Genomic DNA, 56,409 nt, shown 5'->3' with positions numbered 1-56,409 from the left:
CGAGACGGCGTCATAATCCAGGTCGCCTCGAAGGACGCGCTTCTCGCCATGAAGCTCCGCGCCAACCGGCCAGGACGCGACGTCGACGACATCCGTCAGTTGCTCACCCTCTGCGGCATCACCACGTTGGAAGCGGCGGAGGCTCACTACGAGGACTTCTACCCGGGCGACGGTCTCAGCGACCGCGCTATCGGCATCGTCCAGCGGATCCTCGATAGCGGCCTGCCGACAGCGGTTCCCTCCCCCGGCCCCATTCATCTCTGACGCGATAGCGGAGCGGGTGAAGAGAGCAGAACGGGAGGCGGCGACCCGCAGACTCACGCCGGCACAAGTGAGTCCGTCGAGCCGTCCGCCCTCGCGTTCCCCGCCGCGACCGCGTGCGGCAGCGCATGGGCCACGAGGCTCACCAGGAACTTCCCGGGCTCCTCGAACATGCACAGGTGCGCGGAGTTCTCGAACCACACGACGTGCGTCGCGGGCGCCGTCACGGTCTCCAGCCAGCGGGCGACCGGTCCGGTGGGGGTCGTCCAGTCGTGCCGTCCGAGGAACTGGAGCATCGGCACCTCGAACGCCGTCTGGTCGCGGGCGTCGAAGCCGAACAGGGCGGGCAGCACCGCGGGCATGGTCGCCCGCTGCCCGACGCCGATGAGGCCCAGGTCGGCGTCCGTGTAATACGGGGACAGCTCCTGCGACTCGGTGAAGTACGCGAAGTCGGAGCGATACGCCGAGAGGCCGCCGTAGTACTGCGCCCATCTCCGGCAGGTCACGATGCGTTCGACGGTCAACGGCTCCTCACCGGGGTACTCCCCGAGCGCCTGCAACTCGGAGACCGCCTGCTCGTTGCGATCCGCGACGGCACTCCGCATCGCGTGGCGGAAGCTCTCTTCCTCGTTCTCGGGACCGGAGATGACCTGGCCGACGCCGATGTAGGCCCACAGCAGGTCGGGACGCCGCCGGGCGAGGGTGAGCCCGAGGACCGTCCCCCAGCTGTGCCCGAGCACCCCGACCTTCTGCACGCCCAGCTCGCCCTGGAGCCACGCGATCAGCTCCGCGAGATCGTCGACGTACCGGTCGACGCTGAGGTCCATGTCCTCAGACACGGACCCTGCGGACTTGCCACTCGCACGCTGGTCGTAGTTGACGACCGTGAAGTAGTCCTCCACGCCGCGTTGCCAGACCCACGACGAGGGCAGCGACGGCAGGGCCGGGCCGCCGTGGCAGACGACGAGTACGGGGTTCCGTGTGCTGCGCCCGCGGATCGAGACGAACTGGGGGACACCGCCGAGGTCGACGTACGCCGTCCGGTCGATCGACTCCGGGTTCGGGATCCGGCACAGATCCGCGATCACTGCGCGGCCGAGGTCGTCACTCATGTCGATCACCCTAGGAGAAGCGGACCGGCGAAGCGGTCACGCCAGGGCGCGCTGCCACACACCCCGATGCGCGGTGACATAGTCGAGCACCGCCGCCCAGTGCGCCCCGTGACCCGTGCTGTACATGGTCCCCCACGGCTCGCGCCCCGCCTCCGCGGACGAGCGCAGCAGGTCGAGCATCGCCTGCGTGCGCCGGCGCATCATGTCCGGGAGCACCGCGCGCAGTTCCTCGTCGGCGCCGTATCCGTCGACGAACGCTGCGAGGTCGTCGGCGGAGCGCTCCGGGTCGCTGGTCGGATCCGGAAGCGCGAACGTCTGCGCGGAGAAGGCGAGGTCCCACGACCGGGTGCTCGGGGAGGCGCCGTCCCAGTCGATGAAGACCCAGCGGTCGCCGAGCATCAGATTCCACGGCGCCAGGTCGTTGTGGCAGATGAGCTCCTGCGCGGGCGCCGAGAGGGGTGGTTCCCAGATCGCGTCGGCAGCAGGGACGTACCGCGCCGAGACGTCATGGATCCAGCGGACCATGTCGCCCACGCGGCCGAGCTCGGCGGCGGAGAGCGGTGCGGCATCCATCGCGAGCGTGCCGGGGATGAACTCGATGATCTGCCGCCCCTGCGCGTCTCTGCCGAGCGGCTCCGGCGCGTCGACGCCGCCGTCACGCAGCGCCCGCACATAGGCGATGACGTGCGGGGTCGCGGGTGTCCACGCCTTGCGGACGGTGTCCCCGACCCGCACGACGGGTCCGCTCGCGTTGCCGCCCTCGAGGACTTCCTCCCGCATCCCCCGAGGCTATCGGAGACGCCTGCAGCAGAGATCACTCCTCCGGGTGAGGAGGGATACCTCCCCCGACGGACGCGGTCCGCGAGCCGCGCCAGCAGAGTGGAAGTATGACACGACGACACCTCCTCCCCGCCGCCGCCCTGCTCCTCGGCGGCACCCTGCTGCTCGGTGGATGCGCCGCCGTGGAGGGTCTCGTGCACAAGCAGTCGACCAGGACGTTCGACGACGCCGATGCCTTCCGCGCGGACGCGCCGATCGATGCGGACTGGGTTCCGGAAGACGCGACCGCCCTCACGCTGAGGACGTCGACCATCGAGGACGCGGACGACGCCGTCCTCCTGCTGGCGAGCACGACAGCGCTGCCGGACGACTGCGTGGAGACGGAGCGGACCTCCGCCCCGACGTGGACCCTGGATGACGGCCCGTCCGCATACGAGGCGAAGACCGTCTTCGTCTGCGGCGACTGGAACGTCATCCCGGCCGACGACGGCTGGTTCGGATGGACGCCGAACTCCGCTGAGGAGAAAGCCGCCGCCCGGGGCTGAGACCGCTCAGAGGTCGGCGAGAGCCGCGCGCGCCGCCTGCACGGCCTCGGCGGCGGCATCCTTCTTCTCCACGGCCGCGGTGCGCCGCTCCTCCGCCGCGGGACGGTCGCGCTCGACGCGGTCGGCTTCCTGATGCAGCTTCTCGATCTGCGCCTCCAGCTCGGCGATGCCGTCGGCCAACTCCTCCGCGCGATCGCTCAGCGACTGCATCACCTCGTCCTCCTTTGCGAGGGCCCGCTCCGCAGCCGCGAGGTCCTTCTCCGCAGCCGCCAGCTGACGCTCGGCATCCCGGCGTTTCCGACGCTCGTGCAGTTCGTCCGGAGGACGCGGGGGTTGGGGCTGCAGTGCGGGGAGCGTTCCGGCCACCGCGTCGCGGATGTCGTCCGCCGTGCCCGAAGGCTCCAATGCCCGCACGAGACGCCCCGAGGCGACAGCGGCCGCCGCGTCCGGGTCGAAGAATGCCGCGGAGATCGTCTGCTCGACCGCATCCCGCGTCGCCGCCGTCACTCGTTCGCCTCGGGAGCCCGCAAGGTCCGCGGCGGTCTCGGCGAGCCGCCGGGTCAGCGCGCGCCGCTCCCGGCCGAGCTTCGCCAACGCCGCGGCGTCCAGCTCCGCCTGCGCCTCGCGCAGCTCCGCCGCCAGCGCCAGGGCCTCCCCGAGCTGCGCGGCACGCTCCTGCGCGAAGACGTTGACGACCCAGGCAGCCACTGCCGGCTTGCGCAGCGCCTTCACCTCCGCGGCGAGCGCGCGATCGTCGAGGTCCTTCGCCCGTGCGTTCCGGGCGGTCGTGAACTCCTCGGGCGGCCCTGCGTACAGCGCCGCCGCGATGTCATCGAGGGTCGGAGCGGCCATGCGCCCACGATACGCGTCGGCCGGTGCCCGCTACGCGACCCGCGCTATTCGATCGCGAGGTAGTCCGCCGCATCCGAGGCCATGAGGATCTTGGTGCCGAACCCTCCCGCGCCGTTGCCGGGATAGAGGTAGAGCTGTCCTGCCGCCGTGCGGGCGACCAGGTCCGCACGACCGTCCCCGTTGTAGTCCGCGCCGCCGGTGACCTCGGTGAACTCCTGCCAGCCGGTCCCGGCCTGACGCCAGGTGCGCAGGCCGGACGCGCCGGTGTAGAGCCTCAGCACGCCATCACCGGCGACCCCGATGAGGTCACCCCGTCCGTCGCCGTCGAAGTCTCCGGCGACGAGGTAGTGGAAACCCTCCCAGCCGTTGCCCACGGTGACGTTCGGAGTGCGGAAGCCGCCGGCCCCGTTGCCGGGGAAGATCACGAGAGTCCCGGCCGGGGACACTCCGATGACGTCCTGCCGTCCGTCCCCGGTGAAGTCCGCACCGGAAGTGACGTGACGCATCCCGTACCAGCCGGCTCCCGGGGTGGTCGCTGCACGGAAGCCGCCGGCGCCGTTCCCGGCGTAGTACTCCAGGGCGCCGTCGGAGCGCGCCACGAGGATGTCCGCGTTGCCGTCTCCGTTGAAGTCCGAGTGCGTGATGTGCCGTCGTGAGTTCCCCCACCCGCCTCCGAACAGGGTGGTCGGTCCGGCGAGGCCGCTGCGGCCGTCCCCCGCTCGCAGTCTGAGATCCCCGTTGCCCGCGACGACGAGAAGATCGGCCTTACGGTTACCGGTGAAGTCGGCGGTGTCGATGCCCGCCGAGTCGCTCGCCCCGAGACCGGGGAAGAACAGCGGGATCGTCCCTCCCCGCGTGACGTTCGACAGGCAGGTGAATCCGTCGTTGATCTGGGAGTAGACCTTGCCGTTCAGCCACACCTCGAAATGCAGGTGGTACGCGGCGGAGTTGCCGGTGTTCCCGACGACGCCGATCTGCTGCCCGCGCAGAACCTTCGTCCCCGGTGCGTACCAGCCGGATGCCGCCATGTGGGCGTATCGGGTGACATAGCCGCCCGGGTGCTGCACATCGACGTAGTTGCCGTAGCCGCCGTTCGACGTGCGGCTCTTGATCACGCCGTCATACGCCGCCAGGATCGGCGTCCCGCCGTTCCGCGAGATGTCGATGCCGTCGTGCGCACGATAGTTGCCGAGGCAGCCGTCGCCGACCTTGGACTGGATGTTGCCCGAAGCCGGGTAGACCATGTAGCCGTCGGACGCCGCGCTCGCGGAACCGGTCGTGGTGAGGGCCGGCGTCAGCGATCCCAGCACGATCGCGAGCACGGCGACGATCCCGATGCGACCAAGACGCAAGCGGGACGTGCGCTTCATCTCGAAGTTCTCTCTTGCTCGGCGGCCCCAGGGGACGTGGTGTCCTCCGCGGTCACCGTACCAAGGCCAGGCGCTCCGCCCCGCGAACGCCACCCCCTTCGCCTCGTTCCGCGGGGTCTCACGTCGGTGATCGTGAGACCCCGCGGGGGTGTACCGTCAGCACCATGGGAAGACTCCGGTACGACGGGCACTCGGATCCGATCCTCGTCGAGGACGAGACGCTCGCGCATCTGAAGATCGTCATCGCCACCAAGCTGCGTCGTCAGGAGAGCTTCATGATGACCTGGCAGCCTCCCGAGGGCGGCATCGACCGGCGAGCGAGCGTCTGGATCCATCCCGCGATCCCCCTGCAGTTCGGCTTCGACGAGGCGGAGCCGCCGGCCGTGGACCCGCAACGCATCCAGGAGATCATGCAGGCACTCAACGCCACCGGCGACCTTCAGCTGGACCATCTCACCGGCCCGCGCTGACGCGCACCGACGTTCAGCACGGAAGGTCGCTGCCCTGGACACCGCTCTGATCCTCGTCCTCTTCCTGGTCATCCTCATCCTCATCGTGGGAGCCGCCTTCCTGCGCGGCTGGGTGCGGCGCAGCGCATCGTCGGCCGGCGAGCGCGCGGGAGCCCGGTACACCGCCGCGCGGATGGAGGAGATCTTCGCCGACCTCGGAGCCACTCTCCTCGTCCACGCCTCCCCGACGGCCACGGCGGAGCTGCTGCGCGTGATCGTCGAGGAGCGAGGCAGGAGCTTCTCGCTGCTCCCGGACGGCGCGCTGGGCGTCCGCTTCGTCGAACCGGACGACACCGTCGCGCGATTGGTTCCCGGCAGCGCGGGGACTCTCGTGCGCGTCGAGACCTTCCGCGAGTACCTCGGCTTCCCGCAGACCGCACCCCTCTGGCGGGAGCTGCGCGCCCTGGTGTCCGCCGAGGCCGCGACCCGCGGGATCGAGGTGGCCGACGGGCCCGTCTCCCTGTTCGAGCGCGGGCCGGAGCTCGACGACCGCAACGCGCGCTGGTTCCGCCGGGTCTGATCGTCGCTCGCAGGGCCTGGAATTAGGGGTCACGATTCCCAGGTGACGCAATTAGGCTAGACGCGCGCCGCGCCCCGCAGGGACGGATGACGACCCGGTCGTGGCGCATGCCGGGGGCCTCCTCCCCCGAGCTTGCGATCCCGTCCACGAAACGAAGTCCGCTTCGTGTCGCGGACACGCCAGAAAGGCTTGAACCCATGAGCGAATCCTCGGGCACACCCCGCGACGACGAGCGGTCGCCGGACTTCTTCGATCAGCTGATCGAGACGGCTCCCCGCGACACGTCGTCCACGTCCACGTCGGCGTTCACCATCGGATTCCGCGGCTACGACAAGGGCGAGGTCGACGCCGCTCTCGCATCGATGCGCGCCCAGCTCCAGCAAGCCGCCGATGAGGTCGCCGAGGCGAAGGCCCGCGAGGCCGAATCGGTCGAAGCTCTCAAAGCCGAGGAGCGCGAGGCACGCGAGGCCCTGGAAGCCGAGCTCGCCGCCGCGAACGCCAAGGCCGCGGATGCCGAGCAGCAGGTGGCGACGCTCACCTCCGAGCTCGTCGACATGCCGCAGGCCGATGGGGAGGAAGCGCCCTCCCGCCAGCAGTTCGAGGCGATCCTGCGGGTGGCCGAGGAGCAGGCGAACGTCCTCATCCAGAACGCCGCCGTGCAGGCCGACCGCCTGATGACCTCGGCCCGCGAAGAGGTCGCCGCGCAGCGCGCCGAGGCCGAGGCGGATGCCGAGCGCATCATCTCCCAGGCTCAGCGCGATGCCGATCAGGTGCGGCTGAAGATGGAGACCGAGTACACGGCCCACGAGGCGCGCATCGAGCGCGAGGCCGCCCACGCCGCGGAGAAGGTCAGCCAGGCGTCCCAGGAGGCCACGGCGATCCGCACCGAGGCCGAGAAGGGCGCCGCCGCACTGCGCTCCCTCGTCACGCGTGAGACCACCCAGCTGCGGGCGGACGCCGAGCGCGAGGTGCGTGAGATGAACGCCCGCGTGCTGGAGTTCGAGGAGACCCTCACCCGTCGTCAGGACGACGCGCAGCAGGAGTTCCTCGTGCTGCACAATCAGGCGGTCGCACACGCCGAGCGCATCACGACCGACGCGAACGAGCAGGTCACCGCCTCGCTGGAGCACGCCCAGCGCATCTCCGCGAAGGCCGACGGCTACGAGAAGCTCATGCGCTCGCAGGCACAGGCGATCGAGGCCGACGCGCAGGTCCGTGCCAGGGACATCCTCGAGCGCGCCCGCGTGAAGTCTCAGAAGATCGTCGACGCGGTGACCGGCCACACCTCCACCGTCCTCCGCGACGCCGAGGATCGTGCCCGTCAGCTGCGGTGGCAGCAGCAGCAGCTCACCAGCTTCATGGCCGAGGTGCGCGAGCTCATCCGCCCCGACGGCATCTTCAGCGACGACAACCTCCCCACGGAGATCGCGCTGACGGAGGCCACGATCGACGAGGATGACGACGAGAACGAGGACGACGTCGTCGAGGCGTCCGTCGAGAGCTTCCGAGGCGACGAGGTCCTCGACGACGAGCTCGACGACGACCGTCCGCTGGAGAGGATCACGATCGACGTCATCGAGTCGGACGACTCGAAGCGCTGATCCGGCGCGGACACGACGAAGGGGCGAGCAGCTGTCTGCTCGCCCCTTCGTCGTATCGGTGAGGCTTCAGGCGCGGCGGAGCTGTGCGGCCGCCGGGCAGTCGAACGGGTCGCGCGCCGCCAGGCCGACCCGGTTGAGGTAGGCGATGACGATCGCGTACGACTGTCCGAGGCTTGTCTCGGTGTAGGGGATGCTGTTCGCGGCGCAGTAGTCGCGCACGATGCCGCGCGCCTTCGACAGGTGCAGCCGCGACATGTTCGGGAACAGGTGGTGCTCCACCTGGTGGTTGAGGCCGCCCATCAGTCCCGTCACCCACCATCCGCCGCGGATGTTGCGCGACGTGCGCACCTGCTTCGAGAAGAAGTCGAGCTTCGCGTCGGGAGCGATGACCGGCATTCCCTTGTGGTTGGGGGCGAAGGATGCGCCCATGTAGACGCCGAAGACCGCGAGCTGCACACCCAGGAACGCGAAGGCCATGCCGACGGGAAGCAGGAGGAACAGCGGCACGAGGATGACGGCGAACCGGAGGACGATGAGACCGAGTTCGATCCAGCGTCCCTTCACGTTCTTCCTCGTCATCAGGTGCTTCAGGCCGAGGTAGTGCAGGTTGAGCCCCTCGAGCGTCAGGAGGGGGAAGAAGAGCCACCCCTGCTTGCGCGTGATGAGCCGGACGATGCCACGCGACTGCGCCGCATCCTCCTCCAGGAAGGAGATGGTATCGACCTGGATGTCGGGGTCCTTGCCGACCTGGTTCGGGTTGCCGTGGTGCCGGGTGTGCTTGGAGTCCCACCAGTGATAGCTCATGCCGATGATGCCGGCGAGCACGCGGGCCAGGCGGAAGTTCGCCGGCCCCGTGGAGAGGATCTGACGGTGCGCCGCCTCATGGGCGAGGAAGGCGACCTGCGTGAAGACGATCCCGAGGGCGGCGGCGATGAGGAGCTGGAACCAGCTGTCTCCAAGGAGGAGGAAGCCCGCGACGCAGCCGGCGAAGGCGACGACGAGGGCCGCGCCGATCAGTGTGTAGAACACAGGAGTGCGCTGCAGGAGCCCGGTCTCCTTCACGACCTGCTGCACATCGCGGTAGGCCCGGGTGAGCGGGGGGAACTCGGCGTTCCCGGCGTAGGTCTGACGAACCGGCCCGAGGGTGGCGGTGACGGTCGGGGAGGATGTGCGGGAGATGATGCTCTCCTGTCGATCGGGAGCCCTTGAGCTGAAGAAGCCAAGGGCGGTTGCCGATCGCTGTGGCCACACTAACCGCGCTCGCATACGCGAGGCGGCATACGACTCAGGCCCGCGCTCGACGCGGCCGCCGACCGCGCGTCCGAGGGAGGGCCGGCGATGCCGCCGGCCGGGCGGGCTGCTGCGCGGCGGCGAGCGCACGGAAGGCGTCGTCGAGCGACGGGAACGACCCGAGGTCGGTGCCGCGCTCGTCGCGCAGCCGGTGCGCGGATCCGTCGAACTCGACGAATCCGGCGAACTCACCGCTGCGGGTGGCGACGTGCACGTCGACGTCGGCCTGTTTCCAGGTGAGAGGGACGGTGGTGGTACTCATGTTCATGCTCATTGCTGTGGGGCGGGCGCGCTCGCGCTCCGCACGTGAAGAGACCGAGGGCGGATTCCGCGCGCGTCGATGTGCGTGGTCCGTGGATGGCCCTGATCAGTGGCGACGAGGCGGCCGAGAGGGGGCGAAACGCACACGTTGCACGACCAGCTTAGCAGATCCACGAACCACGCGCCGAGAGCCTCAGCTGCCGGGCGGACGACCGCCGCCGCGTCCGGGCGCGGATCCGGCGCTCGGGGTGGTCGTCGTGTCGACGCCGACCACGAGGGCCGCCGTGTATCCGCCGGTGACGCTCCCCGTCGTCGTGGCGAGCTGCGACACCCCGCCGTCGTCGCCGAAGACGTTGTCGGAGGTCAGGGAGATGCGCGCCAGGTTGTCCGCCGATCCGGAGTACGCCGTCTCCGCATAGACCGCACGGCAGGCGTCCTCGGGCAGCGCGAGCTGGGACGTGGCGATCGCGTTCGACGCGTCGGTGATCGCGGTCGCATCCGGATAGACCTCGAAGTGGATGTGCGGCCAGCGCCCGGAGTAGCACCCGGGGAAGACGGAGGTGAAGGACACCTTCCCGTCGTCGTCGGCGACCTGCACCCCGCGCAGATAGGAGACGTCCTCGAGCCCGGACGAGTACAGGGAGTACTCCCCCTGCGCGTTGCAGTGCCACGCGTAGACCGCCACGCCGGCGAACGGCACCCCGCCGTTCGCCAGGTCGAGGATCTGGAGCTCGAAGGAGAGCGGGACGCCGTCGGCCGTGGCCCCGCCGTCGATGGACGAACGGATGTCCTGGCGGATGATCCCGGCCTCGTCGAGGACGTCCGGGCCGTTCGAGCCGTCGCCCGGGTAGGGGCCGGCGGTCTCGTCGGGGATCTCCGAGACCGCATCCGACGCCGTGCCGGTGGCGCTGGGCGTGGGGGTGGCGGTCGTCGACGACGATCCTGTGGCGCCGGGAGCGCAGGCGGCGAGGACGACGGCACCGAGGCCGAGCCCGCCGCCGATCAGCAGCCCGCGACGGCTCATCAGCGTCCGGAGATCGAAGGCCACGCCCTGGTCGACGACCTCTTCGTCCGCGCGATCCAGCAGTCGTCCTTCGTACATGGGGCCCTGCGGCGTGGGGGTCGGTTCGGGGATGCGGCTCATGATGTGCTCCTCTCGAGCGTGTGCGGCGTTGTGCCCATGCTCGCGGGGTGATCAATCAGGGAGCTATGCGTGACCGATGAGAACTCTTCGGGAGGAGGGCAGAGCGGAGGATGCGGGGACATCGCTCCGCTCTGCAGCGCTGGCGCTCGAAGAACTCGGCCGACAACGCAGGGCCGGGGCGATGGGGGAATCGCTCGGACGGCCACGAAGACGGCCGGCACGCAGGGGACATGCGCGGCCGTGACGCATCCAGTGCAGCACGCGACTTGGCACCTGTCAAGTTTTCCCCGGACACCTGTCCAGATCCGCCCACATGCCATAGCATTACCCGCACCGATCCCGACGGGGACGAGACCGGGGGCACAGCATGACGACGGCGACCAAGCGGGCCGAACGCGCAGGGGTGGACAAGTTCGCACTCCGCCGACGAGCACTGGCCGAGGCAGCCCTGGAGGCGATCGCTGAGCGCGGGTTCGCCCGGACGGGGCTTCGCGAGATCGCCCAGCACTCAGAGCTCTCCCACGGTTCCCTCCATTACTACTTCACCGACAAGAACGATCTCATCGCGGAGGCGGTGCGGATCTCGAAGGGCGGACTCGGCGACCGCTACCTCGCCGTTCTGCAGAACGCGGAGACCGCGGAGGACCTCGCGGCAGGGGCCGCGGCGGAGCTCGCCCGGAGCGTGGAGCAGGACTCCCGCCTGCACCGGCTCTGGTACGACCTCCGCAATCAGTCCTTGTTCGAGTCGGGCTTCGGCGACACCATCGCGGAGGTGGAGGCCGACCTCCAGGAGGCGATCTGGCGGGTGGTCGAACGCTACTCCGAGCTGCGAGGACGGCCCTGCCGCTTCACACCGCTCTTCGCGTATGCGCTCACGGACGGCATGATGCAGCATGCTCTCATCCGTCACCTCCGCGGCGACACCGAGGCGATCGCCCGCCTGCGCACCGAATGCCTGGACCTCTTCGCCGCGAGCGTCTGACCGAGGCGCTCAGGCATCCGTCGCCCCGGCACCGCGAGGGATCGGCGGCCGCATCACGAGCACGACCACGATCGCGACCATCACCGCTGCCGTCAGCGCCACCGGCACGGGCACGAACGGGTCGAGCAGGACGAGCAGCGCCCCCACCGGGATGACGGTGTTGACGACCCTGTCGGCGTTGTCCCGGATGGCGACCCACCAGATGCCGATGAGGAACACCGCGATCGGCACGGACACCGTGAACGTGGCGGCCATCGGAGCGAGGTGGCTCTCCCCCGTCAGCACGTCCAGCTCCACCTCGATGCCGGCGGAGAAGGCGGCAGCCGCCGCGAACACGAAGTAGTGGGTGTAGCCGTAGCGCAGGGAACGGCCGAGGGTGGTGATGGACCGGTGGTGGGGCGGCCAGAAGTAGATCCACCACAGGGCCGCCGTCACGACGAATGCGAGGGCCGAGATCGCCAGGAGCGGCCCCAGGGCCTCGACCTCATCCACCGCGTCGATGATCGCGTTGGCAGAGGCGAGAAGGCTCTCACCGAGCACGATGAGGGTGAACAGACCGTAGCGCTCGGTGATGTGGTGCGGGTGCCACGGCGTCTGGTGGCGGCGCTCGGCGACCACCGGGACGGCGATCTCGATGAGGGCGAAGACGATGAAGGCCGCGAGCTGGACCGGCCCCGAGGGGACGAGCAGGAACAGGATCCACAGCACCTGCACGGCGGCGATGCCGCCGGCGTATCGCAGCGCGACGGAACGGAGCGGCCCCGCGGTCCGGGACGCGCGCAGCCACTGCGCGACCACGGCGACGCGCATCACGACGTAGCCGATCACCGGGAGTGTGAAGTCTCCCTCGTTGAAGGCCCCGGGGATCCCTGCGGCCAGGACGAGGACACCCGCCATCTGGACGAAGGTGGCGATCCGGTACGGCCAGTCGTCGGTGTCGAAGGACGTGGCGAACCAGGTGAAGTTCATCCACGCCCACCAGATCGCGAAGAAGAGCATCGCATACGAGGTGATCCCGTGGAGGAAGTCGCCGTGACTCAGGGCGTGATGCAGCTGCGCCGACGCGATGCTCACCGCTACCACGAAGACGAGATCGAAGAAGAGCTCCAGCGGACTCGCGGCGCGGTGCGACTGACCGGGGTCGCGCGGCCGCATGGGCTGCAGACGGAAGCGAGGAGTCGAAGTCGGGTGCGCAGTCACCGCGACAGACTAGCTCCCGGCTCCCTCTCCCCGGGCGGTATGCCGGAACGGATCTCCCTCCGGCGCGGGATGCGCTTCCGTCCGGCGGCTGAATCCGCTACAGTGATGACCGTCTGCAGTGCCTGCTGCACGCCTCGTCGGTTTGGGACGACGAGGACACCTTCTCGATGTGGGATCGGGAAGCACCAGCAGGACCCGAGGGGTCGGGACGCAGACGTGTCCGTGAACGTGGGGTTCATGGTCTGGGGAAAACTGGGGAAACGATGGCGCACTGGGGTTATCTGCGTACATTCACGGCTCAAGGGGCCTCGGCATGACTTCCGTCGAGGATGCTCTGAGCATCGCTCGTACGGGTTTCACGCCGATCACGGCACCGCGAGCGACCGCGTCGGTGACGCCTGCGGCGAGCACGCCGCGTGTGTCGGCGACGCTCGAACGACGCCGCCAGTGGGAGCGTCGCTATCGGATGCGGCTGCGGATCACGGATGCGGCTGTCATCCTGATCGCGGTCGCACTGACGGCGACGGTCCAGCTGGTCTCCGGCGTCTCGGTGATCGAGGCCGTGCGCGACGCCGCATTGCTGGGTCTCGCCTGGTACCTGATGCTGTCGGCGCTCAACAGCCGAGCCGCCGCCATCTTCGGGTCCGGGGCCACGGAGTACCGTCGCGTCGCGCACGCGGCGGGACTCGCCTTCGGCATCACCGCCATCGCGGGCGTGCTCCTGGAGTGGGAAGGACTGCAGCCGCTGTTCTTCATCGCCCTCCCGGTCGGCATGCTCGGTCTCCTCTTCGCCCGCTGGACCTGGCGCCGCTGGCTGCAGCGGCAGCGCCTGTCCGGGCGGTTCGCGTCGAGGACACTGGTGGTCGGCGCCACCGAGGACGTCGAGTATGTGATCGACTCCCTGCAGAAGGGCGGGGAGAACGGCTATCACGTCGTGGGGACGACGCTGCTGGATCGCACTGCCGGCGCGCTCAGGATCGGGGAGAGCATCTACCCGGTCGTGGGCGATCTGGACACCGTCGCCGCGGCGGCGGCACAACTCGGGGCGGACACCATCATCGTGGCGAGCCGCCCCGAGGGGTCCCCCGACTTCGTCAAGCAGCTCAGCTGGCAGCTCGAGGGCACCGCCGCCGAGCTCGTCCTCTCCAGCCGCCTGACGGACGTCGCGGGCCCGCGCATCTCGCTGCGCCAGGTCGACGGCCTGCCGCTGATCCAGGTGAAGATCCCGACATACGAGGGCGGGGTCCACCTTCTCAAGCGCGCCCTCGATGTCGTCGTGGCCACCGTCGCGCTCATCCCGATCGCGCTGCTCACCCCCGTGCTCAGCGCACTCATCAAGCTCGACTCGCCCGGCCCGGTGTTCTTCTTCCAGGAGCGCGTGGGACGGGACGGCCGCCGGTTCAAGATGGTGAAGTTCCGCTCGATGCGCACCGACGCCGAGAAGCAGCTCGCGGCGCTCAAGGAGCAGAACGAGGGCGCCGGCCTGCTGTTCAAGATGAAGGACGACCCGCGCGTGACCCGCGTCGGGAAGGTGCTGCGCAAGCTGTCGCTGGACGAGCTCCCGCAGTTCTGGAACGTGCTCGTCGGCGACATGAGCGTCGTCGGCCCTCGTCCGCCGCTGCCCAGCGAGGTCACCGCCTACGACGGCACCGTGTTCCGCCGTCTCTACATCAAGCCCGGCATCACGGGCCTGTGGCAGGTCTCCGGACGCAGCGACCTCTCGTGGGACGAGAGCGTGCGGCTCGACCTGCGGTACGTGGAGAACTGGTCGGTCATGAACGATCTGCAGATCATGTGGCGCACCGCGAAGGTCATGGCGCAGCCGAGCGGGGCATACTGAGCGGATGAGCACTACGACACCCCTCACGATCGCGATGGTGGGGACCCGCGGCGTGCCTGCCGCGTACGGCGGGTTCGAGACGGCCATCGAGGAGGTCGGCCGCCGCCTGGCCGACCGCGGGCACGACGTCGTCGTGTACACCCGCGGTTCCGAGCACCGGGAGAAGGAGTACCTCGGCATGCGCGTGGTGCACCTCCCCGCCGTCCCCGTGAAGCAGGTCGAGACGCTCAGCCACACCGGGCTCTCGGCCCTGCACCTGCTCTTCCACCGCCGCCCCGACGCGACCTTCGTCTTCAACGCCGCGAACTCGCCGTTCCTGCCGCTGCTCCGGCTGCGCCGGGCGCCCGTCGCCCTGCACATGGACGGTCTCGAGTGGCGTCGCTCGAAGTGGGGGCCGCGCGGCAAGGCCTACTACCGGTGGGCCGAGCAGTTCGGTGTCCGCACCGCAGACGCGCTCATCGCCGATGCCCCCGGCATCTCCGACTACTACCGCCACCAGTTCGACGTGCCGACGGAGCTGATCCGCTATGGCGCGCCGATCCTCGACGAGCCGCCGACGCATCGTCTGGCCGAGATGGAACTCGCCCCCGGCGGCTACCACCTCGTCGTCGCGCGGTTCGAGCCGGAGAACCATGTGCTCGAGATCGTCCGCGGCTACCGGGCCAGCGCCGCGCGCCTCCCGCTCGTGGTCGTCGGGTCCGCGCCGTACGCGGCCGGGTACATCCAGGAGATCCGGAACGCCGCCGAGGGCGACGAGCGCATCCGCCTCGTCGGCGGCGTCTACGACCAGGAGCTCCTCGACGCGCTCTACGCTCACGCCGCCACCTACCTGCACGGTCACTCCGTCGGCGGCACCAACCCGTCGCTCCTCCGCGCCATGGGAGCGGGCACGGCCGTGATCGGCTATGAGGTGCCCTTCAACCGCGAGGTCCTCGACGGCAACGGGTGGTTCTTCGCCGATGCGGACGACGTCGCCGCGCATGTGACCGCCGCCGAGGGCGATGCGGCCACGCGCGATGCGCATGCCGCAGCAGTGCAGGAGATCGCCCGGACACGCTTCCGGTGGGACGACGTGGCCGACGAATACGAAGACCTCGCTCGCCGCCTCGCCGAGGGCTCCAGCGTCCATTCCTCCGCCCGGCGCGCACGCCGACGGAGCGCGGACTGGGCCCCCACCCCCGCGGACGCCGCCCGATGACTGCGAGGGAGAACCGTAAGACCGTCCTCCTGGTGCATCCCGGCGCGGAGATGTTCGGGTCCGACCGCATGCTCCTCGAGAGCGCGACCGGTCTCGTCGAGGCGGGCGCCCGCGTCGTGGTCGCCCTGCCGAGCACGGGTCTCCTCGTCGCGCCGCTGCGGGAGGCCGGCGCGGAGGTCGTCATCCTGCCGATGCTCGTGCTGCGCAAGGTCCTGCTCACCCCGCGGGGACTGCCGCGCCTCTTCCGCGACACGTTCCGCGGTCTCGGCTCCGCGTGGCGGCTGATCGGACGCCTCCGCCCCGACGCAGTCTACGTGTCGACCATCATCATTCCGCAGTGGCCTCTCATCGCCCGGCTCCGGGGTACCCGCGCGGTCAGCCATGTGCATGAGGCCGAGGCCTCCGGCAACACGCTGGTGAACCGGCTCCTCTACGCGCCGCACCTCGCCTCCGCCCGGACCCTGGTGAACAGTCGCTTCAGCCAGGACACGATACGGCGCGCGCTGCCGACTCTCGCCGCGCGGACCCGCGTGGTCGCCAACGGCGTCGCGTCACCCGAGCACCCGGCTCCGCCGCGCTCCCGCCTCGATGGTCCCCTCCGTGTGCTGTACGTGGGCCGGCTCTCGCCGCGGAAGGGCCCCGACCTCGTCATCGACGCCGCCGCCGCGCTTCAGGCGGCGGGCCGTCCGGTCGAGGTCACGCTGCTCGGCGCGGTCTTCGAGGGGTACGAGTGGTTCGAGCGCGATCTGCGCGCGCGCGCCGACGAGACCGGCGTCCCTGTCACCTTCGCCGGTTTCCACCCCGACATCTGGCCCTTCCTCGCTGAGGCCGACGTCCTGGTCGTGCCGTCCCGGGTGGACGAGCCGTTCGGCAACACGGCCGTCGAGGGCGTGCTCGGACTCCGCCCGGTCATCGCGAGCGACAGCAGCGGCCTGCGGGAGGCCGCGGGCGGATACGCCACTGCGCAACTGGTCGCTCCGGACGATGCTGACGCGATCGCGACCGCGCTCGAGGAGGTCCGCGAGCGCTGGGACGACCATGTGGCCGGCGTCACCGCGAGTCGGGACGAGGCCCTGCGTCGGCACGCTCCCGCGGTCTACCGCGCCGGCGTCACCGCAGGCGTCCTGGACTGACCCGCGAGGAGCGCCCGCGGATCACACCGATGCGCGGGTGTCGGCGGTCAGCCGCGCCCGGTTGCGCACGATGTAGATCGAGAACGGGATCAGCTGGCAGACCAGCAGCGCGAACGCGACCCCGATCAGCGGTCCGACGATGCCGAGGATCGGCGTGAGCACGAACGCGAGGACGATCCCGACCGCGGCCATGCTGAGCGTCGGGATCACCTGGAAACGGATCCCGGGCTTGTCCATGATGAACATGCCCAGTGGATACACGGCCGCCGTGAGCATGATCATGAGCCCGAACGCGAAGATCGTGGTCGGCCGCACCTCCAGCTCCCCCTGGGTGATGAATCCGAACAGCCACGGACCGACGAGCCACACCACGACCGTCGCGAGGGCGACCGCCGTGGCGAACAGGGCGGAGAGCAGGAAGGGCCCGCGGCGCAGGTCACCCTGGTGCCGCATCCGCGCGAAGTGCGGCCAGAGGGCGAGTCCACCGGCCATCACGAGACCGTTGAGCGCGAAGAACACCTGGCCGGCCACCCCGTACTCCGCGACGTCGGTCGGGCCGCCGAGCTGGGCGATCACATAGCGCTGCGACCCCACCGCGATGGGATAGGTCACCATCTGCGCCAGCATCGGCCAGCCGACATCCATGACCCGGACGCCGGGGAACCGTCGCGGCCGCAGCACCATGCGTGCGGCCTCGGGGATCAGCGGAGAGGTGGTGCGCGCCGTGATGAGCACGCCCAGGATCGAGACGATGAGAGACGCCGCGAAGGAGGCCATCGCCGCATAGGAGTGGAGGTCGTCGCCGCCGAACGTGAGGAGCAACCAGACGCCGGCAAGGGTGAGGGGCGAGATGAGACCCTGCAGCAGGATCACGATGTGGTTCTTTCGCTGCCCGAGCATGATCCGCGCCCAGATCCCGAGCGGGATCCCGAGGCAGAAGATCGTGACGCAGAAGAACGCCGCGAGCGACGCCCCGGGCTGCTGCCCGGCGTCACCGAAGATGAGCTCCCAGGCTCCGGTGGCGAGGAGCACGGTGTTGATCGCCATCGCGGAGGCGGCGAACAGCAGCAGCACACGCCCGACGGAGGTCAGCTGGTAGCGCAGCTTCTCGTCCGTCCGGACGTCGTCGCTCGTGGCCACGGCGTTCACGAGCACGGCGCCGCTGCCGAGATCGGTGAACGTCAGCAGCGACGGGATCGTGGTGAGCAGCGTATAGAGGGCGAAGCTGCCGACGCCCGCGTCCCCGATGATCATCCGTGTCGTGAGAACGCCGCAGACCAGCGCGATGACCATCGTCAGCGCGCGGGCGCCGACAGCGAGAAGAGAACCCATACCTAGATCGTCACCGCGGCAGGGCTCCCAGCGTCGCGCTGTTGCCGGGGAGTCGCGATACCGAGGCGATATCCGCGGGAACCGGCACTGCCACTGCGGCCTGCCGCTGCGCCTGCGCGGGGATCAGTGCGTATGTCGCGGACACCACGGAGGCTCCCTGCACGAACTGCGAGCGGCGGTCCTGGCCCGTCGCCGCCGTGAAGGCCGCGAGGGTGTCGGCCACCGCCGGATCCCGCGAGACGGATCCCTTCGACCACGCCGAGAACCACCGGGGTGTGCCCGGGGCGGTGCGGTGGTACAGGTTGCCGTTCACGCTCGACATCATCTGCGCACCCGTGAAGGTGGTCGAGTAGTCCTGCACGCAGACGAGGCAGTTGCCGGCGCTCTCCGCCATGACGTTGTTCGACATCACGGTGTTGCGCACGATCCATGGCGCCAGCGGCGCGTACCGCGTGCGTGGATCATGGCCGGCCGCGTTCGGGTCGGAGGCTCGGCGAGCGTCCTGACCGATGCTGACATTCCGGTTGGCATTGCCCACGAAGGTGTTGTTCCAGATCTTCACGTTCCCGGAGTTCAGGACGAAGAGTCCGAAATCGCCGTTGCGCGCGATGATGTTGTCCGCGACGACCGCCCGCTCGGAGAGTTCGACCATGACGCCGTGACCGGTGTTGCCGATCACGTCGTTGCCCGTGAAGACGATGTCGATCACCGACTCGTCGAACCAGGGACCACGCCCGGCGTTCCCGGTGAAGGCGCTGTCGGACACGGTCACGCCCCGCGTCCGGGTGACCTTGAACGCGCCGGATACCGGGGAGTGGTTGAAGCGCTCGGCGTTGTTGCCGACGGAGAGCATCTGCTTCACCTTCAAGCCGTCGGCCTGGCTCGCCCCACCGCCGAGAAGCCCGTTGCCGATCAACGAGACCCGTGTCAGCGTCGTCCGGGGCGCCCAGGAGTAGAACCCGGTCGTCGAGTTGTCCCGGATGGTCACGTCAGCCAGGGTGATGTCGCTCGCCGCGGCGATGACCGTCCCCATCTGGGGCACACTGGTGGCATATCGCCGCACGCCGATGCCACGCACCTCGGACCCGGCGGAGCGGATCGAGAGTGCCTGCGTGAGGACGCTCGCCTCCACGGACTTGCCCGTGGGATCCGTGCCGATCACGAGCCGCTTCGCCCTGTCGTCGACGAAGAACGTCCCGGCGACCACCTGTGCCGCGGAACCGACCTCCCGGAGCTGCACGCCCGCGACCCACACCTGATCCGGATGCGCAGCCATGGGATACGCGGGATCGACGAAGCGCCACTCCGCCTGGGCGTTGTCGGGCGCGCCCTTCGTGTACGTGGGGCTCGAGTCGAGCGCCGTCCCCCACCCGTCCACCGTCCAGGTGTTCCCTGCGGCCTTCCAGCCGGTGACGGCCTTCGCCCCGTCCATCCAGACCGCTTCGTTCGGAGCCGGCTGGATCGTGACCCGCTTCTGCGGCGGCACGATGACCTCTTCGTGGTAGGTCCCGCCCCGGAGCACGATGGTGCCTCCGTTCGGCACGAGCCGCAGCGCCGCCGCGATCGTGCGCACCGGCGCCTTCTGCGTGCCGGCGGCATTGTCGGATCCGCCCGGCGCCGCGTAGATCGCGGTGGCGGGAGCCGGGTACGCCAGCGTGCCGGGGGCAGCAGCACCTGGCTTTCCGCGGACGCCGGCCGGAGTCGCCGGCGGGGCGGGCGTGACCGGGTTCGCCGGGTTCGCCGGCGGAGCCGGGTTCGGTGCGGGCGCAGGGGTCGGCGTCGGAGTCGGAGTCGGTGCAGGAGTCGGTGCAGGAGTCGGTGCAGGAGTCGGCGACGGCGCGGTGACCAGGAGGTCGTCGAGCGCCAGCGGAGCGGCTGCCTTCGCCCCGGACGAGGTGTACAGCGCGAAGCCGTAACCCCCCGCGGCGGTGATCCGGGCCGCCGAGGAATCGGCGTGCGTCACCTGCCACGCGGAGGGCTCGGCCGCCCCTGCCACCCAGGCCTTGGCCGCGAGCGTCACCGGGCTGGTCCCGGTCACATCGAGCGCGACGCGCAGCGACATGCCCTTCGTCACTGCGAACGGGAGTCGCCGCTCACTCAGGTTCTGCACCGTCGTGAGATCGGTCATCCGGACGACGGAGACGTAGGCGGAGCCGTCGGGGTGCACCCGCAGCCGCACGCCGTACGAGTCCTTGCCGACGATGCGGACGGCTTGGGCGAGGTACAGGGGGCCACCGACGGGGAGGGCGGGGACGGTCACCGTGTAGCGGCTGGACACGTCCGCCGCGGTCACCCCGGCCACGGTCGCCCGCGCCGTGATCCCGGGCTTTCGGCTGGCGAGCATCCCCCGCCCGTTCGTGACGCTCGACGTGCCCTCGACCACGCGCCAGGCGCCGACGGGAGCCGCGCCCCAGCCGGAGGCGACGGTGCGGTTCATGTCGTCCGAGAGCAGAGGCGCCGCAGACGTGGCTGCCGGCCGGACGGACGGTGAGGCGGCGACCGCCGCGGACGCCGGTGCGGCGACCAGCGCTCCGGAGAGCGCGACGGCGATGCCGAGGACGCCAGCGAGCATGCGATGGCGACGCCGCAGCGCGGCGGGCGCTACGGAAGACGAGGGACGAACAGGGAACGGAAAGGACACGATGTCACCGTTTCTGGGGCAGACTGCACGATCAACCCACGCTTCGCCGCAGTTTCAACCCCGGCGACAAAGAGCGAGCCCCCCTCGCAACCCATGAAGAATAACCGCCTCTCCAGGCGATGGCAAACGTTTCGAGCCCCTCCGCCGATATGCTGCGTGCCCGCGCACAGCGGACCTCGAGCCGGTCACTCGCTGTAGTACTCGCTGCGGTGACGATCGGGACGTGCGCGGTTGAGGACCGTGCCGAGGATGCGTGCGCCGCCCGATTCCAGCGATTTGATGCTCTTCTCCAACGCTGCGCGCCTCGTCTTCGTGGCGTCGACGACGAGGATCACGCCGTCCGTCTGGGTGGCCAGGAGATTGGCGTCCGCGACGCTGAGCGTCGGGGGCGAGTCGATCACGACGTAGTCGTAGTCCGCGGCCGCGAAGTCGAGAAGCTGCGCCATGCGGGCCGACGTGAGCAGCTCGGCAGGGTTCGGCGGGATGGTGCCGGCCGGGAGGATGTCGAGCGTGGTGTCCGCGACACGATGCTTCGCCACCTCGAACTCGACCTCGTCGAGCAGCACACTGGTGAGTCCGACCGAACCGTCGATGCCGGCGTGCTCGTGGGCGCGCGGGCGCCGCATGTCCGCGTCGATCAGGAGGACGGAGTTGCGGAGCGCCGCGAGGGTCATCGCGAGGTTCACCGACACGGTCGACTTGCCCTCGGCTGGCATGCCGGAAGTCACCAGCAGCACCTTCACCCGGGACGAGACGTTCGCATACGCGAGCGCCGACCGGATGCGCCGGAACTCCTCGGACGTGTGGCCGAGCGGCTCCTGGGCGACGGCGATTCCCCGCGCCTCCAGCAACGGCGACTTGGAGACGACGCCGAGCACGGGATCTCCCCCGGCCTGCGTCAGCGCCTCTTCGTTGCGGACCCGCGTGTCCAGCACTCCGATGAGCACAGCGGCCGCGAGGCCCAGCACGCCACCGAGGAACCCGCCGAGCGCTGCATCCCTCGGCTTGCTCGGGGTGAACTGGAACTCCGGGACCACCGCGTCGTCGATGACCTCGGCCGTGATCGTGGACTCGCCCTGCGGGTCCTTCGGGGCGACGTCCTTCACGACCGTGATGAGCTGCTCGGCGACCGCGTTCGCGAGCTCGGCGGCGGACTCAGGGTCGTCGGTGATGCCGGTGACGCGCAGCGTGACCGTGCTCTGCGGGATGGTGACCTCGATGTCTCTGGCGAGCGCGCGAGGTGTCGTGTCGAGACCGAGCTCCTCGATCACCGGGTCGAGCACCCGCGAGCTCGTCGCCAGCTGGGCGAAGGAGAGCATCTGGCTCTGGGTGTACACGGACCCCTGGTTGAGATCGGAGGCACTCGTACCCTGGTTGAGCGCGAAGTAGAGCGAGGTGGTCGCCTGGAACAACGGCGTCTGCAGCGACGCGTATCCGTATGACCCGGCGGCGCCCACCACGCCGCACAGCACGATCAACCACCAGAACTTACGCAGTGAGCCCGCGATGACACGCAGGCTGACCCGGCTCTCGGCCATGACTCCCCATTCCCCCTGAGGTCTCGATTCTAGAGGAGCCATCTGCACGTCTCCCTCACGTCTGCCGCACCTGTGGAGCGGCTCGGGTCGGCGGCGGCGCCGACGTGTCAAGATCGCGCAGGAATGCCGTATCGGCCGCGGTGGATCGTGTCCCCGCGTCTCGGGCCCAGGTCACCGCGAGCCCCACGCAGAACCACAGGAACATGCTGTACTGCGTGATGAGGGCGACGACGACCAGGCTCGGAAGCTGCCCGACGACAGCGAGGGCGGCAGGACTCCGCGTCGACCGCCGCACGGCCAGGAGCGCCGCGCAGACGACGGCCGCCATGATGAGCAGCGTCGGCACGTAGCCGTACCGGAGGAGCGTGAGCACGAGGGCGTTGTCCACCGAGCGCGCGAAGTACCCCAGGTAGTAGTCGCCGGAGACGAGGGAGTGCCAGTCGCCGGGGTTGCCGAACAGCTGCACCTGCTCCAGGAGGACCAGGAGGTCGGTGCGGTAGTCGGCGCTGCCTCCGGCCTCATCCCCCGCCGCACCGAACACGGAATCGATGACGGGGATGACGATCGCGGCGCCGATCACGCCGGCGACCGCCACCGTCACCCGGAAGCGCGTCGAGACGCCGACGATGAGGAAGGTGGACAGGACGAGGGTGAGCACCAGCGTGAGCAGGCCGGCACGACTGAAGGTGAAGACCGTGGCCGTGGCGATGAGCACGATGCCGGTGATCTTCGGGAACAGCCGCCACCGCGTCGCCACGACGAACGCGGAGGACATCGCGAGCGCGGCGCCGAGCGCGATCGAGTGCCCCCAGGCGCCTTCCGCACGCAGCACCCCACCGCGCTCCTGCAGCGGACTCCACGTCTCGTACACCACACCCGACCCGGGGATGAGGACGAAGGGGTTTAAGGACGTGAGGAACTCCACCACAGCGAGCGCCGCAGCCACGATGGCCACGACCGCGATCGTGGACGTGATCCAGTCGGTCGTCACACGCGCGAGCACCACGCGCCCCCAGATGTACGGGATCACCCACTCCAGGAGCGAGGCGACGAGGGAGGCGAGGTCGACAGTGCCGAACCCGTACAGGCCGACCACGACGAGGACGAACGCCGCGACCCAGGCGTCGGCGGCGCGCAGCGGCACGACCGACCAGTTCACGATGATCAGCAGGACGGTGAGCAGGGTGATCCCCGCCCAGTAGAACCCGAGGTTGACACCCACCCAGAGCGGCACGAAGAACAGTACGACGGCCCACACCGCGAAGGCGGCGCGCGGAAGCAGCCGGAGGGCGAACACGACGATGGCCACTGCCGCGATTCCGCCGAAGGCGAGGAGCGCGATCGGGACAGCAGTGGCCATGCGTCAGGATCTTACTGCGGTGCGGTGACGCGGAACGAATCGAACGACACGCCCAACGGCGCGGTCGCGCTGCCGGAGCGGTTGCCGCTCAGACCCACCGCGCCGGCGCCCAGGGGCGCCGCGTCGGTCGTGGTGATCTGCCAGGCTGCCGGCTTCGTGGTGTCCGTCGGCCAGAACTTGGCGGACAGCGTCGCCGACGTCGTCCCGGTCACGGACACCTCGAGGTTGTAGGAGGTGTCCGCCGCCCAGACCAGCCCGGGTACGGCCTGCGTGCGCAGGACGGTCCCTTCACGGTGCACGACGAGCCAGACCGTGCCGTCAGGACGCAGCCAGGCGCGGACGAAGTACTTCCCGGCCGCCGACTGCCGCGCGATCACGCCGATGTAGGCGCCACCCGCCGCGGGGGCCTGGTCGACCCGGAACTGCGTCTCGAGCACCGTGTCGGCGGCCGACGTGGTGTTGAGCGTCGCGTGGCGGGTGTCCCCGGCGATGAGGTTCAGCTTGGCCTGACCGTCGGCCACCGTCGCCGCCGCCTGCGAACCGCCCGCGATCGTCCACGCCCCGCCGACCGTGGCGGTGCCCCAGCCCGGTCCCGCAGTGCGATCGAAGCCGTCGTCCGCCACCGGAGCCGGCTGCGGCTCGGGCTCGGGCTCGGGCTCCGGCTCGACGGGAGGCGCAGTCACGGTCACCGGCTTGGTGGTGGTGTGCGTGGCACCCTTGTCGTCCTTCACCGTGAGGGTGACGGTGTAGGTCCCCGCCGCGGTGTAGGTGCGGCTGCTCGTCGCACCCGTCCCGGTCGTCCCGTCGCCGAAGTTCCAGGCGTACGAGGCGATCGTGCCGTCGGAGTCGGTCGAGGCGCTGCCGTCCACGGCGACCGTGAGGTTGGTCGCGGTCGCGGTGAAGGCAGCCACCGGAGCGACATTCGCGGGCTCCGGTTCGGGCTGCGGCTCGGGCTCAGGGGCCGGCGTGCCGAGGTTCTTCAGCGTGAAGTCGTCGAAGCTGGCGAGGTTGGTGCCGGTGGCGCTGCCCGCGCGGTAGGAGAACACGGTCGGGGCGCCGGCGACCTGGAGGGCCGGAGTCGCATCCGTCGTGGTGAGCTGCCAGTTCGCGGGCTCCGCCGACCCCGACGCCCACAGCTTGGCGCGGATGGTCGTCGTGGACGACCCGGTCGTCTCCATCAGGAGCGTGAACGAGCTGCCCGCGCTCCAGGTGAGCCCGGAGACGGCGGTGCTGGCGATCGCGGTGCCGTTGCGGTGGATCACGAGCCAGGTCGTGCCGTCTGCCCGGTGCCAGGCGAGCGCTCGGTAGCCGGAGGACCCGGAACGGCGGGCGCCCAGTCCTTCGTATGCCACCCCGGTGGAGGGACCGGACGCGAGGGTGTAGCTGATGCGCGCGGAGGAGTCGAGGACCGACGTGCCCTGCAGCAGCATCTCCCTCGTCTCACCCGGCGTCAGGTTCACCTTGCCCACGCCGTCGCCGACGGAGAGCACCGCGGCGGAGCCGCTCACCGGCGCCCAGGTGCCTCCCTTGTCGGCGGCGCCCCAGCCGCTCGAGACGACACGGCCGAAGGCATCGGATGCCGCGAACACCTGAGCGGTCAGCGTCACCGTCTTGGTGGCCGTCGCCGTCGACCCGAGGCTGTCGGTCACCGTCAGGGTGATCTCGCGCGCCCCGGCGCTCGCGTACGTGTGGCCGGCGGAGGCTCCGGAGCCCGCAGGGGATCCGTCACCCCAGTTCCACGAGTAGGTCAGAGTCGCGCCGTCGGACGCGCTCGAACCCGCGGCGGAGACGTTGACGTTCAGCCCCGAGGCCGTCGCCGTGAAGGCCGCCACCGGGTCGGCATGCGTGGTCGTCACCTGTCGAGTGGTGGACGCGCTGCCGCCGCGATCGTCGGTGACGGTCAGAGTCACCGTGCGGGTGCCGGCGGTGGCGTACACGTGCGTGGCGACCTGCCCGGTCGACGTCGTGCCGTCCCCCCAGTTCCAGGCGTAGGAGGCGAGGGAGCCGTCCGAGTCCGCCGAGGCGGACGCGTCGGCCGAGACCGTCAGGCCGTTCGCGGTCGTCTCGAAGGCAGCCGTCGGAAGGACGTTCGGTGCCTGCACCACGACCTGCTTCTCCGCCGTGCTGGCGAGCCCGTTGCTGTCCGTCACCGTCAGCGTCACCTTGTAGGTGCCGGACTTCTCGTACGTGTGGCTCGTCGTCTTGCCGGTCGCCGTGGCCGAGTCGTCGCCGAAGTCCCACCGGTAGCCGGCGATCGTCGCCGACCCCGCGGGCGCCGAGGCCTCCGCGTCGAACGCGACGGCGAGGTCGGTCGGGGTGGCGGAGAAGGCCGCCGTGGGGGCCTGGAAGCCCTTGCCGATGCCGTAGTGCGTCTTCACCTGCGTCGGGGTGAGAGCGAACGGATAGACCGCGACCTCGTCCAGGGACCCCTTGAAGTACTTGGAACTGGGCTCGGACGGCCAGCCGGCGAGGTTGTCCCCGCCGATACGCCAATATCCCGTGTAGTTCTCCGCGGTCGTGGCCCCGGCGAGCGACGACACGAGCTGGCCGTCGACGTAGAGCTTCATCCCGTCCGCGCTCTGCGTCGCGACGGCATGGTGCCACTGGTTGTCGTTGAGCGCCGCGCCGTTCTGCACCGTCTGCGTGCTGCCGTTGTAGGTACCGAAGACGAGGCGGCCGTTGTTGGTCATGTAGATGTGACGGTCGTAGCTGGTCGACTCACCCGACGCCGCAGCGCCGTAGCCCATCAGCTTGCCACCGCTGGTCGTGTTGGTCTTGAACCACAGTTCGGTCGAGAACTCGGAAGGCGCGGCGATCTTGCTCCCGGAGGCCACACGGCCCGTGTTCGTCCCGGTGAAGGTCGAGGCGCCGGTCGCGGTGTTCTCCACACCGGACGTCGATGCGGTCACTCCCGTGCCGAACACGGGGGTGTTGGATCCGGCCCAGTCCTGCGCGGCGGTGCCGAGCGGGTAGTAGAGCTGCGGTCCGTCCGCCGTGACGGCGTTGACGTAGTTCGACACCGCACCGGCCGCGATGGTCACGCTCATCGCCTGGCTGGAGACGGAGTTGCCCGCGCTGTCCTTCGCGACGACGGTGTACTCCTGCGTCGACCCGGGAGCTGCGGTCTTGTCCTCGAGGTTCACCGAGGGGCGGTCCCACCAGGTGCCGCGGGCGGTGGCGGTGGCCACCGGTGCGGTGGTCCCCGTCCGACGCAGCTCATAGGTCAGCGTGAGGTCGTCACGATCCCAGTTCGCGGGGATCGAGATCCGCGCACGCCCGGGGATGAACGACTGCGCCGTGCCGGTCCAATTGGCACCCGACAGCCGAGGGCCGTCCTTCGCGCCGCCGGGCGGGTTGGTGGAGAAGCGCACGAGCCCCTCGAATCGGCCGTTGTTCACGGAGCGGAACTCACCGCCGATCGAGATCATGTTCCCGGCACCGGTGATCGAGAGTCCGGCCTGACCCATCCCCGTGGTCACGCCCACGGCCCAGTCCGGCGTCCAGGCGTAGGCCGAGGGCGCCGGCGTCCCGGCCCAGTTCTTGTACGTGCCACCGGCCGCGGGCTGGTTGCCCAGCAGACCGCGGGCGTCCGCCGTGTACGCCTCCGAGTACCGGTGCGTACGCGGGTTCTGCTCCGGGTGCATGCCCATGGTGCTGCAGGCATGGGTGTGGCTGGTCGTGTAGACCGTCTTGCCGGTCGAGTAGACGCCGTAGTGGTCGCCGAGGCAGTCCGCGATCCAGCGGACCTGGCCGCTTCCGGCCTCTGCCGCGAAGGTACCCTCGAGGTTGCCCGTGGCCGCGTCCGCGTACACCCACCCGGTGCCGTACACGGCGCCGGCGTCGGCCGCGAGTCCGAAGATCCCCGCCTTGCCCGAGTTCGCCCCGGTGTTCGAGCCGTTCTTCACCGTCTGCGGCAGCGCCCATCCGCTGTCCACCGCGCCGGTCGTCTTGTCGAGCGCGACGGTGCCGCGCATCGTCAGGTCGCCGTTGACCTGCGAGAAACGACCGGCGGCGATGACGTTCTGACCCGCCGGGTCCATCACCATGGCGTCGACCTGAAGGTCTGTCTGCGGCGCCCAGCTGAGCAGCGCGCCGTTCGTCGAGGAGAAGGCCGCGAGGTTCTTGCGCGGGGTCGCGTTGCCCTGCGTGAAGAGACCTCCGACGTAGACGCTCGAGCCCGAGGTGGCGAGGGCATACACGCCGCTGCCGCCGATCGAGGGCGAGAAGCCGGGCACGAGCTGTCCGGTCACGGCGTCCAGCGCGGCGAAGTTCCAGCGCGTCTGACCGTTGACGGCGTTGAAGGAGCCGCCGATGTAGATGCGGCTGCCGTCCGGCGAAGCGGCCACGGCCTTGATCACGCCGTTCACCTGCGGTGCGAAGGAGAGCAGCTGACCCGTGTTGATGTCATACGCGAGGACGTTGGAACGGGCGGTCAGGCTCGTCCCCGGCGCGGCGAGCGGTGCGCGGGCGTTGTCGAACTTGCCCACCGCGTAGACGGTCGAGCCGATCGTCGTCTGCGCCCACACATACCCGTTGTCGATCTGCACGGTCGGGATCGGGTCCGACGTCACCACGTCGTCGTTCCGCTGCAGAAGCGGCGGTGGCGTCGGCGGTGTATCGGCCGCTGCCGCCCCGGTCGCCCCCAGCGTGGTCATGCCCGTGATCAGCAGCGCCGCCGTCACGACCGACGCGAGTGCGCTCAGCGCCCGCCTCGAAGTGGATGTCTTACCCATGTTGCTCCCCAGCCCCAGATTTCTTCTTCGAAAGTGTCACGTACGAGACGCGGCGGAAGTCGTCGCGTCCACAGCTCAGGAGAGCTCGCCCGCGAAGGTCGCCACCGGCTCACCGGCGGCATAGTTCACACTGATCTTCACGGCGCGACCCTTCGTGGGGTCGAGCATGAAGACGTAGGTGCCCGTGGCGTCGTCGCCGGCGGCCAGCTCCCCGTGGAGCGGCTCGTTCGGACCCGCGGTGGTGGCCACCCCCACGTCGCCGTCGTCGGTGACGAGGCTGACGACGGCGGAGTCGATGCTCTGCGCCCGCTTCGACTCGTTCGCGACCTTCACGGTCACCACCACGGCGGAGCCGGCATACTCGCCCGGCGTCTCGGGGGTGATCTCGGTGGTCGAGATGTCGTCGACGGTCACGACCATGTCGGTGGACAGGGCGATCTCCGCGTCCAGCGCGCCGCTCTCCTCGGTCAACGCGGGGGCCTCGGTGGGCCCTTGGGCCTCGGGATCGGCCGGCGGCGTCCAGTCGGTCGTGCTGGTGCCCTCGGGCTCCGGCGACGCCGCGGTATCCGGTGCCGCCGTGCAGCCGGCGAAGGCGAGCGCGAGCGCCACGACGGGCGCGATGAACAGCGCACGTCGTGCGCGAGATGAGCCGTCCCCAGAACGGCATGCTGAAACAGTGAACACTGCAGCTCCCCAGAACCCAGATTCCCCAGCCAGAGCCCCCTCGGCTCCGGTTTCCCCCCAGCCGTGCAGAACACGGCGTCGGCTAATGGTAGTGCGGACCGTGGAAAACCACAACCCTCGGCTCAGGAGAAATGTCGGCGGTGCCCGCCGAGCTGCCCGGCGATCGCATCGACGGCCTGCTCGACCTCGGTGATGGTGTCGGTGTGTCCCCGACTCCCGTGCCGATCGGCGATGGACGCCGGGTCCTGGGCGGAGCGCCGGTCAAGGAGACGACGGAGCGCACCGCCGCGACGCGGCGGGCCGCCGAGCGGCACGGCGCGTGTCCGCGCCCGATCGAGGTGCGCGAGGTAGTCGGCGACCACGTCGGACCCCCCGGACGCGAAGCCGATCCCGAGGTGCGCCGCCTCGCGCAGCGTGAACATCCGGTCGCGGTACTCGGGCGCGGCCCGCACCAGGTCCCCCCGGACATCGCGCGAGGCGGTCAGCACGAGGTCCGCCTCGGCGAGCATCTCCGTCGTGACCTCCTGAGCTCGATGCGCCCGCGATTGCGCCTGCCAGCCTTCGTCGGTGTGCCGCGCGGCGACCTCAGCGCAGATCGGGTCGCCGTCGTGGGCGCGCACGCCGGCGCTGCGCACCACGAGCGCGGACCCCTCCCCCAGCCCGCGCCGCAGCGCCAGCTCGGCCAGGGGGGAGCGGCAGACGTTGGCCGCGCACACGATGAGGATCGAGCCGCCGGTCATGCCGCGTCACCCAGCCTTCCGATCTCGCGGAACCACTTCACCGCGGCGAGCACGAGGAACAGCACCGCAGCGGCACAGAGCGCGCTGTAGGCGACGAGGAACACCGGCGTCCAGCCCCAGAGGACGAAGACGAGGCAGACCAGCCCGAAGTCGGTCGGCAGCAGCACGAGCGAGCGTCGGAGGGTGCCTCCGCCACGCTCGTGCGTGGACGCCACGGAATGCTTGCCCTTGAGGAGGTCGTTCAGGAGCATGCCCGAGAACGTGGTCGTGGCGACGATGCTGAACACGATGGGGATCAGCAGCAGCGACGGCGTCTCCGGGAGGACCCGGTACAGGCCGATCAGCACGGCCAGATGCAGGGACGCGATCTTGAGCGTGTCGATGAAGTGGTCCAGCCACTCGCCCTGCGGGCTCCCGCCGCCGCGGAGCCGGGCGACCTGACCGTCCGCGGAGTCCCACGCGTAGCCGAGGACGAGGAGGAGCGCGATGAGCAGCCCCAACGGCACGGTGACCGGGGCGAAGGCGATGAGACCGATCGCCGCGAACGAATGGACGGCGCTGATGATCGACACCTGGTTCGGCGTGAGGCCGAGCCGGAACGCCACCGCGGCGAGCACGCGTCCGAGCCGGCGGTTCACGTAGACCGAATAGGCCGGTGCGCCACGCGCGTGCCCCTTCTGCGCCCGTGCGAGCTGTCGGTAGGCGTCTACGACCATGTCGTTCCCTTCGGGTCCGTGCCGGAGAGTCGCGCGATCCGCCGGGCCTCGCGCACCCCGCGGACGTAGGCGCGGAGCGGAGCGGCGGAGTGCAGCAGCTGTCGGCGGCCGCCGCGGAGGATCACCTCGCGGGCGGTACGGGGTATCGACCGCCGCCAGCGATGCACGGCCTCGTCGTCGAGGTGCCGGACCGCGTACAGCATCCGGTTGCGGATGTTGTAGAAGTAGTAGCCCTCCGACTTCGCCCTCGCGAGCTGGGGCTCGGCGCGTTGCGTGCCGCCCTCGTCGTGCACGGCCGTCGCCTCCTCGACGAGGACGAGGGTGCCTCCGGCCGAGACCACGCGGCGGGAGAAGTCGACGTCCTCCCAGTAGAGGAAGTACTCGTCGTCGAAGCCTCCCGAGAGCGCCCACACCTCGCGGGTGATCCACAGGCAGGCGCCGCTCAGCCACGGCTCATACGGGCGCACGTCGTCCGCCCGGCGTTTTCGGCGCGCGCGCATCGTGCCGTCGTCGAGCAGGAGGTCGATGCCGGCGAACCAGGTGCGTCCGTCGGAGTCGGTGATCACCGGCGAGGCGAGGGTCGTGCGCGAGGCCGCGGTGACCGCGGCCAGGCGCGCCAGCGACGCTCGGTCGATATGGGCGTCCGGGTTGATCACGAGGACGTCGGTCGCGCCGTCGGCGAGCGCTCGGGCGACCCCGATGTTGACGCCGCCGCCGAATCCGCTGTTCGTCTCAGGGGTGATGAGAGTCCATCCGTGCGCCTGTGCGGCGGCGACGGCGGCCTCGCGCTCCGCGGTACCCGCCCAGTTGTCGACGACGACGATCAGCGTCTCCTCGTCGACGGCGCGGGCCTCGCGCTCCACGAGCACCAGGTTGCGCTCGAGCAGCCGCGCCGAGGCGTAGTTCACGACGACGACGGCCAGCCGTCCGTGCACGATTGACACGCGATCCTCCCCCCGGATCCGCCCACACGGTCCGCTCGGGTCGCCGGTCGAATTCCCCAGAGTCGCGACCGGCGTCGACTCCCAGGACACCGACTATACGCCAGAGCCGGCTCGGCGCACCCGCCGTTCACGGTACGATGAGCCGGCGCGGGGACACAGGCGCACGACTGCCATGGGGATGAGGCGGATGAAGAGGGGACCGGGGACGGGCGACGCGATCGCCGTGACGATCGGCGTGCCCACCTACCGACGGCCGGAGCTGCTGGCGGCGCTGCTGCGCGCACTCCCCGACCGGATCGCGGAGTGTGCGGACCTCGGCGTGGACGTGGAGGTGCTGGTCGTCGACAACGACGCTGCGGGCTCCGCGCGCGAGGTGGCCGCGAGCGCCGCCCTGCCTGTCCGCTACGTCGTCGAGCCGACGCCGGGCATCGTCGCGGCCCGGAACCGGCTGCTCGACGAGTGCGCCGACCGCGATCTGCTGGCCTTCATCGATGACGACGAGGTTCCTCGCGCCGGCTGGCTCGCAGAGCTGATCACGACGTGGCAGGCCTTCGACGCCGATGCCGTCATGGGCCGCGTCATCTCCGTGTTCGATGACGACGTCGATCCGTGGCTGCTCGCCTCGGGAACGTTCCGTCGTCCACCGCGTCCGACCGGCACCGTGCTCCCGGTCGCCGCTGCGGGAAACCTCCTTCTCGATCTCCGCGCGGTGCGCCGCTTCGGTGTGCGATTCGACCCGTCCCTCGGGCTCGGCGGCGGCGAGGACACGCTCTTCACCCGCGAGCTCGTCGATCGCGGCGGCCGCATCGTCTGGTGCAACGAGTCCGAGACGGAAGACCTCGTCGTCGCCGCCCGACTCACCCGAGCGTGGGCGGCGCAGCGGGCGTTCAGCTCGGCGAACGCCGGCACCCGCATCGCGGTGAAGCTCGCGCACGGGAGGATGCGCCGCGGGGCGCTCCGCGTGCGCGCCGCCCTCGGCGGCATCGCCCGGATCGTCGTCGGTGCGGCGCGCCGGGCCCTCGGCGCCGTCACCTCGAACCTCACCCATCACGCCCGCGGCACCCGCCTGATCCATCGCGGTCGCGGCACCATCGCGGCCGCCTTCGGGCGCCGCTACGACGAGTACCGTCGCCCCTCGGAGGACAACACGATGACCGAATCCGCGTCGAGCATCCGCGTGATGCAGTCCCTGGGCGCGCCGCGCCCCACGACGAATCCGTACAACAAGATGCTCGACGAGGCTCTCGGGACGACGGAGGGCCTGGAACACCTCCGGTTCTCCTGGAAGACCGCGCTCTTCGGCCGCTACGACGCCTTCCACTGGCACTGGCCCGAGGCGAAGCTCCACGGATCCACCTGGTGGAAGTCCGCGGGGAAGTTCGCGCTCACGACCGCGCTCGCCTTCCGGCACCGGTTGTCGCGGCGGATCGCCGTGGTGCGGACCGTGCACAACCTGGAGCTCCCCGACGACAACGCCCCGCGGCTCTGGCTGCTGCGCTTCATCGATCGGCACACCGACTACCGGATCGTCATCAACGAGACCACACCGCTGCCGGCCGGGACCCCGCACAGTCTCATCCTGCACGGGCACTACCGCGACTGGTACGCGGTCTACCCGTCCGCGGAGCGCGTGCACGGACGACTGGGGTCGTTCGGCGGAATCCGAAGGTACAAGGGCCTCGACGGGTTCATCGACGCCTACGGCGAGGCCGTCGCGATCGAGCCGGCGCTGAGCCTGCGCATCGGCGGGCGTCCGTCCACGCCGGAGCTCGCCGACGACCTCCGCGCACGCACCGCCACGCTCCCCGGAGTCGACCTGCACCTCGACTTCCTCAGTGACGCCGAGCTCGTGGAGCTCGCGACGTCGTCCGAGCTGATCGTGCTCGCGTACCGCTTCATGCACAACTCGGGCAGCGTCCTGGCCGCCCTGTCGATGGGCCGCCCGGTGCTGGTGCCGCGGAACCAGGCGAACGAAGCCCTCGCCCGCGAGGTGGGCGCCGAGTGGGTGCACATGTACGACGGGGACGACCTCGATGCCGAGACGCTCGTCTCGTCCTGGCAGGCGGCGTCCGCCCTCGCGGGGACCCCCGACCTCTCTCGTCGCGAGTGGGCCGATGCGGGTCGCGCGCACCGCGACGCCTTCCGAGCCGCCGTGCGCGTCAAGCGCCGGGGACGGGACTGATCCGCCCCCTCAGACGTCGGCTCGGAGACCCCGGACGAGCGCGTCGACCATCGTCCTCGTCGTGAACCGCTGCTCGACCTCGATCCGTCCCTGCTGCCCGAGCGCGGCCGCGCGGTCAGGATCGTCGAGCATCCCGATCAGCGCCTCCGCCAGAGCCTCCGGCTCCCCCGGCGGGACGAGGGCGCCGGTGCGGGTGCTGACGTAGTCACGCATGCCCGGGGTGTCCGAGACGACCACGGGACGCGCGGTGGCGAGCGCTTCGAGGGCGACCGTCATCCCGGATGCGTGCAGGTTCGGGCGGGTCGCGGTCACCACGACACTCGCTGTCGCGTAGAGATCGCGGAGTTCGGTGTGCGGCAGTCGGCGCACGAGCCGGACGCCCTCCGGAGGCGGCAACGCGGAGGGCGACTGGACGACGACGTCGACGCCCGGGCGCGCGGCGAGGACCAGGGCGAGCGCGGCGTACAACGTCGCGGGATCCCGGTCCCTGTCGTTGCCCGCGCTGACGATCCGGGGGGTGGCCGTCGGCGGGTGCGCGGAGAAGAACTCGTGGTCGATCCCGAACGGGACGACGAAGACCCGCGGCCCGCCGGACCCGAGGAGCCGCTGCAGCGGGACCACCTGCGCCTCGCTGAGCACCCAGAGCGCCGTGGCCGCCCGCAGCATCGTCACCAATCGACCGGGTGCGGCACCGGCCGCCGCCATGTCGGTGAGCCAGATGACCCCCGCGGCGTACCGCGTCCGCGGCCGCAGGATCTGGAGGCGGTAGGCGGTGTTCTCATCCCAGGCGATGGCGAGCCCCGCGCGGGGTCGGGGGCCGAGGCCGGCGCGCGCGCGGAGCCGTGCGATCCGACCGGGATCGGGGAGTTCGTCCACCTCCACCACGGCATGGTCGCGGAGAGCGTCCAGCCCATACGGCCACACGCTCGGAACCTCTCCCCTGGCGTGTGCGCGCGCCCAGACGGAGGCCGACTGCTCGGCACGATGCGCCCAGGTGACGGACAGCGCCGGGCTGTCCTCGGATACCACGAGGCCCACTATGGCCCTCGGCCCGGGCGGTGTAAAGGGCGACTTCTCCGCTAGAGTCGAGCGTACGACTGTGGGGGTCGTCGGACGGCAGGGGATGGCCGTCCTCTCAGTGACGCCGCCACGAGCATCGATGTTTCACGAGGGGGATACATGAAGGGCATCATTCTGGCGGGCGGCTCGGGGACGCGGCTGCACCCCATCACGCTGGGGGTCTCGAAGCAGCTGATCCCGGTCTACGACAAGCCGATGGTGTACTACCCGCTGTCGACGCTGATGCTTGCCGGGATCCGCGAGATCCTGGTCATCACGACGCCACACGACGCCGCGCACTTCGAGCGGCTGCTCGGGGACGGCTCGCAGTTCGGCGTCTCCCTCTCGTTCGCTCAGCAGGAGTCGCCGGACGGCCTTGCACAGGCTTTCACGATCGGCGCGGACTTCATCGGGGACGACAGCGTCGCCCTCGTCCTGGGGGACAACCTCCTCTACGGGCCGGGCCTGGGCACGCAGCTCAAGCGCTTCGCCGACATCGACGGCGGCGCGGTCTTCGCCTACTGGGTGGCGGAGCCGGAGGCGTACGGGGTCGTGGCGTTCGACGCCGACGGCCAGGCCGTCTCCCTGGAGGAGAAGCCCACCGCGCCGCAGAGCAACTACGCGGTGCCCGGCCTGTACTTCTACGACAACGATGTCATCGAGATCGCCCGCAACCTCGCGCCGAGCGCCCGCGGGGAGTACGAGATCACGGACGTGAACCGGGCCTACCTCGAGCGCGGCAAGCTCCAGGTCGAGGTGCTTCCGCGCGGGACCGCGTGGCTGGACACCGGGACATTCGACCAGATGACCGACGCCGCCGACTATGTGCGCACGATGGAGCGACGCACGGGGATGAAGATCGGCGTGCCGGAGGAGGTCGCCTGGCGTCAGGGCTTCCTCGACGACGAGGCCCTGCGCACGCGCGCGGATGCCCTCGTCAAGTCGGGCTACGGAACCTATCTCCTCGGATTGCTCGAAAGGGGCGCTCGATGACCCGCCTGCTCGTGACCGGCGGCGCCGGCTTCATCGGATCGAACTTCGTCCACCACGTCGTCGCGCACACGGACGCACAGGTGACGGTGCTGGACAAGCTCACCTATGCCGGCAACCGCGCCTCGCTCGCGGGTCTGCCCGCCGACCGGGTCGAGCTCGTGGAGGGGGACATCGCCGACGCGGCGCTCGTCGACAGCCTGTTCGCCCGGACCGACGCCGTCGTCCACTACGCCGCCGAGTCCCACAACGACAACTCGCTGCACGACCCGCGGCCGTTCCTCGACACGAACATCATCGGCACCTACACGCTGTTGGAGGCCGCCCGCCGACACGATCGCCGGTTCCACCACATCTCCACCGACGAGGTCTACGGAGATCTGGAGCTGGACGACCCGGCACGGTTCACGGAGCAGACTCCGTACAACCCCTCGTCGCCGTACTCGTCCACGAAGGCCGGCAGCGACCTGCTGGTGCGCGCCTGGGTGCGCTCGTTCGGGGTGCAGGCGACGATCTCGAACTGCTCGAACAACTACGGCCCCTACCAGCACGTGGAGAAGTTCATCCCGCGCCAGATCACGAACGTGCTGCGCGGGATCCGGCCCAAGCTGTACGGCGCCGGGCAGAACGTGCGCGACTGGATCCACGCCGACGACCACTCCTCGGCCGTCCTCACGATCCTGGAGAAGGGCGAGATCGGCCAGACGTACCTGATCGGCGCCGACGGCGAGAAGGACAACAAGTCGGTCGTCGAGCTGATCCTCACGCAGATGGGCCAGCCCGCCGACGCCTACGACCATGTCACCGACCGCGCCGGTCACGACCTGCGCTACGCGATCGACTCCACGAAGCTGCGCACCGAGCTCGGCTGGGCGCCGCGATTCTCCGACTTCGAGTCGGGCCTGGCCTCGACCATCGAGTGGTATCGCGAGAACGAGGACTGGTGGGCGCCGGCCAAGGACGCCACGGAATCGTTCTACGCCGCCAGGGGGCAGTGATGACCGCGTTCGGCAAGGCGCTCACGATCACGGAGACGCCGATCCCCGGCCTGCTCCTCGTCGACCTCCCCGTGCACGGCGACACCCGCGGCTGGTTCAAGGAGAACTGGCAGCGCGAGAAGATGGTCGCCGCCGGTCTTCCGGACTTCGGCCCCGTGCAGAACAACATCTCGTTCAACGACGCGATCGGCACCACCCGCGGCATCCACGCCGAGCCGTGGGACAAGTGGGTCTCCGTCGCCACCGGCCGGATCTTCGGCGCCTGGGTCGACCTGCGGGCGGGCGAGACCTTCGGGAGCGTCTTCACGACGGAGATCGACCCGTCGCGCGCCATCCTCGTGCCGCGCGGCGTCGGCAACTCGTACCAGACGCTCGAAGCGGACACCGCCTACACCTACCTGGTGAACGACCATTGGTCGCCCGACGCGGCGTACTCCTTCCTGAACCTGGCCGACGAGACGGCGGCCATCGCGTGGCCGATCCCCCTCGACCGGGTCGAGATCTCTCCGAAGGACCGGGCGCATCCACGGCTGGCCGAGGTGACCCCGATCGGCCCGCGGAAGATCCTCGTCGTCGGGGCATCCGGTCAGCTCGGCCTGGCGCTGCGCAGGTCCTTCGGCGATGCGGAGCACGTCGAGTACACGACCCGCGAGACGCTGGACCTCCGCGACCCCGGGCTGACCGGCGCACGGCGCTGGCGCGACTACGGAGCGATCATCAATGCGGCCGCTTACACGGCCGTCGACCGCGCCGAGACGGAGGGGGGCCGTGCGGAAGCCTGGGCGGCGAACGTCACCGGCGTGTCCGCGCTCGCCCGGGTCGCGACCGAGAACGGCCTCACGCTCGTGCACGTGTCCAGCGACTACGTGTTCGACGGCACGAAGGACGAGCCGTACACGGAGACGGACGGGGTGCGCCCGCTGGGTGTGTACGGCCAGACGAAGGCCGCTGGAGACGCGATCGTGGCGACCGTGCCCCGCCACTACATCCTGCGCACCTCCTGGGTGATCGGCGACGGTCACAACTTCGTGCGCACGATGGCCTCGCTGGCCGGGCGGGGCGTCGCCCCGCGTGTGGTGGGCGACCAGATCGGACGACTCACCTTCACGACCGACCTCGCGGAGGCCATCCGGCATCTGCTCGACGTGTCGGCGCCGTTCGGGCTCTACAACGTGACCGGGGGCGGCGAACCGCACTCCTGGGCCGACATCGCACGCGCGGTCTACCGGCTGACCGGGCACGACCCGGCCGCGGTCACCTCGGTGACGACGGAGGAGTACTTCGCCGACCAGGCCGGACCGATCGCGCCGCGTCCGCGCAACAGCGTTCTGGACCTCGCCCGGATCACGGCCACCGGCTGGACGCCGCGGGACGCGGATGCGGCCCTCGCCGACTACCTGTCCGCGGACGCCTAGAGCTCGCCCGGCTTCATCGCCTCCGCGTCGATGGCGCGGATGATGCGCAGGGTCGCGGTGTCCGGCTCCGGCTCACCCGCGGCCTGCCGCTCCTCCCGACGCCGACGGGGCGCGTACACGACGAGCGAGTGGAACAGGAACCGGGCGAAGAAGGCCACGACGAGGGAGAGGGCCGTCGCGAGCACGCTGGAGATGTGCCACGTCTCGACCATGAGCGCCATCACCGGGATGCGCAGCGCCGCCTCGACGTTGTTGAACGTGAACGAGGCCGCGAAGCGCACGGCGGCGCTACGGGCATCGGTGCGCATGTCGGCGAAGACGAAACGCTCCTGCAGCAGGAAGTTGCCGATGATCGTGACCTCGGCGCCGATGATCGCCGCCCACACGTAGGGCACGCCCGCGGCGGTCAGCGCCCACATGATCGCGAGGTTCGCTATGGCCCCGAGGACGCCGATCGCGGCGAACAACGACATCTTGCCGAAGCGCAGCCGCGCCAGGTGGGCGATGAACGTGGCCCCCTGCCGGAGGCTCGCCTTCGAGGTGCCGTGTCGGCGCTCGGCGAACTCCATCGGGACCTCCGCGATCCGCAGATCCGTCCGCGCGAGGATCTCCAGGAGGATCTTGAACCCTTGCGGCCGGAGGGCGGCCAGGTCGAGCCGGCGCCGGTCGACGAGGAAGAACCCGGTCATCGGATCGGTGCTCCGGGCGAGCCGTCGGGGGAACATCGCGCGGGTCAGCCAGGTGGCGGCGCGGGACACCCCGAAGCGCATGGCCGTGCCGAGGCCGCTGGTGTCGCCGCCGCCGATGTAGCGGGAGGCGCCGACGACGTCCGCGTCCCCCGCCGCATAGCGGTCGAGCAGGGCCGGCAGGAGCTCGGGCGGATGCTGGAGGTCGCCGTCCATCACGATGCAGACATCGGCGTCCGCGGCTCCCAGGCCGACGACGACCGCCCCGCCGAGGCCTCCGACGTTGTCCGAGCGATGGATCACCCGCACCGGGATCGGGGCGTCGACCGCGACGCGCTCCACCTCGGCCGTGGTGTCGTCGCTGCTGTCGTCGACGAAGAGGATCTCGGCGTCCCTTCCCGCCAACGCCGCGGCCGTGCGCTCCACGAGCTCGGCGACGTTGTCGCGCTCGTTGTAGGTCGGCACGATGACCGTGACCCCTGCCCCCAACGTGGTCCCCTTCGTCGTTCCGCAGCCCCATCGGCTCCGACATCCATCGTTCCATGGGTTCCTATGGGCTGCAGGACACGTTCCTGCTAGAGTGTCGTCTGCGGCTGTGGGAGTCGCGCCGAACGGGTGGGGATCCGTTCGACTGGGGAATGATCGATCTGGGGAGATCATGGGGACGCGTATCGGCTATGCCGTCGGAGCTTTCGACCTGTTTCACGTCGGGCACCTCAATCTGCTGCGACACGCCAAACAGCACTGCGACATCCTGATCGCCGGTGTCGTGAGCGACGAGATGCTGCGTCAGGTCAAGGGGATCGAGCCGGTCATCCCGACCGCCGAGCGTGCCGAGATCGTCCGGCACATCTCCTTCGTCGACGACGTGTACGTCGAGACGACGCCGTCGAAGATGGACTCGTGGCGCGACGTGCGCTTCACGCACTTCTTCAAGGGCGACGACTGGCGCGGCACCGAGAAGGGCCTGCGGCTGGAGAGCGAGTTCGCGGAGGTGGGTGTCGAGGTCGTCTACTTCCCGTACACCGCGCACACGTCGAGCTCGGCGCTCCGCCGCGCGCTCGACGCGATCACCGCCAACGCCACGGCATCCGCCGTCGGCGCGACGCGCTGAGCCGGGACTCAGTTCGCGACGCCGAGGAGGCTGCGCGCCATCCGCGCCACGTGCGGCGGAGTGTGCGGGCCGAGCCACACCGTCCAGTGCTCCGGGGGCTCGCTGCACGTCCACTCCAGGCACCACGCATAGACGGCGTTCGCCAACCGCTCGCCCCGCGTGTGAGCGTGCGCGCCCTCCGCGCGAACCAGCCAGCGGACCGACACCCCCTGCGGCACGTCGATGTGGCGGAATTGGATGCGGGCGGCGGCCTCGATGAGGATGACGCCCTGCGCATCCCACGGGAGCCGGGACGCGACGCGAGCGATGGCTCCGACGTCGGCCGCATCCCCGGCGATGAGCACCGCTCCTTCCATCGCTTCCCAGTCCGGATCCTCCAGGTGCTCACACGCGCTGCTCATGCATCCACTATAGGTAAGGCTATCCTTACCTTCAAGGGTGGCTAGTCCTCTTCCATAGCACCGTCAACGCCGTTGCCCGCGTCGCAGCTGTACGCCACCCTGAGCCCGTGAGCAGTGACAGGATTCGACGGACATCCGCCGGACGACGCCTGATCGGCGCCCTGGCCGGCCTCCTCGTGGCCACAGCCCTCGGCGGATGCGGGATGACGGTCCCCGCGGACCCGGACGGCACCCTGGACCGGGTCACGGGCGGAGAGCTGCGGGTCGGCACCTCGCCCGAGCCCGGCCTCGTCGAGATCGACCGCGGCGAGCCGCGCGGGCCGGTCGTGGATCTCGTCGACGACTTCGCCGCGAGCATCGACGCGGACGTCACCTGGACGGTCGCGACCGAGGAGAGCCTGGTGGGCATGCTGGAGACGGCCGACCTCGACCTCGTGGCCGGCGGACTGACGCCGGACACCCCGTGGATCGACAAGGCCGGCGTGACCCGCGGCTATCCGGGGATCGAGGGCGCGGGCGATCGGGAACTCGTCATGCTCGTCCCCCTCGGAGAGAATGCCTTCCTCTCGGCCCTCGAGGCCTCTCTCGACGAGGAGGTCGCTCGATGACCGGGACGAAGCAGTTCGGGCGCACCGAGCTCCCCGACGAACAGCAGCGGGCCACGCGCAAGGCCGTGCGCTGGGAGATCTTCACGATCGTCTACACCTCGATCACGATCACCGTGATCGCCCTCGTCGTGGGCGAGTCCCAGGCGATGCGCACGGCGTGGATCGAGGACATGCTGTCGCTCATCCCGCAGTTCGCCTTCCTCCTCGCGCTCCTGTTCGTGCGGCGACGCCCGACCCGGAAGCACCCCTACGGCCTGCACCGGGCGATGGGCGTCGGCCACCTCGTCGCCGGTGTCGCGCTCCTCGCGGTCGGCCTGAACCTCGCCGCCGAGGCCGTGGCCGGGCTCATCCGCGGGGAGCATCCGACCATCGGCACCGTGCAGGTTTTCGGCCAGACGATCTGGCTCGGCTGGCTGATGGTCGCCGTCATGGCCGTCGTGATCGTCGGGCCGGTGTTCTTCTACGGTCCGGCCAAGGCCAAGCTCGCCCCCGTCCTGCACAACAAGCTGCTCTACGCCGACGCCGACATGGCGAAGGCGGACTGGCAGACGACGGTCGCCTCCATCGTCGGCGTGCTGGGCGTGGGCGCCGGCGTCTGGTGGCTCGACGGTGCCGCGGCGCTCTTCATCTCGCTCGGCATCATCTGGGACGGCTTCCGCAACACGAAGACGGCGATCGTCGACCTCATGGACCAGCGGGCCCGCACCTTCGACAGCGCGGAGCCGCATCCGCTGGCCCGCGATGTCGTCTCGTACCTGCGCAGCCGCCCCTGGGTGGATCAGGCTGCCGTGCGCATGCGGGATCAGGGCCAGGTGTTCCACATCGAGGCGTTCGTGGTGCCGCATCATCGTGGCGTCCGTACGGCCGACCTGACCGCCGCGTCCGAGGGGATCGCCGACCTGGACTGGAAGGTGCAGGACGTGGTGATCGTCCCGGTCGAGAAGCTGCCGGACGAAGCGGACCCCGGTCGATGAGCAGCTCCGACGCGGCACTGTTCCCCGGCTTCACGACCACGCGGATCCCGACCGCCGAGGCGGACATCCTCGTGCGCCACGGCGGCTCGGGGCCGCCCATGGTGCTGCTGCACGGCCACCCCCGCACCTCGGCGACCTGGCATCGGGTGGCCCCGCTTCTCGTCGACCGCGGCTTCACGGTGATCTGCCCCGATCTGCGGGGCTACGGACGCTCCCGCGGCCCGGCGCCCACCGCCGATCATTCCGCCCATTCCAAACGCGCCGTCGCCCGAGACATCCGCACCGTCGCCGAGCGACTCGGCCATGAGCGCTTCCGCCTGGTCGGGCATGACCGCGGCAGCTACGTCGCGCTCCGACTCGCCCTCGATCACCCGGAGGCCGTCGAACAGGTCGCCCTGCTGGACTGCCTGCCGATCTCGGAGCACCTCCGTCGCTGCGACGCGACCTTCGCCGCGCACTGGTGGCACTGGTTCTTCTTCGCCCAGCCGGACGTCCCGGAGCGCGTCATCGGCGCGGACCCCGAGGCCTGGTACACCCCCAAGGCCGACCCGGCGACGATGGGCGCGGCCAACCATGCCGAGTTCCTGCGCGCGGTGCGCCAGCCGTCGGTCGTCCGGGCGATGCTCGAGGACTACCGCGCCGGCCTCACGATCGATCGCGCGCACGAGGAGGCGGATCGCGCCGCCGGGCGTCGGCTCCAAATGCCGACGCTCGTGCTGTGGTCCCGACGCGACGATCTCGAAGAGCTCTACGGCGACCCCCTCCGCATCTGGCGGGACTGGGCCGACGATGTGCGCGGCCACGGCATCGACAGCGGGCATCACATGGCGGAGGAGGCGCCGGAGGCCCTCGCCGCCGCCCTCACGGGCTTCTTCGGAGCCACCCGTCCCTCGCAGACGTAGGCTGGAGGCATGACCAACCCCGCCTCCGACACCATCACGATGTTCGGCGCCGACTGGTGCCGCGACTGCATCCGCACGAAGAAGCAGCTCGACGAGCTCGGCGTCGCGTACACGTATGTCGACCTGGTCGCCGACCCCGCCGCCGCGGACATCGCGAAGGACATCTCGGGCCGCACGAACATCCCCGTCGTGGTCTACCCCGACGCCTCGCACCACGTCGAGCCGTCGAACGCCGACGTGGAGTCGAAGCTGCGCGAGCTCTCGATCATCTGATTGTCCTCGCACTCGGCGGATCTCCGCGCGGACGCCTAAGCTGAAAGCCCGTTCGAAGGAGACGCCGATGACTTCTGCGCCCACGACCGCGCCCGCCACCCCCGCCCTCGGCGAGGGCGAGAAGGAACGGCTCGACGCCGCCGTCGCCGATCTGCAGACGGGGACCGCGGTGTGGACCGCGCTCACCGTGGCGCAGCGCGCGACGCTGCTCCGGCAGGTCCGCACGAGCGTCGCCGCGACCGCGGAGGACTGGGCGACGATCGCCGCCGCCTCCAAGGGCCTGGACGCGCGGCATCCGCTCCGCGGCGAGGAGTGGCTGAGCGGCCCGTACAGCGTCCTCGGAGCACTCGACGCCTCGATCGCCACGCTCACCCGCATCGCGAACGGCGCGAATCCGCTCGACGGCATCCGGGTCGACCGCGCACCAGGCGGCCGTGCGCGCGTGCATGCCTTCCCCCTCACCGGCATCGACCGGTTCCTGCTGTCCGGCTTCACCGGCGAGGTCTGGCTCGAACCGGGGACCACGCCGAACACCGCCCGCGCAACCGCCGGTCTGGCACAGCGCACGCCGACGGTGTCCGGGGGCGTCGGACTCGTGCTCGGCGCCGGGAACGTGACCTCCATCCCCGTGCTGGACGTGCTGTACGAACTGCTCGCCCACAACCGCACCGTCCTGCTGAAGGTGAACCCCACGCAGGATGCGCTGGTCCCCGTCTACAAGCGCGCGCTCGCCCCGCTCATCGAGCCGGGACTGCTGCGGATCGTGCGCGGGGGCCCGGCCGCCGGCGCCTACCTCACCCAGCACCCCGGCCTCGCCCACGTGCACATCACCGGCTCGGCGGCGACCTTCGACACCATCGTCTGGGGACCGTCGACCGGCGAGGGGGCCTCCGCGACGAAGCGCCGCCGCCGCGAGAACCGGCCGCTGCTGAAGAAGCCCATCACCGCGGAGCTCGGCGGAGTCTCCCCCATCATCGTCGTTCCGGGGAAGTGGACGGCCGCCGACCTCACGTATCAGGCCGAGCACATCGCGACCATGCGCCTGCAGAACAGCGGCCACAACTGCATCGCGGGGCAGGTCGTCATCCTCTCCGCGGACTGGGACCAGGCCGACGCCTTCCGCGCCGAACTGCGCCGCGCCTACGCCACCGCTCCGGAGCGCCCCATCTGGTATCCCGGTGCCCCCTCCCGCATGCAGACCGCCGCGGACGACTACCCGGACGCCCTCGTGCTCGGCGACCGGCTCCTCGTCGAGGTCGATGCCGACGACGACCCCTCAGCCCTGGAGAACACCGAGTACTTCGCGCCGGTCCTCGGCGTGGTGAGCCTGCCCGGCACGGGCCAGGAGTTCCTCGACGCCGCGGTCACCCACGCGAATGAGAAGCTGCAGGGCACACTCGGCGCCAACCTGCTCATCGACCCGGCGACCGAGAAGGCGCTCGGCAGCGGGTTCGAGCGCGCTCTCACCGCCCTGCACTACGGCTCGATCGCGATCAACGGCTGGACCGCCTTCGGGTTCATCACGCCGACGCTCACGTGGGGCGCGTTCCCCGGCGGCACGATCGATGACGTCGGCAGCGGCATCGGCGTCGTCCACAACGCCCTGCTCCTGGATCGGGTGGAGCGCTCCGTGCTGCGCGGCCCCTTCCGGCCGTTCCCGCGCTCGCTTCCCGTCGCGAACGGCGGCGGGAGGATGACGATCCTCCCGAAGCCGCCGTGGTTCGCCTCCTCCCACACCGGCGCCGCCGTGAGCGAGGGCCTCACCCGTCATCGCGCGGACGGCGGCACCGTCGGCCTCGTGAAGACACTGCTGCGCGCGCTCCGCGCCTGACGGGAACGCGTCAGCCCTCGAGGCGGAACCGATCGGTCGCGGCGCGGAGAGCCGCACGGATGCCGGGTTCAGCGGCGGAGTGCCCCGCGTCGTCGATCACCTGGAAGTCGGCTTCCGGCCAGGCACGGTGCAGGTCCCACGCCGTCATCATCGGCGTGACCACGTCATGGCGGCCCTGCACGATCACCGTCGGGATGTGCCGGATGGCGTCGATCCCCGCGAGCAACTGCCCCTCAGCCCACCAGCCGCGGTGCACGAAGAAGTGGTTCTCGATGCGTGCGAAAGCGACGGCCCGGCGGGGATCGGCCATCGCCGCGATCTGCTCCGGGTCGGGGCGCAGCGTGACGGTCGCCGCCTCCCACGCCGCCCACGCGAGGGCCGCCGGTTCATGGACCGCCGGGTCCGGGTCGAACAGCCGCCGGTGGTACGCCTCGATCATCCGGGAGCGCTCCAGGACCGGGATCGGCGCGATGAAGTCCTCCCACAGGTCCGGGAAGAGCGCCGCCGCCCCGCCCTCGTAGAACCACTCGAGCTCGGCGCGACGGAGCGTGAAGATCCCGCGCAGGATCAGCTCGGAGACCACGTCGGGGTGGGCCTGGGCGTAGGCGAGCGCGAGGGCGCTGCCCCAGGATCCGCCGAACACCTGCCACGCCTCGATGCCGAGATTCTTGCGCAGCAGCTCGAGGTCGGCGATGAGGTGCGCGGTGGCGATGTGCCGGAGATCGGCCTCCGGCTCCGCGGCGGACGGCGTGCTCCGACCGCATCCGCGCTGATCGAGGAGGACGATCCGGTAGACGTCGGGGTCGAAGAACTGGCGCTGCCACGGCGAGGTGCCGCTGCCGGGGCCGCCATGGAGGAACACGACGGGTTTACCCTCGGGGTTGCCGCTGATCTCCCAGGCCACGCGATGCCCGTCGCCGACGAGCAGCACTCCGGTCTCGTGCGGCTCGATGGGCGGATAGAGCCCCTCGGTGTTCGTCATGTTCGGTCCCCCAACCGGTCGTGCGGTCCTGCCGAGTCCACGTTATCTGATACCGGCGGGACCACCGGGCCTACGGGTCGAGCTGATCGGCGGGGAGGGTGAACACCTGCCCGCACGCATCGAGCCCGTTCTGGTATCCCTCCGCGAACCAGCGCTGACGCTGCTCGCTGGAGCCGTGGGTCCAGGTCTCCGGGTTCACCTGCCCGGACTGCTCCTGGATGTGATCGTCGCCAACGGTCGACGCCGCGTTCAGGGCGTCGCGGATCTGCTCCTCCGTCGGCTTCTCGAGGTACGGATCGCCGTCGGCGTCGGTCTGCTCGGTCGCGCGGCCGAGCCAGCCGCCGGCATAGCAGTCGGCCTGCAGCTCCATGCGCACGCCGTTGCTGCCGGGGCCCGTCCCGTTGTTCGGGTACTCCTCCATCGCCCCGAGGAGGTTCTGGATGTGGTGCCCCCACTCGTGCCCGACGATGTAGAGCTGCGCGAGGTTCCCGGCCGAGGCCCCGAACTGCTGCTGCATGAGCTGGAAGAACGTGGGGTCGATGTAGACGGTCTCCTCCGGCGGGCAGTAGAACGGGCCGACCGCGTTGGAGGCGGTACCGCACTGCGTGGAAGTGGCTCCGTCGACGACGATGAGCTGCGGAGGCCGGTACCGCTCCACGTTGTCCTCCCAGAAGGCGTCGAGCGCGACCTGCGCCCCCGCCATCCGGCAGTCGACGTTCGCGTTCGCGTCGGAGCCGCTGTCGCAGTTCTCGATGGCCGAACCGCCGGCGGGCTCGCTCCCGCCCCCGGGCGCGCCGCCGACGAGTCCGCTCAGGTCGATGCCCAGCAGGGGGCCGGCGATGAGGGCGAGGAGGGCGAGCACGCCCACGCCGGAGCCGCCCGCGATCGCCGCCGTGCGTCCGCGGCGGCGCGTGGTGTTGCGGGAGAGGTCGGCGTCGGGATTGAACGTCATGCGTCGAGGGTACTCCGCGCGCCGACACCGCGACGGACGTAGGCTCGTGACATGGCCACCACGATCACCATCACCGGCGCGGGCGGACAGATCGGCTACGCGCTCCTCTTCCGCATCGCCGCCGGCGACATGCTCGGTCCGGATGAGAAGGTGCGGCTGCGGCTGCTGGAGATCCCGCAGGGGCTCGGCGCAGCGGAGGGCGCGGCGCTGGAGCTCCAGGACGGCGCATTCGACCTGCTCGAGCACGTGGAGGTGACCGATGACGCCGCGGTCGGCTTCGACGGCTGCGACCTCGCCCTGCTCGTGGGCGCCCGCCCCCGCGGTCCCGGCATGGAGCGCGGCGACCTGCTGGCCGCGAACGGCGGTATCTTCGGGCCGCAGGGCGCCGCCATCGCCGCGAACGCCGCCCCCGGCGTCCGCGTGACCGTGGTGGGCAACCCCGCCAACACGAACGCCCTGATCGCCTCGGCGGCGGCCGACGGCGTGCCCGCCGACCGCTTCACCGCCCTCACGCGGCTGGACGAGAACCGCGCACGGGCTCAGCTCGCCCAGACGCTCGGCGCCCCCGTGCACACGGTGCGGCGGGTGCCCATCTGGGGCAACCACTCGGCCACGCAGTTCCCCGACGTGTCGCACGCGACCGTCGGCGGGAAGCCCGTGCAGGACGCGCTGGAACAGATCGTCGGCGACGTCCCGGCGTGGCTGGATCAGACGTTCATCCCCCGCGTGGCCAAGCGCGGCGCGGAGATCATCGAGGTCCGCGGGTCGTCCTCCGTCGCCTCCGCGGCGAGCGCGACGATCGACCATGTGCGCGACTGGGTCCGCGGGACCGAGGACTGGACATCCGCCGCCGTCGTCTCGCGCGGGGAGTACGGTGTCCCGGAGGGCCTCGTCTCGTCGTTCCCCGTGCAGTCCGTCGACGGCGAGTGGCACATCGTGGAGGGCCTGGAGATCAACGACTGGGCCCGCGCGCGCATCGACGCCTCGGTCGCGGAGCTCGTGGAGGAGCGGGACGCGGTCCGAGCCCTCGGACTGCTCTGATCCGGTCGCCGCGGGACACCTGGGCAGGGCAGAATAGAGGGCGGAGGTGCGGGATGAGCGACACGATTGACCCGGCGGGAACGACGCCGTCTCTCGACGATGCGCTGACGAGCCCGCTCCACCTCCCGCACGACGCAGCGAAGTGCCCGAAGTGCTTCACGGAGCTGCAGCAGAACCGCAACTTCTGGACCGCGCGTCCCGCGGGCTCCCGTCTGGTCGGCCTCGTCGTCGCCCGCGAGGGCATGCCGTCGGTCGTCGAGCAGCGCGCCGACCTCACCCGCTTCGGCGTGCCCATCGAGGGCTTCCGTCACCCGGCGCCGGACATCCTGGAGAGCTGGAACGACCGCCTCGCGCGGCTCATCTCGACGCTCCGGACCGGAGACGTGGTCGTGGTGGCGAACATCCGGGCCCTGGGGCTCGACGCCGAAGAGGGCGCGCGCACCGTTGCTGAACTCCGGCGCCACGGGATCATCGTGAAGGTCCTCGGCCACGAGGCGCGTCATCTCGCCGACGCCGCCGTCGCCCGCTGAGCCACCGGTATACAGCGTCCCCGTTCTCTTCACCGTCGTCCTCTCTCCTCGTTAGCCTGGATCCGGGGCGGGGGTCTCCGGGGGAAACAGTGCGCAACGGTCTTCACATCGACGTCAGAGGCATGCGCGGAGTGGCGCGCTCGCTCCATGACATCTCTCACGGCAAAGCACGTCTCGATGGCGGATTCGACCTCACGGAAGCGCTCAGCGACCTGGTCTCGTCCGGTGCGGAGATGTTCGTGTCTACGTGGTTCGAAGCGCATGGTGTCCTCATGCTCTCCAGTCGAGGCCTGGCGAGCGGAGTGGACGACACGGCGCAGGATTTTCTCGCCACGGAGCAGGCGCACGTCGATGCCGTGACGGCCTTCATCGAGGCGCTGGAAGTCCGGTAGTGCCGAACTGGACGAGGTTCGACCCTGGCGCCGGCGACCTGACCGCGTGCGACAGGGCGAAGCAGTGGACGGACTCGCAGGCGTCGGGCCTCGCGGACGCGAGATCGGCCGTGTCCGCCATTCTCCGCGACCTCGACGACATCTGGGCCGGGGAGAGCGCCGACGCGTTCCGCGCCCGCATCCTCGAGTTCCACGACCGTCTGGAGGCCTCCGAGGAGGCGATGCGGATCGCCGGCAAAGGGATCCTCGCCTACGCTGATACGGTGGCCGAGATCGCTCGCCGAGCCGCACCTCTGAAGCACCGACTCGAAGCTGCCGAGCACATCCTCAACGGTGTCCACAGCGAGACCCTCTTCGGCACAGACCCCGAGGGACTCGCGCGGCGGTTCGATGCCGAGCAGCAGGCGACGATCGATGCGCAGGATGCAGCCGACGAACTCGCCCGCCTCGCCGATGCCCGTGAGAAGGCGGACCAGGTCCTCGCCGCCCTGCTTGCCAGAACCGCGTCGGAAGCCTGGGGAGCTCTCGACTGCACCGCCAGCCCGTCTGGCAAAAGCCCGCGGGAGCTCGCCAACGGACGTGTAGGGGATCTGCTCAGTGACTTCCTCAGTGGCCGTGACGGTGCGAGCGGGGTCGTCCTCGGCCCAGACGATCCGTTTGTTGCAACCCTGATGCACAGCGACCACATCAACGGTGCCCGCACCGAGGTGGTTGATGCGCTCCGCAGTGGGAGATTAGTCGAGGGTGGGATACCCCTTTATTACGATCGGGTCATCAGCGACAACCCCTGGGTTCTCGTTCAGGACGGTTTCAACGTCTTCACGAGCGGGGTTCCCAGCTCCCTACTCGGAGGCCAAAACCTGCCCGAGTCCTTTCTCGGCTCATATGAGCTGGAGGTGCACGCCGGAGAGTCCCAGCCAGACGGAGGCGTGGCAGTCACGTACATCATTAACAACGACACGACCATCGACTCCGCAACGCGCATCCCCGGCACGGGTGGCGCGCACGTGCCCCTCGTGGAGGCCGCCATGACGTCGGCCTACGCTAGTCACGGAGAGTTCGCGCCCCAGCATCAGACCATCGTCTGGACCGAAACGGTGTACTCATGACTTTCATCCTCCGCGCCCGCTCAGCAATCGCGGCGGTTGCTCTTCCCCTTCTCACGATACTCACCCTCGCCAGCTGTGCCCCCGCCCCCGCCGTCACCTCTCCCATCGGCGTCTGGGAAGCGGTCGGCGACGACAACGGCACCCTCACAATCAACCGCGACGGCACATTCACGATGACCGATGCCTCCTTTGACCCCATCTGGCGCACTGATTCGGCCGATTTCCACGGACGAGGAACCTGGCAGACGTTCTCTGACGACCCACCGCTTGTCCTACGATTCGACGAAGCCACCAACGACGGCTTCGCCGTTGACCCCGCGGGACTGCAAGTCGACTTCACGTCGGGCACGATCCGGTTCGAGGACCCGGAACAAACCGTGAACATCGAATTCCGTCTCGCGAACTGACACCTCATGGCTCACCTCCGAGGCTCATTTCCGAATGCCGTATTGTCGCCCGTACTCGTCCTTGCCACCATGCTCGGTCTCGCCAGCTGCACCCCCGCCCCACATGTCACCTCTCCCGTCGGCGTGTGGGAAGCGGTTGGCGACGACAACGGCACCCTCACGATCAACCGCGACGGCACATTCACGATGAGCGACGCCTCCTTTAATCCCCTCCAGTACCGAGACACGCAAGACAACTTCCGCGGCTCCGGTGTCTGGGAAACCTTCTCCGACGACCCCCCGCTTGTTCTACGGTTCGACGAGGCCACGAACGACGGCTTCCCTGTCGACCCCGCAGACTTACAAGTCGATTTCACCTCCGGCTCGATCCGGTTCGAGGATCCGGAGCTGACGGCGAGCATCGAGTTCCGCCTCACGGGCTGACGCCCTGGCGACGATCCCTGAGGATCACACCGTCGAACCCTCGCGTGTACGGAAACGTCTTGCTAGAACTCCCCGGACCGCAGACGGGCCAGCGTGCCCGCGCCGATCTCGGCACGGGCGTCGGGACGGTTCGCGTAGAAGGTGACCAGCTCGGCCAGGAGCACAGGGTCGCTGGCGAGGTCGGCCGCCGCCCACGAGGACGGCTGCGCGGTCGCCGTCCGCAGCACCACGCGGTTGCCTTCCAGGCCGGCGCCGACGACCTCGTCCCATGCCACGGCCACGTTGTTGCGCGGGATCCGGAGTTGCAGCCCGTCGGGGCGCAGCGTCAGGCGATGGGCGGAGGGAGCCCGGAACCACGACCGGATGCCGGCGACCGTCATGATCAGCGCGACCACCGGGAGGAGGAGCAGGGTGAGGAGCGGCAGTCGGTCTGCGGGCACCGTGAAGATGCTCCATGCCCACGCCGCGAGGAGCAGGGCCCCCACGGGCGCGAGGGCGCGCAGCGGCCAGACGATTCCCGCGGCCCCGCCGAACGCGATCGCCGGACCGTCGACGACCGGCCGGACGACTCGGACCCGGGAGACGCGGGCGTGCGCCACCATCAGCCAGACGCCCACGGCGACGGCCGCGAGCACACCGATCCCCAGAGCCTTCATCGCCGGAGCCGGATCGGCGAACAGGATCAGGCTGAACAGCAGGACCACGATGGCGAACACGACGCCGAACACGGTGAGTGCCGTGGTCGCCCGCTGCTGCCCCTGCCACCCCGGATGACCTGGCACCCAGATCGTCTCCGGAGACGTCGACTGCTGCTGCCCTGTCACCCGAACAGTCCCTTCCACGCCTTGCCGATGTTGTGCCCCGCGTCGCCCACGAAGTCGGTCGTGTTCTCCCAGGCGTCCTCCGCGAAGTCCGTCGTGGCGTCCCACGCATCCGCCATGCCGGCGTCGATCGACTCCCGGACGTCCTGCGGGACCCAGTTCTCGTAGGCCCACACCGCACCGGCACCGACCGCCACCGCGGCCCCGCCCACGACGACCGCCGTGCCCCACACGGGGAGCGTGACGACACCGGCCGCTGCGAGCGCGGCGACACCGGCAGCCGCAGCGGCGCCACCCGCCGCACCGCCGATGATCTCCACCGCGGTGGACGACGGGTCGTCGCCCGACGACATCGCCGAGCCCAGATTCCAGGCGTCGACGCCCCAGCCGATGAACGGCACCGCCCGACTCGCGCGAGAGAGTCCGCGGGCCATATCCTCGGCCTCGTCCGCCGCCCACCGCATGCCGGTGGGGTTGGCGGCCTCGGCAGCGGCCTTGACGGCGGGATTGCCGGAGCGCAGCTCGCGAACGAAGTCCGATGCTCCGAGACGCAGATCCTCCGCGTGGGAGGTGAGCTCGGCCGCCGTCTCCGCCCACGCCAGGCCCTGGCCCTCGAGGTAGATCTTCGGGACCTCGCCGCTCGCCTCCCGCAGACCGGACAGGATCTTGTCCGCCGTGGACTGGCTCGGCATGGTCCCGAGGAATCCGTCGAGGTTCTCGCTGATCCAGACCTCGAGCTCGCCCCACCAGGAGCCGACGTCGGCGGCGATCTCGTTGTACAGCTCGATGCGGTCGAGGTGTTCCTGCCACTCGTCCCAGTAGGGGTCGTCCCGCGAGGTGGGGCACACCGGGATCAGGGACACCGGCCGGCCGATGATCATGCCGTTGACCGGGAGCCCCGCCGCCCTCGCATTGTCGCGGTGCGTCGCGAAGTCCTCCTTCATGCGCCGCAGCTGCCCGGCGTACGACCGGAGCTTCTCGGCGGCGTCACGGGCGAGGTCCTTGATCTCCTTCGCGGCGTCGGTCGTGCGCGAGAGGATCGTGACGTAGTCGTCCGCCGACTCGCCGTACCAGTGCCCGCGCACCCCGGTCGGGATGAAGGTCGTGACGTTGGAGGAGACGTCTGCGGCGTCCTTCAGGTCGGGGTCGAGCCAGTCCGCGGCCGCCTGCACCTGGTCGGCGTCGCCGTACGTGGTCGTGTCGATCGTCATCAGAGGTCCTCGACGATGGCCGCGACCGGGTCGAGCTGGTCGATCACGTCCTGCTCGTTCGTCTCCGCGTCGTCGGCGATGGCGCGGACGATCTCTCCGAGGGTGCCGTTGATCCGGTAGAGGGCGTCGACGCCCTCCCCCACCCGCTGCATGATCGCGGCGACCGTGTCGGAGGCGAGTCCGCCGTCGACGGCCGTCGGAATGCCGGAGAGCTTCGTCTCGATGAGCTCGACCGCCTCCTCGTGCATGTCCGCGTGGACGGCCATTACCTCCGGGTCCATCGAGATGCGGCTCATGCGATGGCTCCGTTCCGGCGGTAGGACGCGGGCACGTCGAGGTCGAAGATCACGACATCGTAGGGCTGCGCCTCCTTGATCTGACCGAGGTCCTCGGTGCGCACCAGCACCCAGGGCTGCCGCTCGCCGGCGAGCTCCAGCAGCCGGTCGAGGGCGGTGTAGGCGAGCAGTGCACGCCGCCCGTCCTTCAACTCCCTGATCTCGACGAGCTGCTCCTCGGGCGTCGACGTCACGCCTAGGGGCAGGTACAGCACGGGTGGGACCATCGGCGCTGCGGCCGGCGTCGGTTCGAAGGTCATCTCGGTCTCTCCTCGGTTGTCACTCGTAGCTCGGCGGCACCCACAGCAGCTGCGCGGAGACGAGGCCCCGATCGCGACTGACGATCTGCGCACGGCCCGGAATCGCGGGAACGGCCTTCACCTTGCCGATGAGCTGGCCCTCCTCGGGGCTGCCCGAGAGCAGGATGCCGGTCGCACCCAGGTCGGTCATGCGCTGGATGATGGGATCGTACGCGGCGCGGCTCGCCCCGCCGGTGCGGCGGGTGAGGATCACGTGGAGGCCGAGGTCGGCCGCCTGCGCGAGCAGCGGCGCGAGGACCGCGACCGGATTGCCCTGCGAGGTCGCCACGAGGTCGTAGTCGTCGATGAGGACGAATCCCTCCGCACCCTTCCACCACGACCGGCTGCGGAGCTGGTCGGGCGTGACGTCGGGTCCGGGGATGCGGCTCCGGAAGAACTGGGCGAGCTCGTTCATCCCGCCCTCGGTCATCTCGTGCGACGTGAGGTAGGCGCCGAGGTATTCCTGCGGGATCTCGCCGAGCAGGGCACGACGGTAGTCGACGACGAAGATCTTCGCCTCGGTCGGCCCGTACAGGCGCGTGATCTCGTGCACGACGCCGCGGAGCATCGACGACTTGCCGGAGTCCGCGTCGCCGTACAGATACAGCAGCGGCTCGGCGACCGGATCGATCGAGAACGGGGCGAGGTTCGCCTCGTCGATGCCCAGCAGGAGTTCGCGGGGCTCCGTGCCGTCCGGCGACTGCGCGGCCGCGACGGCGCGCAGGTCGGCATGGCTGATGCGCGAGGGCAGCAGCCGCAGCTTGGGCCCTGCCGGACCGTGCCACGCCGCCGCGACCCGTGCCACGAGGTCGTCGATCCCGTTCGGCAGGCTCGACGCGTCGTCCACGCCGTCGACACGCGGCAGCGCCGTGAGCATCTGCAGACCGCGGTCGTTGAGACCGCGGCCGGGGATGGCCGTGACGTTCTCCGCCGCCTTGCGGTTGACCTCGGAATCCGTCGGGTCGCCGAGACGCAGCTCGATGCGGGTGCCGATGAGGTCTTTGATGTTGGCCCGGATCTCCATCCAGCGCGCCGCCGTGATCACGACGTGGACGCCGTAGGTGAGACCGCGGGCCGCGATCGCCTGGATCTGCGGCTCGAGCATCTCGAACTCGGCGCGCAGCGTGCCCCATCCGTCCACGATGAGGAAGATGTCGCCGTAGCCGTCGTCGGCCAGTCCCTGCCCGCGGCGCTGCCGGTAGGCGTCGATCGAGTCGATGCCGTGGTGCCGGAAGTACACCTCGCGGGCGTTCAGCAGGCTGGTGACCTCAGCCACCGTGCGGCGGACGACGTCCGGCTCGGACCGCGTCGCGACGCCACTGATGTGCGTGAAGTCCTGCATGCCGGTGAAGCTGCCGCCGCCGAAGTCGATGACGAAGAACTGCACCTCCTGCGGCGTGTGCGTGAGCGCCAGGGCGGCGACCGTCGTCCGCGCGAGCGTGCTCTTACCGCTCAGGGGCGCGCCGACGATGGCCATGTGTCCGGCCGCGCCGCCGAGCGAGACCGCGAGGTTCTCGCGGCGCTGCTCCAGCGGCACGTCGACGATGCCGAGCGGGACCGTGAGCGCTCCCGCCTTCCGCCAGCGCGGGGAGACGAGACCGAGCGACGGGTCCTCGACGAGGTCGCCGAAGAGCTGGTCGAGGGTGGCCGGTGTCACCAGCGGCGGCAGCCACACCTGGTGCGCCGCGGGGCCGCGTCCCTTCATGGACTCGACCGCGATCTCGAAGGTGTTGCGCTTCTCCTCCGGCTCGGCGTCGACCACGACCTCCGGCTCGTCCACCGGTGCCTCCGCCCGCCACACCGGCGCGGCGGTGAACAGCTCGACCGCGGTCGAACCCGTGCTCTGGCCGGAGCCGGACGAGGCCCGACGACGACGACGCGGCGGTGGTCCGGACACGTACGCGGCGCGGAACTGGGTCATGGTCTCGGTGTCGGACTTCAGGATGCCGGCGCCCGGCTGCGTGGGCAGGTGATAGGCGTCCGGCACGCCGAGGACCGTGCGGGACTCGGCCGCCGAGAACGTCCGAAGCCCGATGCGGTAGGAGAGGTGCGTGTCGAGGCCGCGCAGCTTGCCCTCCTCCAGCCGCTGGGAGGACAGCAGCAGGTGCACCTGCAGCGAGCGGCCGAGCCGGCCGATGTTGACGAACGTGTCGACGAACTCCGGCTTGGCCGACAGGAGCTCGGAGAACTCGTCGGCGACGATGAGCAGGGCCGGCAGCGGCGCCAGGTCGGTGCGGCCGCCGCGACGCGCCTTCTCGTAGTCGGCCACGTTGGCGAACGGACCGGTGGCCCGCAGCAGCTCCTGTCGGCGCACCATCTCGCCCTGGAGCGCGTCCTGCATGCGGTCGACGAGGGAGATCTCCTCGCCGAGGTTCGTGATGATGGCCGAGACGTGCGGCATGTCGGCCATGCCGGCGAACGTCGCGCCACCCTTGAAGTCGACGAGCACGAAGTTGAGCTGCTCCGGCGAGTGGGTCATCGCGAGCGCGAGCACGAGCGTGCGGAGCACCTCCGACTTCCCCGAGCCTGTGGCACCGATGATGAGGCCGTGCGGGCCCATACCCTGCTGTGCCGACTCCTTGATGTCGAGGATGAGCGGGCTGCCGTCCTCGGTCTGGCCGATCGGCACGCGTAGCCGGTCGCGCTCCAGGCGCGGTGCCCAGGCGGCGTCGAGGTCGAGGTCGCGCACATCGGGAAGACCGAGGAGCTCGACGAGCTCGGCCTGGCCGGTCGCGCTCTTCTTGCTCGCGATCGCCGTGCCGCCCGAGTACAGGGCGATGAGCCGGCGGGCGGTCGCCTCGGCCTCGACGATGGTGATCGCGTCGGCCTCGAACGGGCGTGCGGGCACCTGCAGGCTGACGAGCTCGGCGCGTGTGCTCGCACCGCCGGTCTCGAACGCGATGCGCAGGGCGTTCGGGTCGTCGAGGTCGCCCCACCGGGCGGGCAGGTCGATCACGGTGACACCCTGGACGCCGTCGCCGGTGACGAGGGCGTCGTTGAACGACGTCGTGGCGCCGTCCGTGACGATGACGATGTGCGGCGTCTTCGGTCCGGAGCCGTCGCGGGCGAAGCGCGAGCGCTCGCGCACCTCGGGCGGCAGCATGTCCTCGAGCTCGGACAGCTGCGAGCCGATCATCCGGGCGGCGCCGAGGCCGTCCCGCACGGTGCGCGAGTGCGTGTGCGGCAGC

The 56,409-nt window shown here is 70.2% G+C and carries 52 protein-coding genes (2 of these 52 cut by a window edge); 25 read left to right on the top strand and 27 right to left on the bottom strand.

Features of this window, described 5'->3' with window-relative positions; genetic code table 11:
* Positions 1-264, top strand: partial view of a hypothetical protein gene (locus KZC57_RS12500; RefSeq protein ID WP_247641894.1) — the end only. Its footprint begins 321 nt before the window's first position; 264 of the gene's 585 nt are visible here — the last part of the coding sequence; its start codon lies beyond the left edge, outside the window; its stop codon occupies positions 262-264.
* 53 nt (positions 265-317) lie between these two features.
* On the opposite strand, the gene KZC57_RS12495 is transcribed toward KZC57_RS12500, so the two are convergent.
* A complete protein-coding gene (locus KZC57_RS12495; RefSeq protein WP_083371006.1) occupies positions 318-1,373 on the bottom strand; it encodes an alpha/beta hydrolase in 1,056 nt (351 codons plus the stop codon).
* 36 nt (positions 1,374-1,409) lie between these two features.
* The gene (locus KZC57_RS12490; protein WP_247641893.1) at positions 1,410-2,153 is read right to left on the bottom strand and encodes a phosphotransferase; all 744 of its coding nucleotides are present in this window, start codon (positions 2,151-2,153) and stop codon (positions 1,410-1,412) included.
* Between the two features lie 107 nt (positions 2,154-2,260).
* Between KZC57_RS12490 and KZC57_RS12485 the strand changes: the two genes are divergently transcribed.
* Positions 2,261-2,698, top strand: a complete 438-nt coding sequence (locus KZC57_RS12485; protein ID WP_247641892.1) for a hypothetical protein — start codon at positions 2,261-2,263, stop codon at positions 2,696-2,698.
* A 6-nt stretch (positions 2,699-2,704) separates the two neighbouring features.
* Here KZC57_RS12485 and KZC57_RS12480 read toward each other — a convergent pair whose 3' ends face one another.
* Together KZC57_RS12480 and KZC57_RS12475 are read right to left on the bottom strand one after the other, a co-directional pair.
* Positions 2,705-3,550: a transposase gene (locus KZC57_RS12480; protein ID WP_247641891.1), complete on the bottom strand. Its 846-nt coding sequence runs from the start codon at positions 3,548-3,550 to the stop codon at positions 2,705-2,707.
* Between the two features lie 44 nt (positions 3,551-3,594).
* Positions 3,595-4,920 carry a VCBS repeat domain-containing M23 family metallopeptidase gene (locus tag KZC57_RS12475; RefSeq protein ID WP_247641890.1) on the bottom strand — a complete coding sequence of 442 codons (1,326 nt, stop codon included), beginning with the start codon at positions 4,918-4,920 and terminating at the stop codon, positions 3,595-3,597.
* A gap of 164 nt (positions 4,921-5,084) precedes the next feature.
* On the opposite strand from KZC57_RS12475, the gene KZC57_RS12470 reads away from it, so the two are divergent.
* The 3 genes from KZC57_RS12470 to KZC57_RS12460 all read left to right on the top strand — a co-directional run bounded on the left by KZC57_RS12470 (position 5,085) and on the right by KZC57_RS12460 (position 7,550).
* Positions 5,085-5,390, top strand: a complete 306-nt coding sequence (locus KZC57_RS12470) for a hypothetical protein (RefSeq protein WP_060921556.1) — start codon at positions 5,085-5,087, stop codon at positions 5,388-5,390.
* Positions 5,391-5,475: 85 nt separating this feature from the next.
* Entirely contained in the window at positions 5,476-5,949 is a 474-nt protein-coding gene (locus KZC57_RS12465; protein WP_082749978.1) for a hypothetical protein, read from the top strand.
* Between the two features lie 197 nt (positions 5,950-6,146).
* Positions 6,147-7,550, top strand: coding sequence for a cell division initiation protein (locus KZC57_RS12460; RefSeq protein ID WP_247641889.1), 1,404 nt, complete (start codon positions 6,147-6,149; stop codon positions 7,548-7,550).
* 66 nt (positions 7,551-7,616) lie between these two features.
* Here the strand turns inward: KZC57_RS12460 and KZC57_RS12455 are convergent, their stop codons facing one another.
* The 3 genes from KZC57_RS12455 to KZC57_RS12445 all read right to left on the bottom strand — a co-directional run bounded on the left by KZC57_RS12455 (position 7,617) and on the right by KZC57_RS12445 (position 10,245).
* Positions 7,617-8,729 carry an acyl-CoA desaturase gene (locus KZC57_RS12455; protein WP_060921571.1) on the bottom strand — a complete coding sequence of 371 codons (1,113 nt, stop codon included), beginning with the start codon at positions 8,727-8,729 and terminating at the stop codon, positions 7,617-7,619.
* Positions 8,730-8,835: 106 nt separating this feature from the next.
* Complete coding sequence (locus KZC57_RS12450; RefSeq protein WP_247641888.1) at positions 8,836-9,102, bottom strand: hypothetical protein; 267 nt, start codon at positions 9,100-9,102, stop codon at positions 8,836-8,838.
* A gap of 192 nt (positions 9,103-9,294) precedes the next feature.
* Complete coding sequence (locus tag KZC57_RS12445; protein ID WP_247641887.1) at positions 9,295-10,245, bottom strand: intradiol ring-cleavage dioxygenase; 951 nt, start codon at positions 10,243-10,245, stop codon at positions 9,295-9,297.
* A 367-nt stretch (positions 10,246-10,612) separates the two neighbouring features.
* Here KZC57_RS12445 and KZC57_RS12440 point away from each other — a divergent pair, with 367 nt between their 5' ends.
* A complete protein-coding gene (locus KZC57_RS12440) occupies positions 10,613-11,227 on the top strand; it encodes a TetR/AcrR family transcriptional regulator (protein WP_105949225.1) in 615 nt (204 codons plus the stop codon).
* 9 nt (positions 11,228-11,236) lie between these two features.
* On the opposite strand, the gene KZC57_RS12435 is transcribed toward KZC57_RS12440, so the two are convergent.
* On the bottom strand, positions 11,237-12,382 hold the full coding sequence (locus KZC57_RS12435; RefSeq protein WP_144881356.1) for a low temperature requirement protein A: 1,146 nt from the start codon (positions 12,380-12,382) through the stop codon (positions 11,237-11,239).
* 358 nt (positions 12,383-12,740) lie between these two features.
* Here KZC57_RS12435 and KZC57_RS12430 point away from each other — a divergent pair, with 358 nt between their 5' ends.
* The 3 genes from KZC57_RS12430 to KZC57_RS12420 are packed head-to-tail and all read left to right on the top strand — an operon-like array spanning position 12,741 to position 16,598.
* The gene (locus tag KZC57_RS12430) at positions 12,741-14,267 is read left to right on the top strand and encodes a sugar transferase (protein ID WP_247641885.1); all 1,527 of its coding nucleotides are present in this window, start codon (positions 12,741-12,743) and stop codon (positions 14,265-14,267) included.
* A 4-nt stretch (positions 14,268-14,271) separates the two neighbouring features.
* A complete protein-coding gene (locus KZC57_RS12425) occupies positions 14,272-15,465 on the top strand; it encodes a DUF1972 domain-containing protein (RefSeq protein ID WP_105949224.1) in 1,194 nt (397 codons plus the stop codon).
* Positions 15,462-16,598, top strand: a complete 1,137-nt coding sequence (locus KZC57_RS12420; protein ID WP_247641884.1) for a glycosyltransferase — start codon at positions 15,462-15,464, stop codon at positions 16,596-16,598. The genes KZC57_RS12425 and KZC57_RS12420 overlap by 4 nt, the downstream gene beginning before the upstream one ends.
* A gap of 21 nt (positions 16,599-16,619) precedes the next feature.
* Here the strand turns inward: KZC57_RS12420 and KZC57_RS12415 are convergent, their stop codons facing one another.
* The 9 genes from KZC57_RS12415 to KZC57_RS12365 all read right to left on the bottom strand — a co-directional run bounded on the left by KZC57_RS12415 (position 16,620) and on the right by KZC57_RS12365 (position 31,286).
* The gene (locus tag KZC57_RS12415) at positions 16,620-17,930 is read right to left on the bottom strand and encodes a hypothetical protein (protein ID WP_060921566.1); all 1,311 of its coding nucleotides are present in this window, start codon (positions 17,928-17,930) and stop codon (positions 16,620-16,622) included.
* Between the two features lie 10 nt (positions 17,931-17,940).
* The gene (locus tag KZC57_RS12410) at positions 17,941-20,502 is read right to left on the bottom strand and encodes a right-handed parallel beta-helix repeat-containing protein (RefSeq protein ID WP_247641883.1); all 2,562 of its coding nucleotides are present in this window, start codon (positions 20,500-20,502) and stop codon (positions 17,941-17,943) included.
* Positions 20,503-20,756: 254 nt separating this feature from the next.
* Positions 20,757-22,109, bottom strand: coding sequence for a polysaccharide biosynthesis tyrosine autokinase (locus KZC57_RS12405; protein ID WP_060921567.1), 1,353 nt, complete (start codon positions 22,107-22,109; stop codon positions 20,757-20,759).
* A 55-nt stretch (positions 22,110-22,164) separates the two neighbouring features.
* Entirely contained in the window at positions 22,165-23,469 is a 1,305-nt protein-coding gene (locus tag KZC57_RS12400; RefSeq protein WP_247641882.1) for a hypothetical protein, read from the bottom strand.
* An 11-nt stretch (positions 23,470-23,480) separates the two neighbouring features.
* The gene (locus KZC57_RS16445; protein ID WP_281732478.1) at positions 23,481-28,202 is read right to left on the bottom strand and encodes a PKD domain-containing protein; all 4,722 of its coding nucleotides are present in this window, start codon (positions 28,200-28,202) and stop codon (positions 23,481-23,483) included.
* A 75-nt stretch (positions 28,203-28,277) separates the two neighbouring features.
* The gene (locus KZC57_RS12380) at positions 28,278-28,811 is read right to left on the bottom strand and encodes a DUF4352 domain-containing protein (protein WP_071327706.1); all 534 of its coding nucleotides are present in this window, start codon (positions 28,809-28,811) and stop codon (positions 28,278-28,280) included.
* A 197-nt stretch (positions 28,812-29,008) separates the two neighbouring features.
* The gene (locus KZC57_RS12375; protein WP_247641881.1) at positions 29,009-29,626 is read right to left on the bottom strand and encodes a hypothetical protein; all 618 of its coding nucleotides are present in this window, start codon (positions 29,624-29,626) and stop codon (positions 29,009-29,011) included.
* Entirely contained in the window at positions 29,623-30,342 is a 720-nt protein-coding gene (locus KZC57_RS12370) for a CDP-alcohol phosphatidyltransferase family protein (protein ID WP_060922258.1), read from the bottom strand. Before KZC57_RS12370 ends, KZC57_RS12375 begins: the two co-directional genes overlap by 4 nt.
* Positions 30,333-31,286 carry a glycosyltransferase family 2 protein gene (locus KZC57_RS12365; RefSeq protein WP_231919571.1) on the bottom strand — a complete coding sequence of 318 codons (954 nt, stop codon included), beginning with the start codon at positions 31,284-31,286 and terminating at the stop codon, positions 30,333-30,335. The genes KZC57_RS12370 and KZC57_RS12365 overlap by 10 nt, the downstream gene beginning before the upstream one ends.
* A 187-nt stretch (positions 31,287-31,473) precedes the next feature.
* Between KZC57_RS12365 and KZC57_RS12360 the strand changes: the two genes are divergently transcribed.
* Positions 31,474-33,468: a glycosyltransferase gene (locus KZC57_RS12360; protein WP_234024208.1), complete on the top strand. Its 1,995-nt coding sequence runs from the start codon at positions 31,474-31,476 to the stop codon at positions 33,466-33,468.
* A gap of 9 nt (positions 33,469-33,477) precedes the next feature.
* Here KZC57_RS12360 and KZC57_RS12355 read toward each other — a convergent pair whose 3' ends face one another.
* A complete protein-coding gene (locus KZC57_RS12355; RefSeq protein WP_060922261.1) occupies positions 33,478-34,497 on the bottom strand; it encodes a glycosyltransferase family 4 protein in 1,020 nt (339 codons plus the stop codon).
* Between the two features lie 150 nt (positions 34,498-34,647).
* Here KZC57_RS12355 and rfbA point away from each other — a divergent pair, with 150 nt between their 5' ends.
* Genes rfbA through KZC57_RS12340 form a run of 3 tightly spaced genes read left to right on the top strand, consistent with a single transcriptional unit; the run spans position 34,648 to position 37,930 of the window.
* Positions 34,648-35,520 (top strand): glucose-1-phosphate thymidylyltransferase RfbA, encoded by an 873-nt coding sequence (rfbA, locus tag KZC57_RS12350; RefSeq protein WP_060922257.1) that lies wholly within the window; start codon positions 34,648-34,650, stop codon positions 35,518-35,520.
* Positions 35,517-36,515, top strand: a complete 999-nt coding sequence (gene rfbB / locus KZC57_RS12345; RefSeq protein ID WP_060922256.1) for a dTDP-glucose 4,6-dehydratase — start codon at positions 35,517-35,519, stop codon at positions 36,513-36,515. The genes rfbA and rfbB overlap by 4 nt, the downstream gene beginning before the upstream one ends.
* Positions 36,515-37,930: a bifunctional dTDP-4-dehydrorhamnose 3,5-epimerase family protein/NAD(P)-dependent oxidoreductase gene (locus tag KZC57_RS12340; protein WP_247641880.1), complete on the top strand. Its 1,416-nt coding sequence runs from the start codon at positions 36,515-36,517 to the stop codon at positions 37,928-37,930. The genes rfbB and KZC57_RS12340 overlap by 1 nt, the downstream gene beginning before the upstream one ends.
* Here KZC57_RS12340 and KZC57_RS12335 read toward each other — a convergent pair.
* A complete protein-coding gene (locus KZC57_RS12335; protein WP_217584086.1) occupies positions 37,927-39,105 on the bottom strand; it encodes a glycosyltransferase in 1,179 nt (392 codons plus the stop codon). The two genes, KZC57_RS12340 and KZC57_RS12335, sit on opposite strands and share 4 nt — an antisense overlap.
* Positions 39,106-39,274: 169 nt before the next feature.
* Between KZC57_RS12335 and KZC57_RS12330 the strand changes: the two genes are divergently transcribed.
* A complete protein-coding gene (locus tag KZC57_RS12330) occupies positions 39,275-39,730 on the top strand; it encodes an adenylyltransferase/cytidyltransferase family protein (protein WP_060922253.1) in 456 nt (151 codons plus the stop codon).
* 8 nt (positions 39,731-39,738) lie between these two features.
* Here the strand turns inward: KZC57_RS12330 and KZC57_RS12325 are convergent, their stop codons facing one another.
* Entirely contained in the window at positions 39,739-40,131 is a 393-nt protein-coding gene (locus KZC57_RS12325) for an SIP domain-containing protein (protein ID WP_060922252.1), read from the bottom strand.
* A gap of 107 nt (positions 40,132-40,238) precedes the next feature.
* Between KZC57_RS12325 and KZC57_RS12320 the strand changes: the two genes are divergently transcribed.
* The 5 genes from KZC57_RS12320 (at position 40,239) to KZC57_RS12300 (ending at position 44,719) form a co-directional block, all read left to right on the top strand.
* Positions 40,239-40,739 (top strand): hypothetical protein, encoded by a 501-nt coding sequence (locus tag KZC57_RS12320; RefSeq protein ID WP_247641879.1) that lies wholly within the window; start codon positions 40,239-40,241, stop codon positions 40,737-40,739.
* Positions 40,736-41,713, top strand: a complete 978-nt coding sequence (locus KZC57_RS12315) for a cation transporter (RefSeq protein ID WP_060922251.1) — start codon at positions 40,736-40,738, stop codon at positions 41,711-41,713. Before KZC57_RS12320 ends, KZC57_RS12315 begins: the two co-directional genes overlap by 4 nt.
* On the top strand, positions 41,710-42,615 hold the full coding sequence (locus KZC57_RS12310; RefSeq protein WP_217584088.1) for an alpha/beta fold hydrolase: 906 nt from the start codon (positions 41,710-41,712) through the stop codon (positions 42,613-42,615). Before KZC57_RS12315 ends, KZC57_RS12310 begins: the two co-directional genes overlap by 4 nt.
* Before the next feature lie 9 nt (positions 42,616-42,624).
* Complete coding sequence (locus KZC57_RS12305; protein ID WP_025104627.1) at positions 42,625-42,888, top strand: glutaredoxin domain-containing protein; 264 nt, start codon at positions 42,625-42,627, stop codon at positions 42,886-42,888.
* 67 nt (positions 42,889-42,955) lie between these two features.
* On the top strand, positions 42,956-44,719 hold the full coding sequence (locus tag KZC57_RS12300) for an aldehyde dehydrogenase family protein (protein WP_247641878.1): 1,764 nt from the start codon (positions 42,956-42,958) through the stop codon (positions 44,717-44,719).
* 10 nt (positions 44,720-44,729) lie between these two features.
* Here the strand turns inward: KZC57_RS12300 and pip are convergent, their stop codons facing one another.
* Both pip and KZC57_RS12290 read right to left on the bottom strand, forming a co-directional pair.
* On the bottom strand, positions 44,730-45,701 hold the full coding sequence (pip, locus tag KZC57_RS12295) for a prolyl aminopeptidase (protein WP_247641877.1): 972 nt from the start codon (positions 45,699-45,701) through the stop codon (positions 44,730-44,732).
* A gap of 70 nt (positions 45,702-45,771) precedes the next feature.
* Entirely contained in the window at positions 45,772-46,653 is an 882-nt protein-coding gene (locus KZC57_RS12290; protein ID WP_247641876.1) for a neutral zinc metallopeptidase, read from the bottom strand.
* A 51-nt stretch (positions 46,654-46,704) separates the two neighbouring features.
* On the opposite strand from KZC57_RS12290, the gene KZC57_RS12285 reads away from it, so the two are divergent.
* From KZC57_RS12285 to KZC57_RS12260, 6 genes are all read left to right on the top strand, one after another.
* Positions 46,705-47,694: a malate dehydrogenase gene (locus tag KZC57_RS12285; RefSeq protein WP_247641875.1), complete on the top strand. Its 990-nt coding sequence runs from the start codon at positions 46,705-46,707 to the stop codon at positions 47,692-47,694.
* A gap of 53 nt (positions 47,695-47,747) precedes the next feature.
* Positions 47,748-48,224 carry a dehydrogenase gene (locus tag KZC57_RS12280; RefSeq protein WP_060922246.1) on the top strand — a complete coding sequence of 159 codons (477 nt, stop codon included), beginning with the start codon at positions 47,748-47,750 and terminating at the stop codon, positions 48,222-48,224.
* Positions 48,225-48,355: 131 nt separating this feature from the next.
* Positions 48,356-48,616: a hypothetical protein gene (locus KZC57_RS12275; RefSeq protein ID WP_144880601.1), complete on the top strand. Its 261-nt coding sequence runs from the start codon at positions 48,356-48,358 to the stop codon at positions 48,614-48,616.
* Positions 48,616-49,725, top strand: coding sequence for a WXG100 family type VII secretion target (locus KZC57_RS12270; protein ID WP_247641874.1), 1,110 nt, complete (start codon positions 48,616-48,618; stop codon positions 49,723-49,725). Before KZC57_RS12275 ends, KZC57_RS12270 begins: the two co-directional genes overlap by 1 nt.
* The gene (locus KZC57_RS12265) at positions 49,722-50,132 is read left to right on the top strand and encodes a hypothetical protein (protein WP_060922243.1); all 411 of its coding nucleotides are present in this window, start codon (positions 49,722-49,724) and stop codon (positions 50,130-50,132) included. The genes KZC57_RS12270 and KZC57_RS12265 overlap by 4 nt, the downstream gene beginning before the upstream one ends.
* Positions 50,133-50,201: 69 nt before the next feature.
* Complete coding sequence (locus KZC57_RS12260; protein ID WP_144880599.1) at positions 50,202-50,555, top strand: copper resistance protein NlpE; 354 nt, start codon at positions 50,202-50,204, stop codon at positions 50,553-50,555.
* Between the two features lie 62 nt (positions 50,556-50,617).
* Here the strand turns inward: KZC57_RS12260 and KZC57_RS12255 are convergent, their stop codons facing one another.
* The 5 genes in view from KZC57_RS12255 to eccCa are tightly spaced (at most 19 nt apart) and all read right to left on the bottom strand, a layout consistent with a single transcriptional unit that may run on beyond the window.
* Entirely contained in the window at positions 50,618-51,379 is a 762-nt protein-coding gene (locus KZC57_RS12255) for a hypothetical protein (RefSeq protein WP_060922241.1), read from the bottom strand.
* On the bottom strand, positions 51,376-52,587 hold the full coding sequence (locus KZC57_RS12250) for a hypothetical protein (protein WP_186326286.1): 1,212 nt from the start codon (positions 52,585-52,587) through the stop codon (positions 51,376-51,378). Before KZC57_RS12250 ends, KZC57_RS12255 begins: the two co-directional genes overlap by 4 nt.
* Positions 52,587-52,883, bottom strand: coding sequence for a hypothetical protein (locus KZC57_RS12245; RefSeq protein ID WP_105949206.1), 297 nt, complete (start codon positions 52,881-52,883; stop codon positions 52,587-52,589). Before KZC57_RS12245 ends, KZC57_RS12250 begins: the two co-directional genes overlap by 1 nt.
* Positions 52,880-53,182: an SAV_915 family protein gene (locus KZC57_RS12240; RefSeq protein ID WP_060922239.1), complete on the bottom strand. Its 303-nt coding sequence runs from the start codon at positions 53,180-53,182 to the stop codon at positions 52,880-52,882. The genes KZC57_RS12245 and KZC57_RS12240 overlap by 4 nt, the downstream gene beginning before the upstream one ends.
* A gap of 19 nt (positions 53,183-53,201) precedes the next feature.
* A protein-coding gene (eccCa, locus tag KZC57_RS12235) for a type VII secretion protein EccCa (RefSeq protein WP_247641873.1) crosses the window boundary here: on the bottom strand, positions 53,202-56,409 show its 3' portion. The gene runs 767 nt beyond the window's last position; the window shows 3,208 of its 3,975 coding nt (coding positions 768-3,975); its start codon lies off the right edge, out of view; its stop codon occupies positions 53,202-53,204.

Source organism: Microbacterium sp. KSW4-4 (assembly GCF_023091185.1).
Classification (GTDB): domain Bacteria; phylum Actinomycetota; class Actinomycetes; order Actinomycetales; family Microbacteriaceae; genus Microbacterium; species Microbacterium paraoxydans.
The sequence above is the reverse complement of the archived record's forward strand: the minus strand, read 5'-3'. Positions and strand labels throughout refer to the sequence as shown.

Coding starts and splice junctions, on each gene's coding strand:
- KZC57_RS12495 (WP_083371006.1), bottom strand. CDS start 1,373: ATGAGTGACGACCTCGGCCGCGCAGTGATCGCGGATCTGTGCCGGATC.
- KZC57_RS12490 (WP_247641893.1), bottom strand. CDS start 2,153: ATGCGGGAGGAAGTCCTCGAGGGCGGCAACGCGAGCGGACCCGTCGTG.
- KZC57_RS12485 (WP_247641892.1), top strand. CDS start 2,261: ATGACACGACGACACCTCCTCCCCGCCGCCGCCCTGCTCCTCGGCGGC.
- KZC57_RS12480 (WP_247641891.1), bottom strand. CDS start 3,550: ATGGCCGCTCCGACCCTCGATGACATCGCGGCGGCGCTGTACGCAGGG.
- KZC57_RS12475 (WP_247641890.1), bottom strand. CDS start 4,920: ATGAAGCGCACGTCCCGCTTGCGTCTTGGTCGCATCGGGATCGTCGCC.
- KZC57_RS12470 (WP_060921556.1), top strand. CDS start 5,085: ATGGGAAGACTCCGGTACGACGGGCACTCGGATCCGATCCTCGTCGAG.
- KZC57_RS12460 (WP_247641889.1), top strand. CDS start 6,147: ATGAGCGAATCCTCGGGCACACCCCGCGACGACGAGCGGTCGCCGGAC.
- KZC57_RS12450 (WP_247641888.1), bottom strand. CDS start 9,102: ATGAGTACCACCACCGTCCCTCTCACCTGGAAACAGGCCGACGTCGAC.
- KZC57_RS12445 (WP_247641887.1), bottom strand. CDS start 10,245: ATGAGCCGCATCCCCGAACCGACCCCCACGCCGCAGGGCCCCATGTAC.
- KZC57_RS12440 (WP_105949225.1), top strand. CDS start 10,613: ATGACGACGGCGACCAAGCGGGCCGAACGCGCAGGGGTGGACAAGTTC.
- KZC57_RS12435 (WP_144881356.1), bottom strand. CDS start 12,382: ATGCGGCCGCGCGACCCCGGTCAGTCGCACCGCGCCGCGAGTCCGCTG.
- KZC57_RS12430 (WP_247641885.1), top strand. CDS start 12,741: ATGACTTCCGTCGAGGATGCTCTGAGCATCGCTCGTACGGGTTTCACG.
- KZC57_RS12425 (WP_105949224.1), top strand. CDS start 14,272: ATGAGCACTACGACACCCCTCACGATCGCGATGGTGGGGACCCGCGGC.
- KZC57_RS12420 (WP_247641884.1), top strand. CDS start 15,462: ATGACTGCGAGGGAGAACCGTAAGACCGTCCTCCTGGTGCATCCCGGC.
- KZC57_RS12415 (WP_060921566.1), bottom strand. CDS start 17,930: ATGGGTTCTCTTCTCGCTGTCGGCGCCCGCGCGCTGACGATGGTCATC.
- KZC57_RS12410 (WP_247641883.1), bottom strand. CDS start 20,502: ATGCTCGCTGGCGTCCTCGGCATCGCCGTCGCGCTCTCCGGAGCGCTG.
- KZC57_RS12405 (WP_060921567.1), bottom strand. CDS start 22,109: ATGGCCGAGAGCCGGGTCAGCCTGCGTGTCATCGCGGGCTCACTGCGT.
- KZC57_RS12400 (WP_247641882.1), bottom strand. CDS start 23,469: ATGGCCACTGCTGTCCCGATCGCGCTCCTCGCCTTCGGCGGAATCGCG.
- KZC57_RS16445 (WP_281732478.1), bottom strand. CDS start 28,202: ATGGGTAAGACATCCACTTCGAGGCGGGCGCTGAGCGCACTCGCGTCG.
- KZC57_RS12375 (WP_247641881.1), bottom strand. CDS start 29,626: ATGACCGGCGGCTCGATCCTCATCGTGTGCGCGGCCAACGTCTGCCGC.
- KZC57_RS12370 (WP_060922258.1), bottom strand. CDS start 30,342: ATGGTCGTAGACGCCTACCGACAGCTCGCACGGGCGCAGAAGGGGCAC.
- KZC57_RS12360 (WP_234024208.1), top strand. CDS start 31,474: ATGAAGAGGGGACCGGGGACGGGCGACGCGATCGCCGTGACGATCGGC.
- rfbA (WP_060922257.1), top strand. CDS start 34,648: ATGAAGGGCATCATTCTGGCGGGCGGCTCGGGGACGCGGCTGCACCCC.
- rfbB (WP_060922256.1), top strand. CDS start 35,517: ATGACCCGCCTGCTCGTGACCGGCGGCGCCGGCTTCATCGGATCGAAC.
- KZC57_RS12340 (WP_247641880.1), top strand. CDS start 36,515: ATGACCGCGTTCGGCAAGGCGCTCACGATCACGGAGACGCCGATCCCC.
- KZC57_RS12330 (WP_060922253.1), top strand. CDS start 39,275: ATGGGGACGCGTATCGGCTATGCCGTCGGAGCTTTCGACCTGTTTCAC.
- KZC57_RS12325 (WP_060922252.1), bottom strand. CDS start 40,131: ATGAGCAGCGCGTGTGAGCACCTGGAGGATCCGGACTGGGAAGCGATG.
- KZC57_RS12315 (WP_060922251.1), top strand. CDS start 40,736: ATGACCGGGACGAAGCAGTTCGGGCGCACCGAGCTCCCCGACGAACAG.
- KZC57_RS12310 (WP_217584088.1), top strand. CDS start 41,710: ATGAGCAGCTCCGACGCGGCACTGTTCCCCGGCTTCACGACCACGCGG.
- KZC57_RS12305 (WP_025104627.1), top strand. CDS start 42,625: ATGACCAACCCCGCCTCCGACACCATCACGATGTTCGGCGCCGACTGG.
- KZC57_RS12300 (WP_247641878.1), top strand. CDS start 42,956: ATGACTTCTGCGCCCACGACCGCGCCCGCCACCCCCGCCCTCGGCGAG.
- pip (WP_247641877.1), bottom strand. CDS start 45,701: ATGACGAACACCGAGGGGCTCTATCCGCCCATCGAGCCGCACGAGACC.
- KZC57_RS12290 (WP_247641876.1), bottom strand. CDS start 46,653: ATGACGTTCAATCCCGACGCCGACCTCTCCCGCAACACCACGCGCCGC.
- KZC57_RS12285 (WP_247641875.1), top strand. CDS start 46,705: ATGGCCACCACGATCACCATCACCGGCGCGGGCGGACAGATCGGCTAC.
- KZC57_RS12280 (WP_060922246.1), top strand. CDS start 47,748: ATGAGCGACACGATTGACCCGGCGGGAACGACGCCGTCTCTCGACGAT.
- KZC57_RS12265 (WP_060922243.1), top strand. CDS start 49,722: ATGACTTTCATCCTCCGCGCCCGCTCAGCAATCGCGGCGGTTGCTCTT.
- KZC57_RS12260 (WP_144880599.1), top strand. CDS start 50,202: ATGCTCGGTCTCGCCAGCTGCACCCCCGCCCCACATGTCACCTCTCCC.
- KZC57_RS12250 (WP_186326286.1), bottom strand. CDS start 52,587: ATGACGATCGACACGACCACGTACGGCGACGCCGACCAGGTGCAGGCG.
- KZC57_RS12245 (WP_105949206.1), bottom strand. CDS start 52,883: ATGAGCCGCATCTCGATGGACCCGGAGGTAATGGCCGTCCACGCGGAC.
- KZC57_RS12240 (WP_060922239.1), bottom strand. CDS start 53,182: ATGACCTTCGAACCGACGCCGGCCGCAGCGCCGATGGTCCCACCCGTG.